The organism is Acuticoccus kandeliae (assembly GCF_003073115.1).
This window is the reverse complement of sequence record NZ_QBBV01000002.1, coordinates 730,426-785,926: the sequence shown is the minus strand read 5'-3', so window position 1 is coordinate 785,926 and position 55,501 is coordinate 730,426. Positions and strand designations below refer to the sequence as shown.

The window sequence follows — 55,501 nt, the reverse complement described above, 5'->3', positions numbered from 1 at the left end:
GCTGACGAACCTCACCCTGATCTCGACCGACACGGGGCCGATCCTCGTCGATGTCGGTCACGCGGTGAACTGGAAGGGCCTCGAGGCGGCGCTTGCCGCGCGGGGCATGACGACGAAGGACGTCACTCGCATCTTCCTGTCCCACCTCCACTGCGACCACGTGTTGAACCTCCACATGTTCCCCGAGACGACGGAGGTCTTCGTCAGCCGCGCCGAGTACGAGTACGCCGCGAACCCGCATCCGCAGGATTGCTTCGTGCCCTTCATGGTGCGCGAGCAGGTCGCCAAGTATCGCACGCACTTCCTGGAGGGGTCGGGCGAGCTCGCGCCCGGCGTGCGTTACCTGCCGGCGCCCGGCCACACGCCCGGCTGCATGGCCCTCGTCCTCGACACGCCGGGCGGCAAGACGGTCGTCGCGCAGGACGCGATCAAGTTCCCGAAGGAGGTGTTCGCGCAGCGCGTGAACGACGCCTTCGACACGCCCGAGCGCGCGACGGAGACGATCCGCCACCTCCTCACCCTCGGCGACACGATCATCCCCGGCCACTTCGTGGAGATGCGCCGGGCGGGCGACTCGTGGACCTGGGACACCGCCGCCGAGGTCAATCTGCGCCTGCGCTGACCGGCCGCCTTTCGGCCGCGACCCGTCCGACCTTCCGCCCGCCGGCCGCGCATGCCGGCGGGTGCCTTTGCCCGCGCCAGCGCCATGTCCTATTTTTGATTGGCCAACGCGCCGGCCGCGCTGCAGGTGGGCGGCCATCGGGCGCGGCGTCGGACAGGGACGGTTCATCTCCTCTCGCGCACGCTCCGATGCTTCGGCGATCCGGCCCGGTGAGGACAGTTTTTTTCGCGCATGCGCTCCGCCACCCCCCCTCTCAGCCTCGCACTCCCCAAGCGGCGCCGCGTCCCGTCGATCTCGATCGCGCAGGCGCGGCTGACGAGCGGGCTGATCCTCTTCGCCTTCTGCCTCACCCATTTCAGCAACCACATCCTCGGCATCTTCCTCGTCGGCACGATGGAGGAGTGGCGGGACGTGCTGATGATGCCCTGGCGGATCATCCCCGGCCAGATCCTCCTCTATGGCGCCTTCCTCACCCATCTCTTCCTGGCGCTGCGCACCCTCTTCAAGCGGCGCACCATGCGGATGCCGGTCGGCCAGTGGGTGCAGGTGGCGGCGGGGCTGTCGATCCCGCTCCTCCTCATCGGCCACGTCACCTCCGTGCGCGTCGCCGGATCGCTGTTCGACGCCGAGATCGGTTACCCCAAGGTTCTCCTCGACCAGTGGGTCAACGATCCGAGCGTCGCCATGCAGATGTCGGCGCTCGTCCTCATCGTGTGGACCCACGCCTGCCTCGGGCTCTATTTCTGGCTGCGCCGCTATGTCTGGTACGGCCGCTTCCGCGTCGCCTTCGTGGCGGCGGCGCTGCTCTTTCCGAGCCTCGTCCTCGCCGGCTATTTCGCGAGCGGCAGCGAGACGGTCAATCGCGTCCACGCGAACCCGAAGCTCGCGGCCGAGATCGTGCGCGAGTCGGGCCTCACACCAGCCGACGTGAAAGAGCTGCGTGACCTGCGCATCGACCTGATCCTCATCTATCTCGGCCTTCTCGGCGCGGCGTTCGGGGCGCGGGCGGCGCGCAACATCATCGCCACCTGGCGCAACCCGCTGATCGTCGAATATGCGAGCGGGCGCACGGTGCGCGCGCTCGCCGGCTCATCGATCCTGGAGGTGAGCCGCGCGAACGGGATCCCGCACGCGGCGATCTGCGGGGGGCAGGGACGGTGCTCGACCTGCCGGATCGCGGTGATCTCGGCCGACCGCCCGCTGCCGAAGCCGGGCTCGCAGGAAGCCTCGACGCTGCGGCGCATCGGGGTCGGGCCGGACGTGCGGCTCGCCTGCCAGTTCCGCCCGCGCGGGAGGATCGGCGTGCAGCGCCTCGTGATCGAGGCGAACGAGGCGCAGGACAGCGCCTTCGCCGCCCCGGTGCGCGGGCGGGAGATGGACCTCACGGTGATGGTGGTGGACCTTCGCCGGTCGAGCCGCCTCGCCCAGGAGAAGCTCCCCTACGACGTCCTCTACATCATCGACCGCTTCCTCAACGCCGTGCGCATAGCGGTGCGCGATTCGGGCGGCTATCTCGTCTGCACGACCGGCGACGGGGCCGTCGCGATCTTCGGGTTCGACGTGAACATGCGCCGGGCCGCGCGCGGGGCGCTGCGGGCGGCGGACGCGATCTGGGCCTCGGTCGACCGCATGAACACGGAGCTGGAGGCGGACCTGCCATGGCCGCTCGGCTTCGGCGTCGGGATCGCGGCGGGGCCGTGCATCGTCGGCCATCGCAGCATCGATATCGGGTCGGCGATCAACTTCGTCGGCGACGCCGGCAATATCGCGGCGCGTCTTGAGGAGGCGAGCAAGCAGATCGGCGCGCCGGTGGTGGTGACCGAGGCGGTTGCGGCGAGCGCCGGGCTCGCGGCGGCGGGCGCCGACCGCCGCACACTGGAGCTGCGCGACCGGCTCGTCCCGGTCGACGTCCAGGTCTTCACCCGCCACGGCGCGCTCAGCGAGGCGGTGGCGCCGCTCGAATGACGGGGCGGGTCAGCCGGCGGCTACGGGTTCTGCAGCGAGAAGGCGAAGTGCCGCCGCCTTCGCCGAAAGGGCCGTCGCCGGGTCGCGGTTGAACTGGGCGACCGCGGTCGCGCCCTCGTGGAGCATCGCGATCTCGGCGGCGATGCGCTTCGCGTCGGTATAGCCGGCCGCGTGGGCGAGTTCCTCGAGATAGGCGAGGGTGAGGCGCTTGTGCATCTGCGCGGCGTGGAAGATCGAATTCTTGATGTCGGTGTGCTCGGCCGCGGCGGCGAGGAAGAGACAGCCGCGAAAGCCGTCATCCGCAAACCATTGTGCGAGCCAGTCGAACGTCGCCGGGATCGCGTCCCCCGGCGACTTCGCGTGTGCCTTCACGAAGGCGCGCATCGAGTCGCGCACCCGCTCGTCCTGGCGCGTGATGGTCGCGACGATCAGCTCTTCCTTGGTCGGGAAGTGACGGTAGAGGGTCGTCTTCGCGACGCCGGATCTGGCGACGATGAGATCGACGCCGGTCGCGGCGAAGCCGTGCTCGTTGAAGAGCGTGAAGGCCGTGTCGAGAATGTGATCCCGGATCTCGCTGCGCCGCATGGCCTCCTCCCAATACACAACTGTAGCGATATCTGGCGTTCTGCGTCCATCCCGGCAAGGAGAGGCGGCCGGTTGGCAGACCGTCCACGCACGAATGGCTCGCGAATTCTAACGCCTTTCTCGCGTTCGATCACGTCCATGTGACGTCACTTGGCGGGTCCGAAACGATACCCATCTGTTTCGAAACGATACAGACCGGTATCGTTTGGCAACGCAAAGGACAGACCCATGCAACGCATTCCCTCGATCGATCACGCCTCCGCCACCGGACGCGCCAAGGAGCTGCTCGACGGCGTGAAGGCCGGGCTCGGCGTCGTGCCGAACCTCTTCCGCCTGACGGCCCAGTCGCCGACGGGGCTGGCGGGCCTGCTCGGCTTCCACGCCGCGCTCGCCGGGGGCGAGGTCGACGGGGCGACGCAGGAGCGGATCGCCCTCGCCGTCGCCAACGTGAACGGCTGTGACTACTGCAACGCCGCCCACACCCTCCTCGCCAAGCGCCAGAAGCTCGACGAGGCGGAGATCGCGGCGAACCGTGAGGGCCACTCGGCCGACGCCAAGGCGGATGCCGCCGTCGCCTTCGCCCGCAAGGTCGCGGTGAGCCGCGCCGCGGTCTCGGAGGCCGATATCGCCGCCGTCCGCCAGGCGGGGTGGAGCGATGGCGCGCTCGTGGAGATCGTCCTCCTCGTCGCCTACAACACGGCGACGAATTACCTGAACGAAGCCTTCCAGACCGAGATCGACTTCCCGCTCCCCGCCGTCCCGGCGGCCCGCGCGGCGTAACGATCCGATCGGCCGGCGACGGCCACGCACCGACCCGCGGAGATCCCGCGGGCCGGTGCGCGGTGCGTTCCGCGTCGGGCAAAGGGGTCGGGCGAGGGGAGGGCCTACAGCCCCGCCCGGATCGCCTCCGCCACATGGTCGACGAACGCGTTGGTGCGGGCGGCGATGAAGCGCCCGGCTGGGAAGACGGCGTTGAGCGGCACCGGCGCGCCCTCATAGTCGGTCAGAAGCGGCACGATGCGGCCCTCGGCGAGCGCGTCGGCGAAGAGGAAATGCGGGTGGTAGGAGACGCCGATCCCGTCGAGCGTCGCCGCGCGCACGATGTCCGTGCCGTCGCAGCGGAGCGTGCCGCCCACCGCGACCGTCTCGGTCCCGTCCGGTCCGGTGAAGGTCCAGCGGGCGGGCTGGCGTCCGGTGCCGAGCACGATGCAGTTGAGATCGGCAAGGTCCGCCGGCCGCGCCGGCGCGCCGAAGCGCGCGACGAAGTCGGGCGCGGCGTAGGCGCGGCGGGGATAGTCGCACACCTTGCGCGCGCGCATCCCCGAGTCCGGCAGCGCGCCGAGGCGGAAGGCGACGTCGATGCCCCCCTCAACGAGATCGACCACGCGGTCCTCTACCCGGAGCTGAAGCGTCACCAGCGGGTGCGCGCGCATGAAGGGGCCGAGGAGCGGGGCGAGCACGAGGCGGGCGAAGGCCGTCGGCGCCGCGACGGTGATCGCGCCGGAAGGCGCGGCCGCGCGCCGGCCGACCCGCGCCTCCGCCTCGTCGAACGCCTCCAGCAGGCCGCGCGCGTCGTTGTAGAACCTCACCCCGTCATCGCTGAGCGCGATCGCGCGCGTCGTGCGCTGGATGAGCTGCGCGCCGAGCCGCGCCTCCAGCGCCTTCACCGAGCGTGTGACGGCCGGCTGCGTCATCCCGAGATCATGCGCGGCGCGCGTGAAGCTGCCGAGCTCGGCCACCCTGACGAACACTTCCAGCGCACGGATGCGGTCATACCCCATGCCTCAGACTCATAAATCATAGGCATTGTGGATCAATTATAATCTCGGCATCGCATCGCGATCTCCCACCCACCGGCGGATCAACCGCCCGGACGAAAGGGAGAGACCGGTATGATGATGACCCCCACCGATCGGATCGCGGTCGGACCCTTGATGCTGCCCTCGCTGAGCCTGCGCACGCTCTGGACGATGATCGTCGCGGGCTCGGTGGCGACCGTCGCGTTCGACTTCTTCGGACAGGCGCTCTCGCCGATGCTGGGGTTCGCGAACCTTGCCCCCGTGCCGCTCGCCACCCAATCCTGGCAGGTTCTCTTCGGCGAGGCCTATGCGCCGGGCGGCCACCTGATGCACTATGTGGCGGGCCTCGTCGCCTATCCGCTCGGCTGGATGCTTCTTGCCCGGCCGATCGCAGAGCGCGTCGCCCCGCAGCTTCACTGGTTCGTCGCGGCAACGGCCTACGGGGTGCTTCTCTGGGTGTTCGCGCTCTATATCATGGCCCATCTTGTGGCCGGAAATCCCGCCTTCCTCGGCTTCACGGGGATCACCTGGGTGGCGCTCGTCGGCCATGTCCTGTTCGCCTGGGTGGCCGCGGCGGTCGACGTCGCCCGGCGCCCGTAGGCGGCGCGAAGGGAAGGGGACGCATGTCCTTCACCGCCGAAGTCCCCGCGATCGGCTCCGGCCGGGGCTTCACCACCGGGCTCGGCCGGGCGCTCGCGGGCAATCCGGCCGCCCGCGAGGCCTACGCGGCCCTCTCGGCCGCCTTCGCGAAGGGGACGCTGACGCCGGTCGAGCGGCACGTCGCCCTTCTCGCCGCCGCGCGGGCGACGGGTTCGCCCTATTGCGTCGCCGTCCACAGCGCCCTCGCGGCGGCCGACGGCGTCGCGCCCGACCTGCTCGACGCCTCGCGCACCGGCGGCCCGCTCGCCGACCCCCGCCTCGAGGCGCTGCGCGCGGCCACCGTCGCGCTCGCCTCCGGCACGCCGGGGGATGCCGTGATCGCCCCGCTCGCCGCGGCGGGGTACGACCGCGAGGTCGCCCTGCAACTCGCCGTCGCGGTCGCGGCGAAAACCTTCTCGGCGCGCGCCGCCGAGATCACCGGAACGCCCCTCGACGACGTCTTCAAGCCCTATTCGTGGCGGCCGACGCGTGGCGGGCGAACGGGCGCCTGACCCAAACCCACCCCGCCGCCCGGCCGCCACATGCGGCCGGCGGCGTTCCTGCCTTCCGTTCCGCGACATTCCCCGCCGACAACCTCACCGTTTCGACGCCCCGCGTATCTGCGATGCCGGATTGTGGCGAGGGGCGGTGTTGAACATCGGTAGGTGGCATAGCATCTATCGTCGAACCTTACGAACCGTCCATGTCCCGGGGAGCCGCGCGCGGCTCGCCCTGCCGGGAGGTTTCTTGTGTCACGACCCCAATTCAGCCTGATCGGACCAGCGGCCATCGTGCTCGCAGCCATCGGCCTCTCCGCCTGCCAGCCGGAGGCGCAGACGGCCGAGGCGCCGCCGCCGCCCGAAGTCACCGTCGCCAAGCCCGTCGCGCGCCAGATCGTCGAGGATGACGAATTTGTCGGCCGCTTCGGCGCGGTGGACGAGGTGGAGGTGCGCTCGCGCGTCGCCGGCTATCTCGCCGAAGTCCATTTCACCGACGGTCAGATGGTCAAGGAGGGCGACCTCCTCTTCACCATCGACCAGCGCCCCTTCACCGCCGAGAAAGACCGGGCCGATGCCGAGGCGCGCGTCACGGCCGCCGCGCTCGACTATGCCAAGCAGCAGTTCGACCGCGGCGCCGATCTCGTCAATCGCGGCACCATCGCCCAATCCCTCTATGATGAGCGCGTGCAGGACCACCTCGCCGCGCAGGCGGGCGCGGAGGCGGCGAAGGCGGCCGTCCGTGTCGCGAGCCTCAACCTCGAATTCACCGAGATCCGCGCCCCGATCGCCGGGCGCATCGACCGCCGCCTCGTCTCGGTCGGCAACCTCATCCGCCCGGACGAGACGCTTCTGACGCGCATCGTCTCGCTCGACCCGATCGACATCTATTTCGACATCGACGAGCGCACCCTCCTCAACTACGCCCGTGACGCGCGCGTGCGCGGCACCGAGCTGCAGGAGGGCGGCGGGCTCGAGGTGAAGGTCCGCCTCGCCGACGAGGAAGACGGCCCGTTCACCGGCACGCTGAACTTCGCGGAGAACCGCGTCGACAACGCGTCCGGCACGATCCGCCTGCGCGCCCGCGTCAAGAACCCCGACTTCATCATGCAGCCGGGCATGTTCGGCCGTGTCAACGTCCCGGCCTCGCTCCCGCATGACGGGATCATGCTGCCGGACGCCGCCGTCGCCTCCGACCAGGACCAGCGCATCGTCTATGTGGTCGCCGAGGACGGCACGGTCTCCACCAAGCCCGTGCGGCCCGGCCCCACCATCGACGGCTACCGCGTCATCCGCTCCGGCCTCGACGGCACCGAGACGGTGGTGATCGACGGGCTGATGCGCGTGCGCCCCGGCGTGAAGGTCACGCCCAATCTGGTCGAGCTGCCGCCGACCAACGAGAAGACGAAGGGCTGAGCCATGTCTCTCTCCCATTTCTTCATCGACCGTCCGATCTTCGCGACGGTCCTCTCCATCGTGCTCGTCATCCTCGGCGGGCTCGCCTATACGCAGCTTCCCGTCGCCCAATATCCGGACATCGCGCCGCCGACGATCGTGGTGCGCGCCTCCTATCCGGGCGCGGACGCCGACACCGTCGCACGCACCGTCGCGACGCCGCTCGAGGAAGAGGTGAACGGCGTCGAGGACATGCTCTACATGTCCTCCTACTCGACGGCCGACGGGTCGATGGCGCTCACCATCACCTTCCGCCTCGGCACCGATCTCGACCAGGCGCAGGTGCTCGTCCAGAACCGCGTCGCAATCGCCGAGCCGCGCCTTCCGGAGGAAGTGCGCCGCCTCGGCATCACGACGCTGAAATCCTCGCCCGACCTGATGATGGTCGTGCACATGATCTCGCCCGACGACACCTACGACCAGCTCTACATCTCGAACTATGCCCGCAGCCGCGTGCGCGACGTGCTCACCCGGCTCGACGGGGTCGGCGACCTCATCATCTTCGGCGAGCGGCGCTACGCGATGCGCATCTGGCTGAACCCCGAGCGTCTCGCCGCCTACGGGATGACGGCGTCCGACGTCGTCGAGGCGCTGCGCCAGCAGAATGTCCAGGTCTCGGGCGGGTCGATCGGCGCGCCGCCGGAGCCGGACAACAACGCCTTCCAGCTCGCCGTCGTCACCCAGGGCCGCTTCGACGAGGCGCGCGACTTCCGCTACGTCATCGTCAAGGCGACCGAGGACGGCCGCCTCATCCAGCTCCAGGACATCGCGCGGATCGAGCTCGGCGCGCAGGACTACGTCACCAACTCCTATCTCGACAATCAGCCGGCCGTGGCGCTCGCCATCTTCCAGCGTCCCGGCACCAACGCGCTCGCCGCCGCCGAGGAGATCCAGGAGCGGATGCACGCGCTCGCGGCCGACTTCCCGCCGGGCCTCGAATACCGGATCGTCTACAACCCGACCGAATATATCGAGGAGTCCGTCACCGAGGTCTACAAGACCATCCTGGAGGCGATGGCGCTCGTCATCCTCGTCGTCATCGTGTTCCTGCAATCCTGGCGCACCGCGATCATCCCGATCATCGCGATCCCGGTCTCGCTCATCGGCACGTTCGCGATCATGCTGGCGTTCGGCTACTCGCTGAACCTCCTGACGCTCTTCGGACTGGTGCTCGCGATCGGCATCGTCGTCGACGACGCGATCGTCGTGGTCGAGAATGTCGAGCGCAATATAGAGGAGGGGCTCGACCCGCTCGCGGCCTCCCACCGCACCATGAACGAGGTCGGCTCGGCCGTCCTCGCGATCACGCTGGTGCTGATCGCGGTCTTCGTGCCGACCGCCTTTATCCCCGGCATCTCCGGCCAGTTCTACCAGCAGTTCGCCGTCACCATCGCGGCGGCGACCGCGATCTCCGGCATCAACTCGCTGACGCTCTCGCCGGCGCTCGCGGCCCTTTTCCTGAAGGCGCGGGGAGAGCATCGCGAGCCGAAGGGGATCGGCCGCGTCGGCGCCGCGCTCGCGGGCGGCTTCAATCGCGGCTTCGACGCGCTCGCGCGGGGCTATGCGGCGGTGGTGCGCTTCCTCGTCTCGCGCACGTTCACGCTCGCGGCGATGGTGCTCGCCTTCGCCGCGCTCCTCGGCGCGACCTACTGGCTGCTCACGACGACGCCGCAAGGCTTCATCCCCGAGCAGGACCAGGGCTACGCGATCGTCGTCCTCAAGCTGCCCGACGGCGCGTCGCTGTCGCGCACCGACGAGGTCACGCGCAAGGCGTCCGAGATCATCATGGCGACGCCGGGGGTGAAGAACGCGGTCGCCTTCGCCGGCTTCTCCGGCGCGACCTTCACCAACCAGTCCGACTCCGCCGCGATCTTCGCCGCCTTCGATCCGTTCGAGGAGCGCCTGAAGGCCGGGCACTCCGTGCCCGAGATCATCGGCGCGCTCTATGGCCGCCTCCAGTCGATCCAGGAGGCGTTCATCATCGCGGTGCCGCCGCCCTCGGTCCGCGGCGTCGGCCAGCAGGGCGGCTTCAAGATCCAGCTCCAGGATCGCGACCGCGCCGATGTCGGCCGCGTCCTCGCCACCGCCTATCAGGCGATGGGCGCGGCCGCGCAGACACCGGGCCTTGCCGGCGTCTTCACGACCTTCTCCGCATCGAGCCCGCAGATCTTCCTCGACATCGAGCGGGACAAGGCGCGGATGCTGAACGTGCCCCTGCCGAACATCTTCGACGCGCTCAGCGCCAATTTCGGCACCGCCTATGTGAACGACTTCAATGCGTTCGGCCGCATCTTCCAGGTGCGCGCCCAGGCGGACGCCGACTTCCGCTCCAGCGTCGACGATCTCCTGCGCCTCAAGGTGCGCTCTGCGACGGGCGCGCTGGTGCCACTCGGGACCGTGATGTCGGTGCGGGAGACGGCGGGGCCGGCCCTCGTCCAGCGCTACAACATGTACGTCTCGGTCCCGCTCCAGGGGAACGCGGCGCCCGGCACCTCCACCGGCGAGGCGCTCGACGCGATGGAGCGCGTGGTGGAACAGGTCGCCCCGCCGGGGGTCGACTATGAGTGGACCGAGCTCGCCTTCCAGGAGCGGGCGGCGGGGAACACGGCGGTCTTCATCTTCGGCCTGTCGGTGCTCTTCGCCTTCCTCGCGATGGCCGCCCTCTATGAGAGCTGGGTGCTCCCGATCGCGATCATCCTGATCGTGCCTCTGTCGATCCTCGCCGCCCTCATCGGGGTGAACATCAGGGGGCTCGACAACAACATCCTGACGCAGGTGGGGCTCGTCGTTCTCGTCGGCCTCGCGGCGAAGAACGCGATCCTGATCGTGGAGTTCGCACGCCAGGGCGAGGAGGAGGGCAAGTCGCTGGTCGAGGCGACGGTCGAGGCCTCGCGCATGCGGCTGCGGCCGATCCTGATGACGGCATTCGCCTTCATCCTCGGCGTCGTGCCGCTGGTGCTGGCGGAGGGGCCGGGGGCGGAAATGCGCATCTCGCTCGGCACCGCCGTGTTCTCCGGGATGCTGGGGGTGACGATCTTCGGCCTCTTCTTCACCCCGGTCTTCTACGTGGGGCTCCGCCGCCTGTCGGGCCGCCGCCGCGCGGCGCCCGCGCCCGAGCCGGTTCCCGCCGAGTTCGGCCCCGCGCAATAGCGGCCCCGCGGCACGCACGAGACGAAGAACCGCCGCGATGATTTCGCGGCGGTTTTTCTTTGCCCACGCCAATATTGGCATCCGTCTTGCTTCAAAATCGGCAGTGCGGCGCGTCTAGGGTTCCGGTTCCTTCGTGGGACGTCTGGTCCGAGAGACGCATTCCTCGGGACGCATCCGAGGGAACACGGCGGGCCAAAATCCCGGGAGAACACCGCACGCCGACCGCGCTTTGGCGGCCGTCTCCCGGTCTTCTTCGCGCGCAATCGGCTTTCTGGGGCGATGCAACGAAGGAGATCGAGATGAGGATCATCACTGCGACTGCCGTGGCACTCCTGGCCTTCGCGGCCACCGTTCCGGCGGCCACCGCACAGGAACGCACAGACTTCAAGGTCTGCTGGTCGATCTATGTCGGCTGGATGCCTTGGGGATACATGCAGGATGCCGGCATCCTCAAGAAGTGGGCGGACAAGTACGGTCTCACCATCGAGGCGGTGCAGATCAACGACTATGTCGAGTCCATCAACCAGTACACCGCGGGCGAGTTCGACGGCTGCTCCATGACCAACATGGACGCGCTCTCCATCCCGGCCGGCGGCGGCGTCGACACGACCGCCCTGATCGTCGGCGACTATTCCAACGGCAATGACGGCATCGTCCTGAAAGAGGGCGCCTCGGTGGAGGACCTCAAGGGCAAGCCCATCAACCTCGTCGAGCTCTCGGTCTCGCACTACCTGCTGGCGCGTGCGCTCGAAGGGGCGGGCCTGTCGGAGCGCGACCTCACCGTCGTCAACACGTCCGACGCCGACATCGTCGCCGCCTTCGCGACGCCCGACGTCGAGGCCGTCGTCACCTGGAACCCGCTCCTGTCCGAAGTCGTCGCGGCCGGCGGCACGCAGATCTTCGATTCCTCCGAGATTCCGGGCGAGATCATCGACCTCATGGTCGTCAACACCGAGACGCTCGCGGCCAATCCCGACTTCGGCAAGGCCCTCGTCGGCGCCTGGTACGAGACGCTCGCCCTCGTGAAGGACGGCAACGAGGAGGCGCTCCAGGCGATGGCCTCGGCCTCCGGCACCGACATCGCCGGCTACAACGCCCAGCTCGAGACGACGGAGATGTTCTACGACCCCGCCACGGCCGTCGAATTCACCAAGTCGGCGGAGCTGCCGAAGACGATGACCTTCGTCGCGAACTTCCTCTTCGACCACGGCATCCTCGGCACCGGCGCGCCGAGCGCCGATTTCGTCGGCGTCGCCTATCCGGACGGCAGCACCACCGGCGATCCGCAGAACGTCAAGTTCCGCTTCGACACCACCACCATGGACATGGCCGCCAACGGCGGACTCTGACGCCCGTGCGGCTCATCAACCGTCGGCCCGGGCGCGTCGCCCGGATCATCCTCGGCGCGCTTCCGTTCGTGGCGGCCCTCGTCGCCTACACGATCGGCAGCGCGATCCGCCGCGCGGACAATCCCGCCGACAAGCTGCTGCCCTCGCTCGACGCGATGGCGGCCGCGATGAGCCGCATGGCCTTCGTCGCCGATCAACGCACCGGCGACTATCTGCTCTGGACCGACACGGCGGCGAGCCTTGAGCGCCTCGTCTACGGCATGGCGATCGCCGCCGCGCTCGCCGTCCTCGTCGGCGCGCTGATCGGCATCCTGCCCTATGCGCGCGCGACGCTCGCCCCGTTCGTCGCGGCGATCTCGCTCGTGCCGCCGATCACGGTCCTGCCGATCCTCTTCATCGTGCTCGGCCTCGGGGAGGCGGCCAAGATCGGCCTCATCGTCATCGGAACGGCGCCGCTCATGATCCGCACGCTCGCCCAGTCCGCGCTCGACATCCCGCGCGAGGAGATCGTGAAGGCCGAGACGCTCGGCGCCTCGTCCTGGCAGATCGCGCTCAGGGTGATCCTGCCGCAGCTCTGGCCGCACGTGATCCGCGCGCTTCGCCTCGGCCTCGTACCGGCCTGGATCTTCCTCGTCTCGGCCGAGGCGATCGCCTCCACCGAGGGGCTCGGCTATCGCATCTTCCTCGTCCGCCGCTATCTCGCGATGGACCTCATCATCCCGTACGTCATCTGGATCACGCTCATCGCCTACGCGATCGACCGGGCGCTCGGCGCACTCTCGCGCGCGCTCTTTCCCTGGGCGCACCTCTCGGGCGACAGCCTGTGAGCTACATCGAGGTCCGCGGCATCGCCATCAAATATGGCGGCAACCCGATCCTGGAGCGGGTGGATCTCGACGTGGCGGAGGGGGCGCTCGTCACGATCGTCGGCGCGTCGGGCTGCGGGAAGTCCACGTTCCTGCGCATCCTCCTCGGCCAGGAGCAGCCGACGCGCGGCACGATCCGCATCGACGGCGCCGTCCCGGCGGCGCAGCCGGACGCCGATCGCGGCGTCGTCTTCCAGCGCTACAGCGTGTTCCCGCATCTGACGGTCGTGCAGAACCTGATGCTGCCCCACGCCTTCGAGGCCGCGCCGCTCACGGCGCGTCTCTTCGGCGCGAAGCGGCGCGCGGCGCGGGCGGCGGCGGGGGCGATGATGGACCGGCTCGGCCTCTCGCACGCCGCCGACCGCTATCCGGCCCAGCTCTCGGGCGGGATGCAGCAGCGCCTCGCGCTCGGCCAGGCGCTTCTGCGGCGGCCCAAGATCCTTCTCCTCGACGAACCCTTCGGGGCCCTCGATCCCGGCATCCGGCGCGACATGCAGAGCCTCCTCGTGGAGCTCTGGCGCGAGACCGGAATGACTGTCTTCATGGTCACGCACGACCTGTCGGAGGCGTTCACGCTCGGAACGCGCATCCTCGTCTTCGACAAGATCCGCCACGACCCGCAGGCGCCCCATGCCTATGGGGCGACCATCACCTACGATATTCCGCTGAAGGGGCCGCCGCCCGCCGATCCCCAGGAGGTCCAGCCATGAGACACCAACCGACCCGCGCCCACCGCCGCGCCGGCACGCGCACCCGTCCGCCCGCCGCCCACCGCCACCACCCCGACTTCAACGCCAAGGAGACGAAGGGGTGGAAGGCGCTCGAGGCGGAGGACGCCCTGCCGGGCGCGGCCTGGGCGAAAGAGCAGCAATGGGCGCTCGAGATGGGCCTGCCCGGCGCCGACTCGCTCACCGACAAGATGATCCCGACCTTCGCGCGGGGCGAGCTCCCGCACTTTGCCGGGATCAACACCTTCCTGAAGGCGCCCTACGTGGAGAACGTGCGCGACGTCGCGAAATATGACGCCGCCGTCCTCGGCATCCCGTTCGATTCCGGCACCACCTACCGGCCCGGCACCCGCTTCGGGCCGCAGGGGATCCGCCGCATCTCCGCCCTCTACACGACCTACAATTACGAGCTCGGGGTGGACCTGCGCGAACAGATGACGCTGTGCGACGCGGGCGACGTCTTCACCATCCCCGGCAATCTGGAGAAGTCGTTCGACCAGATCTCGCGCGGTGTCGCGCACGTCTTCTCCTCCGGCGCGCTGCCGATCATGCTCGGCGGCGATCACTCGATCGGCTTTCCCTGCGTGCGCGGCATCGCCGAATGCACCTCGAAGCGGATCGGCATCATCCACTTCGACCGCCACATCGACATCCAGGAGAAGGATCTCGACGAGAGGATGCACACGACGCCCTGGTATTGGGCGACGAACCTGCCGAACGTGCCGGCGGTGAACCTCGTCCAGCTCGGCATCGGCGGCTGGCAGGTGCCGCGCCCCGGCGCGAAGGAGGCCTTCAAGCGCCAGACCAACGTCCTCACCATCGAAGATATCGAGCATTATGGGCTGGAGAAGACGGCCGAGATCGCGCTGGAACTCGCGTGGAAGGACGCCGACACGGTCTACATCTCGTTCGACGTCGATTCCATCGATTGCGGCTTCGTCCCCGGCACGGGCTGGCCGGAGCCGGGCGGCTTCCTGCCGCGCGAGGCGCTGAAGATCCTCGGCCTGGTGTGCGCGCCGGGCATCTGCGGGCTCGAGGTCGTGGAGGTCTCGCCGCCCTACGACACGTCCGACATCACCGCGCTCTTCGGGGTGCGCGTCGCGGTCGAGGCGCTGGGCTCGATGTGCGCGCATGGCACGCTCGGCAAGCACAAGGCGATCATCGACAAGCCGGTGGCCTACTGATGCACGACGATCATTCCCATCATCACCACCACCATCATGACGGCGGCCATCACCACCATCACCCGCACGCCCACCCCGGCCACAACCGGGGCACGGCCCAGTGGCAGACGCCGCATCTCGGAGAGGGCGAGCACGCGCCGGAAGCGCCGGAGCACGAGGCCGATCTCGACCTCGTGGAGAAGGCGTTCGTCGAGGGCTTCACCAGCGCCAGCGATCCGACGAGCTTCCTGCGCCTCGCCGCGATCCCCTTCATCGCCCGCCTCGGCGACGGGACGGAGCTGAAGCTCTTGCGCGTGACTGTCGACAATGCGGCCGATATCGGCGCGCTGACGCCTCATCTCGGCGGCCAGACCTTCCGCTACGACCCGCTCCCGGCCGCGCTCGCCTCGCGCCGCGCGACGCTGCGCTTCGTCTATTTCGACGGCAACGGCACGCGGTCCCTGCGCTTCGAGGAGGTGAGGGCGCTCTCCGCCTGATCGGGACCCGCGCGCCGGATGGCCGGCGCGCGGGCTCGCCTCAGGCCGCGTCCGAGCGCTTGTCGCGCACGGGCAGCGTCCAGTTCGGACGGATGAAGTGGCACGTGTAGCCGTGCGGGTAGCGCTCCAGATAGTCCTGGTGCTCGGGCTCGGCCTGCCAGAACGGGCCGGCGGGGGCGATCTCGGTCACCACCTTGCCCGGCCACAGGCCCGACGCGTCGACATCGGCGATGGTGTCCTCGGCGACGGCCTTCTGCTCGGGGCTCGTATAGTAGATCGCCGAGCGGTAGCTGAGGCCGACATCGTTGCCCTGCCGGTTCTTCGTCGTCGGATCGTGGATCTGGAAGAAGAACTCCAGCATCCGGCGATAGCTCGTCTTCTCCGGGTCGAAGATGATCTCGATCGCCTCGGCGTGGGTGCCGTGATTGCGATAGGTGGCGTTCGGCACGTCGCCGCCAGTGTAGCCGACGCGCGTCGCGATGACGCCCGGTTGGCGCCGGATCAGATCCTGCATGCCCCAGAAGCAGCCGCCGGCGAGAATCGCGGTCTCTCTCGTCATCTCACATCCTCCACCTGGTCCAGATAGTCGCCATAGCCTTCCGCCTCCATCGCCTCGCGCGGGACGAAGCGGAGCGCGGCCGAGTTGATGCAGTAGCGAAGGCCCCCGCGATCGCGCGGTCCGTCCTCGAACACGTGGCCGAGATGGCTGTCGCCGTGCTTTGAGCGGACCTCGGTGCGGATCATCCCGTAAGTGGTGTCGGTCAGCTCCGCCACGTTGGCCTTTTCGATCGGCTTCGTGAAGCTCGGCCAGCCGCAACCCGACTCGTACTTGTCGGCGGAGGCGAAGAGCGGTTCGCCCGAGACGATGTCCACATAGATGCCCGGCGCCTTGTTGCCGAGAAGCGCACCGGTGCCGGGCCGCTCGGTGCCGCTCTCCTGCGTCACGCGATACTGTTCGGGCGTGAGGGCGGCGACGGCTTCGGGTGTCTTGCGATATGGCCTCATGTCGGTCCTCTCGATGCTTGGCTTGGCACCAATATAGGTATCCGGCAACGCGATCGCCCGTCACGTCGGCGTTTGGTGGGCGTGAGGGAACGCGCTGGACGGCGGAGCGATGCGGCCGCACGCGATTGCCGCAAAGCTACCTTGACAGGCATTGGCGTCGCCCACAGAGTTGAAAAAAGATCAGTCATTCATTGCGTTTGGATCAAGCCATCATCCGGGGTATTGCGCATGAATCGCGGTTTGGACCGATGCCCCTATTTCCATCGAACCTCCGTGATCATGGCCGATGGCGAGGTGGTGACCTGCGCGAATTTCTACGCTGAGAACGCGGGCCACCTGCAAGACGCCCCCTTGTCCAGTATTTGGAACGGCAAGCGCCTCAGGCACCTGCGCGCCGACTTCGGCACCGAGCGCGAGTGGACGCAGTGCCGGACCTGCTGGTTCCGCGAGATCGGCTATCACCAGCAGCGCCAGGAATGGCACGCCCGCCAGGATCCGAACGTCGACACCCCCGCCGGCTACACGGACGAAGCGTGGAGCTTCACCCGCTTTCTCGACGAGCCAGAGCGCGGCTGATGGACGGGTTCGCCGTGGACGGGTTCGACGGGCGCGACCTCCCGCTCGGCCGCCTGAGGGTCGCGCCCAATGTCGGCTTCGTCGACATCAACGTGACGATCGATCCGACCGAGCCCGGCTACGACTACAGCAAGCTCTACTTCACCACGTCCCCGGACGAGCCGTTCGACGAAGCGCGCGTCATCTGCTTCCGCGTCGTCCATACGGGCCGGAAGGAGCGCCATCGGCTCGTCCTGCCGGAGGCGGCCCGCGCGTCGGGCTTCATCCGCCTCCGCCTCGACGGCTTGCCCTACACGCGCGGTCGCGCGCGGGGCCGGTTCGTCGGGTTCGTGTCGGAGGAGGACGGCTCGGAGGCGAGCCTTCGCGCGCGGCGTCTCGACCTCAAGCAGCGCACGCGCGCGGCGGTGGAGGAGAGCGAGAATTCGCGCCGCTCGGACCTGCCGCATATGCCGGAATCGATCAGCCTGGAGCTGACGGCGGGCTGCAACCTCACCTGCGCCCACTGCAGCAGCCACGGTACGCCCGAGGCGCACGGCATGAACAATCGCCGCAGCGCCTTCTCGGCCGAGATGCTCGATGGGCTCGCGGCGGACGCCTTCGCGCCGCTCAGCCTCGTCAATCTCGTCGGCCGGGGGGAGCCGATGATGGTGGCGCTCCCGCTCTGGCAGAAGCTGATCGGGCACCTTCAGGCGAACGACGTGCTTCTCACCTGCGTCACCAACGGGACGTTCCTGAAGAAGCGGATCGAGCCGGAGATGCTGCCGATCATCGACACGCTGACCTGCTCGATCGACGGCACGACGCCCGAAATCTTCGCCGAGAACAGGGGCGGGGCCTCGCTGGCGCTCTGGCTCGAGAACATCGCCTATTTCAACGCGCTGCGCCGGGCGGCGAACCTTGCCCGGCCGCCCCGTCTCGGCCTCTCCTGGACGCTGAAGAAGAACAACATCCACCAGTTCCCCGACTTCATCCGCCTCGCGATCGAGCTTGAGGCGAACCTCCTCTATATCCGCCACCTCTTCGTCTTCCACGAGAAGGACCGGGCGCAGTCCCTGGTGAACGAGCCGGTGCTCACCAACCAATATCTGCGCGAGGGGTACGCCCTCCTCAAAGGCCACGCGATCAAGCTCGACGCCGTGCCCCTGTCCGACGAGGCCCCGGCGCGGCAGGCCGCGTCGTGAGGGGGCCGATCGTCTTCCTCCACATCCCGAAGACGGCGGGGCAGACCGTCTTTCACCAGCTCGCCTCACGGGTCGGGATCGAGAACACCTCGCCCATTCGCGACATCGTCCAGGCGGGGCAGGGCGAGACGCACCTGCCGCAGGGCTATCGCTTCTATGGCGGCCACATCGACTGGACCGACATCGACACCCTCGCCGACCCATTCGTCTTCACCATCCTGCGCGATCCGCGCGAGCGCATCGGCTCGCTCTACGCCTATCTCCTGCGCGAGGCGCGGAGCCGGACGCCGGAGGAGATCGTCCTGCCGCGCTATACCGGCCAGCGCGTCATGCTGGAGCGCACGGTCGACGACTATTTCTTCGGCGGCGACCGGCGCTGGCAGCGCTTCATTCAGAACAATTACGACAACTACGCCTGCAACTATCTGGCGACGCGCAAGGTGCGCGGGTTCGCCGAGATGGCGGGCCTCGCAACGCCCGCGCGCGTGGAGGCCGCGATGCGCAACGCTGCGCGCCTCTCCGCCATTTACGATGTCGGCGATCTCGGCCCGCTCGAAGCCGACATGGCGGCGCGGCTCGGCGCGCCGGTGCGCCTCGTCGGCAACCACAACAATGTCGGCGAAAAGGCGGTGAACGGCTCGCGCTGGGATGCGCTCATCGCCCGGTTCGAGAGTGATGGGGCCGCGCGGCGCCTCGAAGCCTTTGTCGAGGCGGACCTCGCGCTGCGCGCCCGGCTTGGCATGCGCGACACCGTGCCGGAGCCTGGCCCGGCGCTTCAGCCGCCGAGATAGACGAGCCACCCGACCGCCAGCGCCATGCTGAGGAGGGAGGCCGGCACGCCCGCCTTCGCGAACTCGGAGAAGCCGATCGTGATGCCGTGGGCGCGCGCCTGCTCCACGACGATGATCCCGGCGAGGCTGCCGAAGATCACCGCGTTGGAGGAGAAGCCCGTGCCGAGCGCGATCGCGGCGCCGAGCGCCTCCGGCTCGCCCGCCCCGCCGATGAAGGGGGCGACCAGCATGACCGCCGGGTTGTTGCCGACGACATTGCTGAGGACGGCCATCACCAGGAGCATCGAGAACGGGTCGTGGAGGTCGAGCCCGATGCCGCGCAGACCCGAGAGGATGTCCTGCGGGATCCCCGTCGCGGCGAGCGCGGCGTTCACGATGAAGAGGCCCATCAGGAGGAGGAGCAGGTTGCCGTCGACGTGGCGCAGCATGTCGTTGGAGGCGACGCGGCGGTTGACGAGGAGAAGGCTCGCCCCGCCGAGGGCGACGAGCATGTGCGGCCAGTCCGTCAGCACGAAGGCGCCGATGACGGCGACCGTGACGATCGTCGCCTTCAGCGTCCCGAAGCGGTTGAAGGGGATCGGCGCGGGCACGGCGGCGGCCGCCTCGCCGGGCGCGGGCGGCTGCGGCGGTCTCCCGATCTCCCACCGACCGCGATAGGTGGCGGCGATCACGAGCCATACGATCGGCAGGCCGAGAAGGGCCGGAATCGCCGCGACCTGCATGAAGCCCGCGAAGGAGAGGTGGAGCGTCTCGGCCGCGATCATGTTCTGCGGGCTGCCGATGAGCGTCGCGGCCGAGCCGACATTCGCGGCGAAGCAGAAGCCGAGGAGGAAGGGCACGGGGTTGAGGCGGCGTGCCAGCGTGATCGAGGCGAGGATCGGCGTCATCGCCACCACCACCACGTCGTTGGTGAGGACGGCCGAGAGCGCCCCGCCGACGGCGACGAGGATCGCGAGGAGGGCGAGCGGGCCGACCTTCAGCCCGCCGACCTTGCGGGCGGTCCAGTCGTAGAAGCCCGACACCACGAACGCGGACGAGACGACCATGAGACCGAAGAGGAGGCCGATCGTGCCGTAGTCGATCGAGGACCAGGCGGCGGCCGGGCTGATCTCGCCGGCCGCGATCAGGACCATCGCACCGACCACCGCCGCGCCCGTCCGGTCGACGCCGAAGCCCGGCAGGTGGCCGACGCCCATCGCGATGTAGACGAGGACGAAGAGGGCGATCGTGAGGTCCATCGTTGTCTCGGTTGGATAGATCCGGAAACGATGGGCGCTACAGCAAAGCCGCGCGCACCGCCATCGGCGAAACGCGCGGCCGATGCGGTTCTAGGCTTGCAGGATCTCGGCGAGGACCGTTCCGGCGGTGGCGCATTCCTCCGCCGACACGTCGAGGTGGGTCGTGAGACGCACCGTCTTGGCGCCGAACGCCATGATGAGGATCCCCCGCTCGCGCGCCTTCGCGACGATGTCGGCCGCCATCGCCCCGCCCGTCAGGTGGAAGATCACGATGTTGGTGTCGACCGGGGCGAGGCGGATGCCTTGGATGTTGCCGATGCGGGCGGCGATCGCCTTGGCGTTCGCATGGTCGTCCGCGATGCGGTCCATGTTGTGCTCGAGCGCATAGGTGCCGGCGGCGGCGAGGATACCCACCTGGCGCATCGCTCCGCCGAAGCGGCGGCGCACGCGGCGGGCCTTCTCCATCAGCGCCGCGCTGCCCGCGAGCACGCTGCCAGACGGGCAGCCGAGCCCCTTGGAGAGCGCGACGCTCACGATGTCGAACCCGGCCGCGAGGCGGTCGAGCGGGAGGCCCGTCGCCGCCGCGACGTTGAAGAGGCGCGCGCCGTCGAGAAAGGTCGCAAGGTCCAGTTCGGCCGCCGCCGCGAGGATGCCGTCGACCGTCTCCTGCGGCACGACGATGCCGCCCGCCCGGTTGTGCGTGTTCTCCACGACCACCAGCGTCGTCGGCGGGAAGACGAGGTGGCCGCGCGGATGGACCGCGGCGCGCACCGCATCGCCGTCGAAGATCCCGCCATCGCCGATGGTGCGGAACTGGACGCCGGAATTCGCCGCCGCCGCGCCCGTCTCGTGCCAGACGATGTGGGCCTCGTCGGCGAGGAGGACGTCGTCGCCGGGGCGGGCGAGGACGTTCAGCGCGACCTGGTTGCCCATCGTCCCGCTCGCGACGAAGAGCGCCGCTTCCTTGCCGAGGAGGGCGGCGATGCGCGCCTCGAGCGCGTTGACGCTCGGGTCCTCGCCGAACTGGTCGTCCCCGACGGGGGCCTCGGCCATGGCGGCGCGCATCGCGGCGCTCGGGCGGGTGACGGTATCGGACCTCAGATCGATCACGCGAAGAACTCCAGGGCTGTGCGTGGCAGGCGCCCTCTCTTGAGCCGAGTCGCGAGGGGCGCGCGAAGCGAATGACACTGACGCCGCGACCGCAAGAGCGCGGCGGGCAGAGGCGAGGCGCAAGGCTGCGTCATTTCGACGGCGCGCGCCAGCAACCTGCGCGGGGCCAATTGCTCAGATCCAATTCGTGATGACCGCACCGGCCGCGCCGATTTCGCGTGTCCGACGCCGCCGTGCGCGGTCTCCGTGCCTCTTTCCCATCGGCCCGAAACCGCCCGCATCGCGCGGCCAACGCGAAAACTCCGTGCGGGAAAGCAGAAGGCGCTTGATGCGCGTGCGCGCAAATGTGTACAAACGTATGCAAAGGAGCACTGATACGAGCTCAGTGCTCGAATAATGGTGATGGGGAGGTCCATGCGGATCATCACGCAACTGCCGAACGGCGATCTTCGGAAAGCGCAGGAGATGGGTAAGCTCGCCGAGCGGTGCGGCTTCGACAGCGGCGTGTGCCTGGAGAACGCCCACAACCCGTACATCCCGCTCGCCGCCACCGCGCTCGAGACGAGCGAGATCCAGCTCGGGACCGCCGTCGCGATGGCCTTCCCCCGCGCGCCGACGATCACCGCCCACGCCGCGTGGGACGTGCACGCCGCCTCGGGCGGGCGCTTCTATCTGGGCCTCGGTGCGCAGGTGAAGTCGCACAATGTGCGCCGCTACGGTCTCGAATGGACCCCGCCCGCGCCGCGCATCCGCGACTATGTGGGCGCGCTGCGCGCGATCTGGACGTGCTGGGAGAAGGGTGTCCCGCTCGACTATCAGAGCGAGACCTACACGCTGAACCTCATGACGCCGAACTTCTCGCCGGAGCCGAACGGGCTGCCGCCGATTCCGATCTCGCTCGCGACGGTCGGCCCGGCGATGCTCGGCGTCGCCGGCGAGTGCTGCGACGGGGTGCGGCTCCATCCGTTCTCGACGCGCAAATATCTCCAGAACGTGTCGATCAAGAACATCGAGAAGGGGCTGGAGCGGGGCGGGCGCGATCGCAAGCATCTGGAGGTCGTCGCCGGCGGCTTCATCGCGACGGGCCGCAACGAGGAAGCGGTCGCGAAGATGAAGGAATATGTGCGCTTCCGCATCGCCTTCTACTGCTCCACCAAGGCCTATTGGGACGTCCTGCGCGAGCACGATCTTCTGGAGCTCGGCGAGAAGCTGAACCCGTTCCCGCGCGAGAATCGCTGGGACGAGATGGCCGCACAGATCCCCGAAGACCTCATCGACCTCTTCGCCGTCGTCGCCGATTACAACGAGCTGCCGGCCAAGCTCGAGGAGCGCTATGGCGGCCTCGCCGACACGGTGTCCTTCCAGTTCGCCGACGACGACGATCCGGACGAGTTGAAGGATCTGACGGACCGCATCCACGCGATCCCGTGCCAGTTCGAGAGCTACGCGCCGACTTGGAACTGAACCGATGGCTGGATTGAGCGATCGAGGCGAGGCGCTCGCCGGGCTGCGGGTGCTGGAGATCGGGAACGTGCCGGCCGCGGGCTATTGCGGCCGCGTCTTCGCCGATTTCGGCGCCGATGTCCTGCGCGCCGAGCCGCCGGGTGGCAGTGGGCTGCGCGCCCGCGCGCCACGCATCGATGTCGGCGGGGGCGAGGAGGGCGCCTGGTCGCTCGTCCTCAATGCGAACAAGCGCGCCGTGACGGTGGAGGCAGGCGACACGGACACCCTCGTGCGCCTCGCCGCCGAGGCGGACATCGCGATCGTCGGCCACACCGACACGGGAACGTCCCCGTCCGGCCTCATCGACGCGCTGCGCGAAACGAACCCGGACCTCATCGTCCTCGTCCTCACATGGTTCGGCGAGGACGGGCCCTATGCGGGCTACAAGGCGACCGAGATCACCTGCCGCGCGCTTGCGGGGATGGTCTATCTCGTCGGCCCGGCCGAGGGGCCGCCGACCCCGATCCCGGACTATCAGTCGGACGTGGTCGCCGGCCTCAACGCCTTCGCCGTCGGCGCGGCGGCCCTGCACGCGCGCCGCGATCTTGGCGGACGGCGGATCTCGCTCGCCGTCCTCGACTGCGCGATCAGCCTTGCCGAGTACAATGTCGCGCTCGACTGGTCGGCCGGACGGCGCGACCACCGCTGGGGCAAGAACCGCTTCTGGCCGAACTACCCGCTCGGCATCTACCGCTGCAAGGAAGGGTGGATCGGCGTCACCGTCGTCACCTTCATGCAGTGGGTGACCTTCTGCGAACTGACCGGGATGGACGATCTCGCCCACCACCCGGACTACGCGATCAACCGCCAGCGCATCGCCCGCTCGGACGAACTGGAGGCCCGCTTCGCCCCGGTCTTCCTGACGAAGACGGCGCAGGAATGGTTCGAGATCGGCCTCGAAGCGCGGATGCCCATCGTGGTCGTTCCCGACATGGAAGAACTTCTGAAAACGGAGGAATTCCGCCGCCGGGGCGCCTTCCGCACGACGGCGCGGGGCGACGCGCGTTTCGCGCTCCCCGTCACCCTTCTCGGCCTCGAAGACTGCCCGCCGCGCGTGGAAAACCATGTCGAGGCGCCGGGTTGTTCGCCGCCGCAATGGCCGCATCCGCGCGGGGCGGACGATCTCAGCACACCGGCCGCCGGCCGAACATCCTCCCTCGACGGTCTCCTCGTCGTCGACCTCTCGATGGGATGGGCGGGGCCGCACGCCTCGCGCCTTCTCGGCGATCTCGGGGCCGACATCGTCAAGGTGGAGGCGTGCGGCTATCCGGACTGGTGGCGCGGCGTCGACAACAGGCCGATCGTCATGGAGCAGCGCCTTTACGAGAAGAGCGGCTATTTCAACGTGATGAACCGCAACAAGCGGGGCATCACGCTGGACCTCACGACGGCTGAGGGCGTCGCGCTCACGAAGGCGCTGGTCGCGAAGGCGGACATCGTCATCGAGAATTATTCGGCCTCGGTCCTGCCGAAGCTCGGCCTCGACTATGCCGCCCTCACCAAGGTGCGGCCGGACCTCATCATGGTCTCGATGCCGGCCTTCCCGGCGGACGGGCCGTGGCGGGAGGTGCGCGCCTACGGCTCCACGCTGGAGCAGGCGGCGGGGCTCCCGCGCGTCGCGGGCGCGGACGGCGCGCCGCCGCAGGGGAGCCATATCGCCTATGGCGACCCGATCGGCGGGATCACGGCCGCCGCGGCGCTGATGCTCGCGCTTCTTCATCGCAACCGGACGGGGCGGGGCCAGAAGATCGACCTCAGCCAGGTGGAATGCTCGCTCGCGATGGTCGCGCCGTGGATCGCGGAGCAGTCCGCGACCGGCCGCACCACGCCGAGGATGGGCAAGGGCCATCCGGCCTTCGTGCCCTATGGCAGCTTTCCCTGCCGGGGAGAGGATGCCTGGGTCACCCTCGCCGTCGAGACCGAGGCCGAATGGAAAGGCCTCTGCACGACGATCGGCGCGGCGGACCTTGGCGCGGACGCCAGCCTCACGACGCTTTCGGGACGCCGCCCGCGCGAGGTGGAGATCGACGCGGCCATCGCCGCATGGACCGCGGGCCGCACGCCCGAGGAGGCGATGGCGGGGCTCCAGGCCGTCGGCGTCCCGGCCGGCATCGCGCACCGACCCGTCGATCTCCTCAAGGATCCGCATCTTTGCGCGCGCGGCTTCTGGCAGGAGATGGCGCGCGAGTGGAGCGGGCCACAGCCCTACCCCTCGCCGACCTTCCGCGAGGGGAGCGGCCCGCTCCCGATCCGCCGCGCCGCGCCGACGCTCGGCCAGCACAACGAGGAGGTCCTGGAAGGGATCCTCGGCCTCTCCGCCGCCGAGCTCGCCGCGCTCGAGGACGCCGGCATCATCGGCAAGGAGGCGGTGCCGCCGCATCTGCGCAAGTCTCGGGCGGCGGGGAGCGGGGTCGCGCCCCGTCCGAAGGAAGAAGCGGCCGCAAGGAGGCGCGCATGAGCAACCCGCCCACCGTCGCGATCCTCGGCGGCACCGGAAGCCTCGGCGGCGGGCTCGCCGCGCGCTTCTCGGCCGCCGGATGCCCGCTCATCGTCGGCTCGCGCGAGGCCGGGAAGGCCCGCCTCGCCATCGAGGAGGCGGGCTGGAATGCCGAGCCCGCCACCAACGAGGAGGCCGCCGCGCGGGGCGATGTCGTGATCCTCACCGTGCCGTTCGCCCAGCAGGCCGACCTCTTGCGCGCGATCGCGCCGCGCCTCGGCGACAAGCTCGTCATCGACACGTCCGTCCCGCTGGTGCCGCCCAAGGTGGCGGTGGTGCAGCTTCCACCGGCGGGCTCCGCCGCGCTGACGGCGCGCGAGGCGCTCGGCGGGGCCGGTCGTCTCGTCACCGCCTTCCACAACGTCTCCGCCGCCAAGCTGCGCAACGGCCAGCCGATCGGCGCGGACGTGCTCGTCTTCGGCGCGGTCGATGACCGGGAGGAGGCGGTCGCGCTCATCGACAGGATCGGCGTGCGCGCCGTCCATGGTGGGCCGCTGGAGAACGCCGTCGCGGCGGAGGCGATGACCTCCGTGCTGATCGCGATCAACCGGCGCTACAAGGTCGCCGACGGCGCGGGCGTCAGGGTCACGGGCCTTGCCGACGGCGAGGGCGGGTGAGGCGATGGCCGGCGGCTTTTCGGTCCATGTGCTGCGCGACATCCCGCTCGTCGCGACGGGCGACGATCTCGCCGCCATCGCCATGGCGGCGATGGAAGCGACGGGCCTTTCCTTCGAGGACGGGGACATCCTCGTCCTTTGCCACAAGATCGTCTCGAAGGCCGAGGGGCGGGGGCGGCGGCTCGCGTCCGTCCGCCCCGGCGAGGTGGCGCAAGACCTCGCGCGCGTGACGGGGAAGGACCCGGCGCTCTGCGAGCTCGTCCTCTCCGAGAGCCGGTCGGTGCTGCGCCAGCGGCCGGGCGTCGTCATTGCGCGCAACCGGCTCGGCCATGTCGTCGCGAACGCGGCGGTCGACCAGTCGAACACAGGCGAGGACGGGCTCGTCCTCCTCCTCCCCGAAGACCCCGACGCCTCGGCCATGAGGCTGCGCGCCAAGCTGGAGGCCGCCACGGGGCGCCGTCTCGGCATCCTCGTCACCGACAGTTTCGGCCGCGCCTGGCGGATCGGCACCCTCGGCACCGCGATCGGCCAGTCGGGCCCGCCCGCCTTCCTCGACCAGCGCGGCGGGGTCGACCTTTGCGGCCGCACGATGCAGTCGACGATGCCCGCGATCGCCGACGCGCTGGCCGCCGCCGCCGTGCTCGCGCTGGGCGAGGCGGACGAGGGGACGCCGATGGCCCTCATCCGCGGCTTCGCGTGGCGGCCGTCGCCGCAACGCGCGGCCGACGCGATCCGCCCAGAGGCCGAGGACATGTTCCTGTGAGCGGGGGACGCGTCATCGTCCTGTGCGGCGGCGTCGGCGGGGCGCGGATGGCCGGCGGGCTCGCCGCCGCGCTCGGCCCCGGCCGGCTGACCGCGATCGTCAATGTCGGCGACGACTTCACCCATGTCGGCCTCAGGATCTCGCCGGATCTCGACACCGTCCTCTACACGCTCTCGAACCTCGAGGATCCCGCGAAGGGGTGGGGGCGGCGGGACGAGACGTGGTCGTTCATGGCGGCGCTCGCCGCGGCGGGCGGCCCGGCCTGGTTCCAGCTCGGCGACAAGGATCTCGCGACCCACGTCCTGCGCACCGAGGCGCTGGCGCGGGGGGAGCGTCTCACCGCCATCACCGCCCGCCTCGCCGAGGCGCTCGGCGCGGGCGCGCGGCTCCTCCCCGCGACCGACGATCCCCTCGCGACGCTCTGCGAGACCGACGAGGGGCCGATGCCCTTCCAGGATTATTTCGTCCGCCGCCGGTGCGAGCCCGCGCTCCGGGCCCTGTCCTTCGCCGGCGCGGACGCGGCGCGGCTGAGCCCGGAGGTGGAGGCCGCGCTCGCGGACCCGGACCTTGCGGCGCTCGTGATCGCCCCGTCGAACCCGTACCTCTCGCTCGACCCGATCCTCGCTATTCCCGGCATGCGCGCGGCGATCGAGGGGCTGAAATGCCCCCGGATCGCGGTCTCCCCGATCATCGGCAACAAGGCGGTGAAGGGGCCGCTCGCGAAGATCATGGCCGAGCGCGGGCTTGGCGTGACGGCCGAGACCGTCGCGCGCCACTATGAGGGCCTCGTCGATGTCTTCCTCGCCGATCCGGCCGATGCGGGGTTCAGCGTGCCGGGGATCGCCGTCCATGCCTGCGACGTGATGATGGCCGACCGCGCCGGCCGCGCCCGCCTCGCGCGGGAGGCGCTGGCGGCGGTGATGGTGGCGTCATGAGATATGCCGCGCTCGTCCCGGTGAAGTCGCTCGACCGGTGCAAGTCGCGCCTCTCGCCGACCCTCACCCCCGCCCAGCGCGCGGACCTGCAGCTCGCGATGCTGCGGAGCGTGCTCGCCGCCCTCGCCGGAGCGGAGCGTGTCGCGGCCATCGCGATCATCACGCGCGACCGGCGGGTCGACGCGCTCGCCCGCGAATGCGGCGCGATGGTTCTCGCGGAGCCCGAGCGGGGTGGGCTCAACGCCGCCGTCCGCGCCGGGTGCCGCCAGCTCGCGGCGGCCGGGCACGAGGCGCTCTTCGTGCTCCCGGCGGACCTGCCTTTCCTCGACGCCGCGGTGTGCGAGGCCTTCCTCGCCGCCGCCGATGCCGCCGGTGGCGCCGCGATCGCGCCCGACATCCACGGCACCGGCACCAACGCCATGGCCTTCCCGGCGCGGGCGATCCCCCGCTTCTGCTACGGGCCGGGGAGCTATCTCCTCCACCGCGTCGGCCTTCCGGGCGCGGCGTGCGTGGAGCGGATCGAGCTGTCCCTCGACGTCGACACGCCCGACGACCTCACGCGCGCCGCCCTGACCCCGCCGCGCCCCGCAACCGAGCCCGCATTGCCATGACAGACTGGACCCGCCCGTCGGACGCCGAAGCGCTCGCGCTCGCCGCGCGCACCGACACCGCAGCGCTCTGCGATGAGGCCGCGCGGCTGCGCGATGCCGGCTTCGGCAACATCGTCACCGTCTCGCGCAAGGTGTTCATCCCGCTCACCATGCTGTGCCGGGACGTGTGCCACTACTGCACCTTCGCGAAGGCCCCGAAGGCGCTCGCATCGCCCTACCTCTCGGAAGAGGCGGTGATGGAGATCGCCCGCGCCGGGGCCGCCGCCGGGTGCGACGAGGCCCTCTTCACCCTCGGCGACAAGCCGGAGCTGCGCTACCGCGCCGCCCGTGACGCGCTCGCCGCGATGGGGCACGCGACGACCGCCCACTATCTCACCCGCGTCGCGCGGCGCGTGATGGAGGAGACCGGCCTTCTGCCGCACATCAATGCGGGCGTGATGGAGGAGGCCGAGATCCGCGCGCTTCGCGAGGTGTCGGCCTCGCAGGGGATCATGCTGGAAAGCGCGTCCGACCGCCTCTGCGCCCCCGGTGCCGCCCACCACGGCTCGCCAGACAAGGTGCCGGCCGCGCGGCTCGCCGCAATCGAGGCGGCGGGGCGGGCGAGGGTGCCCTTCACCTCCGGCATCCTCATCGGCATCGGCGAGACGCGGCGCGAGCGCGTGGAGGCGCTCCTCGCGCTGCGCGATCTTCACGACCGGCACGGCCACATCCAGGAGCTGATCGTCCAGAATTTCCGCGCCAAGCCCGGCACGCGGATGGCGCATCATCCCGAGCCCGACCTCGACGACCACCGCTGGACCATCGCGGTGGCGCGGCTGATCTTCGGCCCCGCGATGTCGATCCAGGCCCCGCCGAACCTCCGGCCGGAGGCCATCGACGCGCTCATCGGCGCGGGGCTCAACGACTGGGGCGGGGTCTCGCCCGTCACTGTCGACCACGTGAACCCCGAGGCGCCCTGGCCCGCCCTCAAGGCGCTGTCGGACGAGACGGCGGCGGCCGGCAAGGCACTCGCCCCCCGCCTCGCGGTCTATCCCGGCCACGCGACGGCCGAGTGGCTGGCGCCGGCCGTGCGCGCGGCCGTGCTGCGGCGGGCGGACGGGGCGGGCTTGGCGCATGAAGGGCCGTGGCGGGTCGGCGAGACGCGCGACATGAGCGGCTTTCCAGCGCCCGCGATCGGGGCCTCCGGCGCGCTCGTCCGCGCGATCGATGCGGGCGTCCGGGGACGGGGGATCGATGCGGACGGCCTCGTCGCCCTCTTCGAGGCGCGGGGCGGGGCAGCGGACGATGTGTGCCGCGCCGCCGATGCGCTGCGCCGCGAGGTCGCCGGCGACACGGTCACCTATGTCGTCACGCGCAACATCAACTACACCAACGTCTGCTCCTATTCGTGCCGCTTCTGCGCCTTCTCGAAGGGGAGCCGGGACCGGGACCTGCGCGGCGCGCCATACGATCTCACGATGGGCGAGATCATCCGCCGGGCCGAGGAAGCCGCGGCGCGCGGGGCGACCGAGGTCTGCATGCAGGGCGGCATCCACCCGGACTATTCGGGCAAGACCTATCTCTCCATCTGCCGCGCGGTGAAGCAGGCGGTCCCCGGCCTCCACATCCACGCCTTCTCGCCGCTGGAGGTCGCGCAAGGGGCGGCGAGCCTCGACATGCCCGTCGCCGCCTTCCTTGCGGCGCTGAAGGAGGCGGGGCTCGGCACGCTCCCCGGCACGGCGGCGGAGATCCTGGAGGACCGCGTGCGCGAGACGCTCTGTCCCGGAAAGCTCGGCACCGACGGGTGGCTCGACGTGATCCGGACCGCGCACCGCACCGGGCTCTCCACGACCGCGACGATCATGTTCGGCCACATCGAGACCTATGCGGACTGGGCGGCCCACCTCAACCGCATCCGCGCGCTGCAGGAGGAGACGGGCGGCTTCACCGAGTTCGTCCCCCTCCCGTTCGTGCACATGGAGGCGCCGCTCTACCGGCGCGGCCAGGCGCGGCAGGGGCCGAGCCTGCGCGAGGCGGTGCTGATGCACGCCGTCGCGCGCCTCGCCCTTCACGGCGCGATCGGCAACATCCAGACGTCCTGGGTGAAGATGGGGCCGGACGGGGTGCAGCGGGCGCTCGCGGCGGGCGTCAACGATCTCGGCGGCACCTTGATGAACGAGTCGATCAGCCGCGCCGCCGGCACCGCGCACGGCCAGGAGTACCCGCCGGAGCGGATGGAGGCGATGATCCGCGCCGCCGGCCGCACCCCGCGCCAGCGCACGACCACCTACGGCACGCCGCCCTCCGCGCAGGTCGCCCGCTCCTTCGGCGCGCCCCCGCTCGGCGCGACCGTCAGCGATCCGGCGATGAAGACGGCGCGGATCGGGAGCCGCCGCGCGATGGCGCGGATCCTCGTCCCCGGCGAATGAAGTCAGCGGGGTCCGTGGCGGCTGCGCGCCGCCACGGGGCGCGTGATCAGCGGCAGACCAGCACCTGACGCACGCTCTCGCCGTCGGCGAGGGCGTCGAAGGCGGCGTTGATGCCGTCGAATGTCACGTCGTGCGAGCGCAGGCGCGCGGCGGGGAGGGAGCCGTCGCGGTACATCTCCACGATCTTCGGAATGTCCCGCTCCGGCACCGCCGAGCCCATGTAGCTCCCTTTGATTGTGCGCTCGTCGCCCACCATCGCCGCCGCGTCGATCGCGAACACCTTGCCGGACGGGGCGAGGCCGACGCACACGAGCGTGCTGCCGCGCCGGCCGAGCGCGTAGGCGGTCTCCATCGCCCGGATCGAGCCGGCCATCTCGAAGACGGTGTCGACCCCGCCGCCGGTGAGGTCCTTCACCTTGGCGAGGATGTCCGGATCGTCGGCGCGGAAGGCGTGCGTCGCGCCGAACTCCTTCGCAAGGTCGAGCTTGGCGGGGTTGAGGTCGACGGCGATCAGCACGTCCGGCGCTTCGCGCACGGCGCCGAGGAGGCCCGCGAGCCCGACGCCCCCGAGCCCCACCACCGCGACAGACGTGCCCGCGAGACGTGGCACGGTGTTGAGCACCGCGCCGACCCCGGTGATGACGGCGCACCCGAAGATAGCCGCGTCCTGCAACGGCACGTCCTTCGGGATCGCGATGATGGAGGTCTCGGCCACCACCGCATATTCGGCGAAGGCGGAGATGCCGGAATAATGGTTGATCGGCTTGCCGTTCAGCGAGATGCGCCGCGCGCCGGAGGTGAGCGTTCCCTCCGCGCGGCTCTTCCAGGAGGAGGTGCACAGGTTCGGCCGGCCCGAGCGGCACTCCCGGCACGTCCCGCAGCTCGACACGAACAGCATCACGACGTGGTCGCCGACGGAAAAGCGCGTGACGCCGGGGCCGGTCTCGCGCACCACCCCGGCGGCCTCGTGGCCGACGACGGCCGGCATCGCGCGCGGCCGGTTGCCGGCGATGGCGGAGAGGTCGGAGTGGCACAGGCCCGCCCCCGCGATCTCGACGAGGACTTCGCCGGGGCCGGGGCCTTCGAGGTCGACCCGCTCGATCTTGAGCGGTTGGCTCTGCGCGAACGGGCGCGGCAGGCCCTGCTCGTACATGATGGCGGCGGTCATCTTCATCGCGTGCGCTCCGTCAGGGATTGAGGGTGATGAGCCGCTCTTCGCTCATCTCGGCCATGGCGTAGGCCGGGCCTTCGCGCCCGAACCCGCTGTCCTTGACGCCGCCGAAGGGCATCCCGTCCGACCGGGCGGACGAAGCCTCGCCGATATGCACCCCGCCGAAGCGCATCTTGCGCGCGGCCGAGAGGGCGCGGGAGAGATCGCCGCAGAAGAGACCGGCGGCGAGGCCGTAGGGGGTCGCGTTGGCGCGCGCGACGGCGGTGTCGAGCGTGTCGAAGGGGACGAGGCTGATCACCGGGCCGAAGACCTCCTCGGTGAGGACGCGCGCCGACGAGTCGACATCGTGGAGGAGGGACGGGGCGAGGAGCGCGCCATCGCGCGCGCCGTTGCGCACCGCCTTCGCCCCGCCATTCACCGCCTCGCCGATCCAGTTCTCCACCCGCTCCGCATCCGTGAGGCTGATGAGGGGGCCCATCGTGGTTGCGGCCTCGCGCGGGTCGCCGGGGACGATCGCGTCGATCCTGGCGAGGATGCGGTCCGTCATCTCGTCCATGATGGCGCGCTCGATGTGCATCACCTGGACGGAGGTGCAGACCTGGCCGGCCTTGCGGAAGCCGGCGGCGACGGATTTCGCGGCCGCCTTGTCGAGGTCGGCGTCGGCCGCGACGATCACCGAGGCGATCGAGCCGAGCTCCATCTGCGTGCGCCTGAGACCGGCATTCGCCTGGATGTGCCGGCCGACCGCCGTGCTGCCGGTGAAGGCGAAATAGTCGATCCCCGGCTGGGCGAGGAGCGCGTTGCCGACGACCGATCCCGGCCCCTGGACGAGCGCGAGGAGGCGCGGCGGCCATCCGGCCTCGAGGAGGAGGTCGACGAGGAGGGAGGCCGTGAGGGGCGTCGCGATCGCCGGCTTCAGCACCACCGCGTTTCCCGCACCGAAGGCCGGGGCGACCTTGTGGAGGACGGTGTTCAGCGGCGAATTGAAGGGGGTGATCGCGCACACGACACCGAGAGGGGCGCGCACGGTGAAGCCGATCCGGTTCTCCTGGCCGCGCACGGCCCCGAAGGGGATCAGCTCGCCATTGATGCGCCGCGTCTCCTCGGCCGAGAGGCGCAGCGTCGCGACCGCGCGTGTGACCTCGGCCGCGGCCTCGGCCTGGGAGAAGCCCGCCTCGGCGAGGAGGAGGGGGACGAAGCGGGGCCGCGCCGCCTCCACGAGGTCGGCCGCGCGCGCCAGGATGTCGGCGCGGTCGGCGGCGTCCGGCTCGCCTTCGGCGATGGCGTCGGCAAGCGAGGCGACGATCGCCGCGATCTCGTCCGACGAGGTCTCGACGATCTCGCCGATCGGCTGGCGCGTGAACTTGTCGAGCACTTCATGGCGCCGCCCCTCCGTGAGGCGGCGTCCGTCCCAGAGGGCGCCGGGGGCGATGGTGTCGGTGAGGGTGCTCATGTCAGCGCCCCGTCCAGACGGGGGCGCGCTTCTCGGCGAAGGCGCGCGGGCCCTCCAGCCGGTCGGCGCTGTCATAAAGGGCGCGCACGGCGGGCAGGTTCTTCTGGCCGGCATAGAGTGTCTCGAAATCGGTGCCCTCGACCGAGCGGCGCAGGAGATCCTTCGCGGCGCGCAGGGCGAGGGGGGAGCCCTTCAGGATCTCGTGCGCGAGATCCGTCGCGGCCTTCAAGAGTTCGTCGCGCGGCACGATCCGGGAGACGAGCCCGTGGCGGAGCGCCTCCTCCGCGCCCATGCGGCGTGCGGTCAGCGCCATCTCGTTCGCGACATTGCGCGGGAGGACGTGCGGAAGGCGGATGAGGCCGCCGGCCGCGGCGGCGAGCCCGACGCGCGGCTCGGGGAGGCCGAAGGCGGCCGTCTCGCTCGCGAGGATGATGTCGCAGGCGAGCGCGATCTCGAACCCGCCGCCGAGCGCGAGGCCGTTGACCGCCGCGATCACCGGCTTCGTCATCCGCCGCGCGGTGATGCCGCCGAAGCCGGAGACGGGGATCGTCGTGTCGTTCCCCTCGGCCTGATATTTGAGGTCGTTCCCCGCACAGAAGGCGCGTTCGCCCGCGCCCGTCAGGATCGCGATCCACAGATCGTCGTCCGCCTCGAACGCGTCCCAGACGGCTTCCAGCTCGAGATTGGCCGGCCGGTGCAGCGCGTTCATCACGGCCGGCCGGTCGATCGTGACGACGAGGATGTGCCCCACCGTCTCTGTCTGGTGAAAATCGCCCATGCGGATCCTCGGCTTCATTGTTGTGTATTGTTGTATATGGATGTATCCAAACTAGCACAATAACGAAAGAGGGGAGGGCGCGCGTGAGGCACGCCGCGACCATCGCAGGGATTTTCGAGCACGAGACGCGGCTCGCACCGGACAAATCGATCGCCCAGCTCCACGCCGAAGCGGCGCGCGGCGCGCTCGCCGATGCGGGCCTCTCGAAGGGGGATGTGGACGCCTATTTCTGCGCGGGCGACGCGCCCGGCATGGGGCCGTTGTCGCTGATCGACTATATGGGCCTCGACGTGCGCCACATGGATGCGACGGAGGTCGGCGGCTCCTCCTACCTCCTCCATGTCGCGAAGGCCGACCAGGCGATCCGGGCCGAGCGCTGCCGCGTCGCGCTCATCACGCTCGGCGGCAAGCCGCGCTCGTCCGGGATGGCGACGGGCACCGCGCCGCGCACCTACAGCGACGACGCGCCGGACGTCCCGTTCGAGTTCCCCTTCGGCCCGACCACGGTGAACCTCTACGCGATGGTCGCCGCCCGCCACATGCACGAATTCGGCACGACGTCCGAACAGCTCGCCTGGATCAAGGTGGCGGCCTCGCACCACGCCCAGCACAACCCGCACGCCATGCTGAAGAAGGTCGTGAGCGTGGAGGACGTGGTGAACTCGCCGATGATCGCGAGCCCGCTCCACCGCAACGATTGCTGCGTGATCTCGGACGGGGCGGCGGCGATCGTCGTCGTCTCGCCGGAGGTCGCGCGCGATCTCGGCGTCCCGCGCGTCAGCCTCAAGGGCTACGGGATGGCGACGAAGGACCCGGCCGGCGGCAAGGTGGACCTCACCTATTCGGCCGTCGCGAAGGCGGGGCCGCAGGCGTTCGAGATGGCGGGCGTGACCCCGGCCGACATCCGCTACGCCTCGATCTATGACAGCTTCACGATCACCGTCCTCATGCAGCTCGAGGATCTCGGCTTTTGCGCCAAGGGCGAGGGCGGGCGCTTCGTGGCGGACGGCGGGCTGATCTCCGGCCAGGGCCGCCTCGTCTTCAACACCGACGGCGGCGGGCTGTGCAACAACCACCCCGGCAATCGCGGCGGCATCACCAAGGTGATCGAGGCGGTGCGCCAACTCCGCGGCACCGCGCACCCGGCCGTCCAGGTGCCGGATCTCGCGCTCGCGGCCGTCTCCGGCATCGGCGGGCAGCTCGGCAGCCGCCATGCCGGCGGCGCCCTCATTCTGGAGCGGGAAGGCTGACCATGATCATCGCGACACGCACCGGCCCGGCCCCCGCGATCACGCCGGAGACGGAGCCCTATTGGGAGGCCGCGCGCGAGGGGCGCCTGCTCGTGCGCCGCTGCACGTCCTGCGGCGAGGCGCACCACTATCCGCGCAGCCTCTGCCCCTTCTGCTTCGGCGATACAGTTTGGGAGACGTCGGCCGGGACGGGGGAGATTTATTCGTACTCGTATATGGCCAAAGCTGAACAACCATATGTGATTGCGTACGTTCGGCTTGACGATGGCCCGATCCTGATGACAAACATCGTCGATACGGCGGAGGAGGATCTTGCCATCGGCGCAAGAGTGTCGCTGGTGTTCCGCGCGTCACAGGACGGGGTTACGCCGTTGCCGATGTTCAAGGTCTCACCTTAGATCCTGCGGCGCGGCTCATCAGGAGACGAGCGATTCCGCGCGCAAAATCCACCAAGAGCGGCTCCGGCACGAACTCGAGTTCGCTCAGCCTCGCCGCCTACGAGCTGATCCGCGCCCAGATCCAGGACGGCCGCGTCGGCCCCGGGGACCGGGTGATGGAGGACGAGATCGCCCGGCAGCTGAACGCCAGCCGGACGCCGGTGCGCGACGCCATGCGCCGCCTCGAGGCCGAGGGCTTCCTCGTCCACGAGTCGCACCGGGGCATGGTCATCCCGCGTCTCGACCATCAGATGATCATGGAACTCTACGAGATGTGGATCGTCCTCGAGGCGGAGGCGGCACGGCTCGTCGCCCGTCACGCCTCGGACGCGGAGGTCGAGATGCTCGACGAGCTCGTCAAGGCGAGCCGGGTCGAGGTGAAGACCTCCGAGGACATGGCGAACCACAACCGGCGCTTCCACAAGGCGCTCTACAACGCCACGCACAACCGGTACCTCCTGAAGTCGGTCGGGGTGCTGATGGATTCCCTCAACATCCTCAGCCACACCACCTTCACGATCGACGACCGTCTCACCCGCGCGCAGGACGAGCATCAGGCGATCGTGGACGCGATCCGCACCCGCGATGTCGATGCCGCGGCGGCCGCGAGCCGGGCGCACACCGAGGCCTCCTTCCGCGCGCGGCTGAAGCTCCTCGCGCGGATGGAGAGCTGAGCTTCTACTCCGCCACCTCCGCCTGGCCGACCGGCGGTCGTCCGCGCCCGCGCGCGACGATCGCGCCGCGGAAGGCGAGGATGAGGAGGAGCGCGGTGATCGCGAGGAGGGTCGCACTGATCGGGCGGGTGAAGAACTGCATCGGGTCGCCGCGCGCGACCAGCATCGCGCGCCGGAAATTCTCCTCCACCAGCGGGCCGAGAATGTAGCCGAGGAGCACCGGGGCAGCCGGGTAGCCGTAGCGCGTGAGCCCGACCCCGACGATGCCGAAGAAGAGCATCACCCAGACATCGAAGATGTTGGAGTTCACGGCGTAGGCGCCGAGGCACATCAGGATGAGGACGGAGGGCGTCAGCACGCCCATCGGGATGCGCGTCACCCGCACCCAGAGCCCGATGACGGGGATGTTCAGCACCAGGAGCAGAAGGTTGCCGATCCAGAAGGAGGCGATGAGGCCCCAGAAGAGGTCGGGCTGGTTCGCGATGAAGGTCGGCCCCGGCACGATGCCGTGGACGATCATCGCGCCGAGGAGGACCGCCATGACGCTGTCGCCCGGCACGCCGATGCACAGCGTCGGGATGAAGGCGGTCTGCACGGCCGCGTTGTTGGAGGCCTCGGGTGCGGCGATCCCCTCGACCGCGCCGCGGCCGAATTTCTCCGGATGGCGCGAGACGCGCTTCTCCACCGCGTAGGACATGAAGGAGGCGATCGTGCCGCCCGAGCCCGGCATCGCGCCGATCGCGGCGCCGAGGGCGGAGCCGCGCAGGGTCGGCCAGGTGCTGTCGCGGACCTGCTGGCGCGTCGGTATCATCTGGCGCAGACCGATCTTCTCGTTGGTGCCGATCGACTTGCGGCCGAGATTGGACAGGAGCTCGGCGACGCCGAAGAGGCCCATCGACAGGGGAACGAGGCCGATCCCGTCCATCAGGTTGGTGCTGCCGAAGGTGAAGCGCAGCGCGCCGGTGTTCACGTCGGTGCCGATGGAGCCGAGCAGCAGCCCGAACGCCACCATCGCGAGCCCCTTCATGGGCGACCCGATGCTGAGCGTGGACGCGGCGACGAGGCCGAGGAGCATCAGCGCGAAATAGTCGGGCGCGCGGAAGGAGAGGGCGAAATCGGAGAGGGCCGGCGAGATGAGGATCATCAGCACGATGCCGATGCTGCCGCCGACGAAGGACGTGATCGTCGTGATGAAGAGCGCCTGTCCGGCCTTGCCCTGCTGCGCCATCGGGTAGCCGTCGAGGCAGGTGACGACCGAGGCCGGGGATCCGGGAATGTTGAGGAGGATCGAGGCCGTCGAGGAGCCGTATTGCGCCCCGTAGAACACGCCCGCGAGCACGATGAGGCCGATCAGCGGGTCCATGTAGAAGGTCAGCGGCAGGCACATCGAGATCGCGGCGAGGGAGCCGATGCCGGGGAGCACGCCGACGAGGGTGCCGAGCGTCACGCCGATGAAGCAGAAGAGCAGGGCTTCCGGTTGCAGCGCGACGGAGAAGCCGTGGGCGAGGTTGGAAAGGGTGTCCATGGATCAGTACGGGCCGATCAGCGCGATGGGGGTGGACAGGAGGCTCACGAAGAGGAGGTAGCCCGCGAGCGATATGACGGCGAAGGTCGCCGCCGCGCGCACCGGCCGGAAGGGCCGCTCGCCGAGGCCGACGAGGAGCACCGTCGCGAAGGTCGCGGGGAGGAGGCCGAGCGGGCGGGCGAGCGTCGCCCAGGCCGCGATGCCGGCGATCGCGAGGAGGATCGCCCGCAGATCCGGCGCGTCCTCGCGCTTGGGCGCCCACATTGTGGTGACGAGGATCGCTGCGGAGAGGACGCCGAGGAGCGTCGCCGAGGCGAGCGGGGCGGCACCCGGTCCGGGCTTGCGCACGGTCCCCATGTCGTAGTCGAAGGCGTGCCAGCCGAAATAGAGAGCGATCAACAAAAGGCCGCCCGCGATTGCGGCTTCCGCGATATTGACGCGGCGTTCCATGGCGGATCTCCCGGTTGCGGCCCCTGTCACGCGGAGCGGCCCGAGCCGGGATCGCCGGGTCGGGCCGATGTCACGTCGCCTGCCGTCTATTGGGTCGGGATCTTCGCCTCGGTGATCACCTTTTTCCAGACGCCGATCTCCTCTTCGATCTCCTTGCGGAAATCGCTCGGGCTGTCGGCGATGATGAAGAGGCCGGACTTGCCGAGCTGCTCCTTGATCCGCGGATCGCCCATCGCGGCGACGAGCTCGGTGTTCAGGAAGGAGATGATGTCGTCGGGCGTGCCGGCGGGGGCGAAGAAGCCGCCCCAGTGGCCGACCGCGACGTCCTCGAGGCCGGTCTCGATGACGGTCGGCGTCTCGGGCATCAGCGGGGAGCGTTCCTTCGCCGTGACCGCGAGCGCGACGACCTTGTTGTCGGCCAGCAGCTCGGTCGAGGTGAAGGGCGGCTTCAGGAGCACGTCGATCTCGCCGGAGAGGAGGGCGGCGGTCGCCGGGCCCTCTCCGCGATAGGGGACGTGGGTGACCTGGATCCCGCTCTCGGCCCAGAGATATTCGCTCGCGAGGTGGATCATCGTCCCCGTCCCGCCGGAGCCGAAATTCAACTCACCGGGGTGGGCGTCGGTATAGTCCTTCAGCTCGGCGAGCGTCGTGATCTCGAGGTCGGGGCGCACGAGGACGGCGAACGGGCCCCAGGCGGCCTTGGTGATCGGGACGAGATCCTCACGCACATCGTAGCCGTTGTTCGGCTTGTAGGTGATGTCGATCGCGAGGGTGCCGGAATGGAAGAGGAGCGTGTAGCCGTCGGGCGCCGCGTTGATGACCTCCTGCGTTCCGATGACGGTGCCGCCGCCGGTGACGTTGTCGATCGTGACGGGCTGGTTGATGCGCTCGGACAGGACCTGCGATACCGAGCGGGCAATGGAATCCGTCGCGCCGCCGGCCGAGAAGGGCACCACGACGCGGATCGGTTTTTCCGGATAGTCCGCATGCGCCGCCAGAGTGCCGCACATGAGGGCGGCGGCGGCGAGCGATATTTTGCAGGCGTCTCGACGGTTCATGAGTTCCTCCCGGTGTTCGAGGACCGTTCGTCCTTCTCCCGCCATGCCTGGCGGATTCGCCGCTTATTCGCGGATTGCGTATCAACGTATACAACGAGGTACATCGCAATCAAACCCTTTTTCAGGGTACATCCCGTGACCCACCTCAGCGGAAGGGGAACCGCGGAGCAACATTGTTCCGACGCTTGTGCACGCGCGTGAAACGGACAAACGGGTTCGAAGCGCCGCGGGTTGCGCGCTCCGAGCCTCAGCGGAAGGAGGCGGCGCGTCAGGCGAAGACGGGGTTGCGCAGGTAACGCAGGCCCGAATCGACGATCACACTCACCACGGCGTGCCCGGGGCCGAGCGCACGCGCGCGGCGGAGCGCGGCGAAGACGTTCGCGCCGGAGGTGATGCCGCCGAAGATGCCTTCCTCGCGGGCGAGGCGGCGCGTCATGTCGATCGCCTCCTCGTCCCGGACCGCGATCACCTCGTCGATGAGGTCGCGGCGCAGGATCGAGGGGACGAAGGAGAGGCCGATCCCCTCCAGCACATGGCGTCCGCTCGTGTCGCCGCCGGAGATGTTGCGCACGTGGAAGGGCTCCACGGCGACGATGCGGGTCGAAGGATCGCGATCCTTCAGCACCTCCGCGTTGCCGGAGAGGCAGCCGCCCCCGCCGACGGCCGAGACGAATTCATCGATCCGCCCGCATTGGGCGAGGATCTCCTCGCCCATCGTGTGGTAGCCGCGCTTGTTGTCGAGGTTGTTGACCTGGTCGGGCCAGAAGGTGTCCGGCTCGCTGGCGAGGGCCTTCGCGCGCGCGATCATCGCGTCGATCACGGCGGCGGTCAGCGCGCGGTTCGGCGCGGGGACGATCTCCACCGTCGCGCCGAAGGCCCGCATCGTCTGGAGCTTCTCCTCGGCGAACCCGTCGGAGGAGACGAAATGGGCCTTGTAGCCGCGCATCGCGCACACCATCGCGAGCGAGGCTCCGGTGCTGCCGCCCGTATATTCCACGAGGCGGCGGCCAAGGCCGAGCTCGCCGCGCGCCTCTGCGCCCTCCACCATCGCGAGCGCCATCCGGTCCTTCATGCTGCCGGTCGGGTTGGCGCCTTCCCACTTCACGTAGATGTCGGCGCAGGTGGCGTCCGGGATCCGCGCGAGCTTGATCAGCGGGGTGTTGCCGATGGCGGCCATGGGCTTGCATCCCATTCACTTTTAAAGTGCAAGTGACTCACTAGATGAGTAACTTGCGTTTTGCAAGCAAGTGCGGGGCGGCCTCGCGGGAGGGCATTCGATGACGGCCGAGACGACACCGCAGAAGGGTTTCCGCTCGCGCTGCTCGATCGCGCGCACGCTCGACATTCTCGGCGACCGCTGGACGCTGCTGATCGTGCGGGACCTGATGTGGCACGGCAAGCATACGTTCGGCGCGCTCCAGGATAGCGAAGAGCGCGTGCCGACCAACATCCTCGCGAACCGGCTGAAGCTCCTTGAGGCGCACGGCCTCCTCGCCCGCATCCCGTACCAGTCGCGGCCCGTCCGCCATCGATACGAGCTGACCGAGTTCGGCCGATCGCTGGAGCCGGTCCTCTTGAAACTGATGGAATGGGGCCACGAAAGGCTCGGCGGCGGCGCGTTCGACCCCGTCACCCGGACGAGCTGGAACGCGGACGCGGACGCGACCGGCTGAGGCGGACCCGGCCGGGGAACCTCAGCGGAACTGCAACTCTTCCAGGATGATCCGCTGGTGGGGGACGCCGAGCCGGTGGAACTGGGCGGCCATGTCGTCGACGAAGGCGGAGCTGCCGCACAGCATCACCGCATAGTCGTCGAGGCCGATATCCTCGGCGATCCTCGCGGCGGAGAGCCGGCCCCGGTCCGCCGTCGTCCACTGGGTGTAGTCGATGAGGGAATCGGCCTTCAGGAAGCGCGCGCGGATCTCCTCGTCATAGACCGCGTCCTCAGGCGTGCGGGTGATGTAGTAGAACCAGATCCGGCGGAAATCGCGGTTGGACACCTCGAAATTCAGCATCCCCAGGAAGGGCGTGATCCCGATCCCGGCGCCGATCCACACCATGCGCCGGTAGGGCGCGAAGCGGAGCGGGGTGAAGCCGCCGAAGGGGCCGAAAATCTCCACCTCGTCGCCCTTGGCGAGCGAGGGAAGGGCGCGGGTGAAGTCGCCCACCTGGCGCACCGAGAAGCGCAGGTCCCGCTCCACCGGCGAACTCGAGATCGAGAAGGGGTGGAGCTCGCGCCTGTGCGCCGAAAGGGTCGGCGTCCGCACGAAGGCGAAGGTGCCCGGCTGGTACATCATCCGCCGGTCGATCGGGCGCAGCACGAGATCCACGACGTCCGAGCCGCGCGTCGTCGCGTGCTCGACGCCGTAGCGGTAGCGCGGACCGAACGTGTTGAAGAGGAAGACCCGGTAGAACCAGGACGCCGCCCCCGCGAGGAGGAGGATGATGATCCAGATCCGCAGCGGCTCGTAGGAGCGGATCGTGCTCTGCTCCATCGCCGCGTGCGCGGTGCCGATGAGGAAGAGGAGCCCGATCAGCCGGTGGAGGGCGAGCCAGCGCTCGTGCCGCATCCGCCGCTCATAGGCGAAGAGGCCGAGCCCGATGAGGATGTAGAAGGCGAGGATGTCGATCGTGCGCGCCTCGTCCGACCAGAAGGGGACGAGGATCACCCCGGCCGAGATGCCCTTCGAGAGGGCGTCGAGGAGCAGCAGCACGACGTGCGCGATCATGAGGAGGAAGGCCCAGAGCCCGAGCCGCCGGTGGATCCGGATGCCCTGGTCGAGCCCGCCGAAGAGCGGCTCCAGCGCCTGCGCCCGCACGACGGCGAGGAGCGCGAGCGCGGCGCAGGTGAAGGAGAGCAGCATCGCGATCTGCGAGGGGGCGAGCCAGGGCCACAATTCAGGGCCGAAGCCGACCTCGATGCGCCCGGCGATCCAGAGGATCGTGGTGAGGATCAGCGCGCCGGAGATCAGATACGCGGCTCTCGAAAAGTGTCTCAAGTCGCCAAGCATCCGCGTCCACGTCGATCAACGCCGACCAGTTTGGGACGGGCCAGCCGATTCAATCAAGCCTGAAGCGCCGCGAACGGCCGCCTGCGCCGGCTGGTCGCAGGGGGCGCGATCGGGAAGGGGGCGCCGGTGTCCTGGTTGATCCGGCCCCCCGGCGCGCTAGCTCCAGCGCATGATCATGCCCGCCGAGACGCCAGAGCCGCCCGCACGAACCCATTGCGCGGGCGCGCGCGGGTGAGCGCGCCGCGCCTCATCCTCGTTCTCGGCGACCAGCTGACGCCGGATCTTTCGGCGCTGCGGGCGGGGGACCGCGCGCGCGACATCGTGGTGATGGCAGAGGTGCGCGACGAGGCGACCTATGTGCGCCACCACAAGAAGAAGATCGCCTTCATCTTCGCCTCGATGCGCAAGTTCGCCGCCGCGCTGGAGGCGGACGGATGGCGTGTCGCCTACGGGCGCTATGACGATGAGGCGACCGCGCGCTCCATCTGCGGCGAGCTGATGCGGCGCCACCAGGCGTTCGACGCCGACGGGGTGATCGCGACCGAATGCGGGGAGTGGCGCCTGCGCGCGGCGCTGGAGGCCTGCCCGCTCACGATCGAGACGAAGCCCGACGACCGCTTCATCACCCCGCCCGGCTTCTTTCGGCAGTGGGCGGAGGGGAGGAAGGCGCTGCGCATGGAATATTTCTATCGCGAGATGCGCAAGGCGACCGGCCTCCTGATGGACGGGGACGAGCCCGCCGGCAAGCGCTGGAACTATGACAGCGAGAACCGCAAGGCGGCCGAGCGCGACCTCCTGATGCCCGCCCCGATGCGCCACGCCCCCGACGCGGTGACCGAGGAGGTGCTCGACCTCGTTGAGCGCGCCTTCGCCGACCATCCGGGCGCACTCCGCCCGTTCTGGTTCGCGACCGACGCGCGCGGCGCGAAGCGGGCGGCCGCGAAATTCATGCGCGAGGCGCTGCCCCGGTTCGGCGACTACCAGGACGCGATGCTGACCGACGACCGCTTCCTCTATCACTCGGTCCTGTCGCTCTACATCAATGTCGGCTTTCTCGACCCGCTCGACCTCTGCCGCCAGGCCGAGGCCGAGTATCGCGAGGGGCGCGCGCCCCTCAACGCCGTCGAGGGCTATGTGCGCCAGATCCTCGGCTGGCGCGAGTTCGTGCGCGGGATCTACGACCGGGAGGGGCCGGACTACACCGCGCGCAACCACCTGAAGGCGAAGCGCCCTCTGCCGGACTTCTACTGGACGGCCGAGACAGACATGGCCTGCATGAAGGCCGCGATCGGCGAGACGCTGGAGGAGGCCTACGCCCACCACATCCAGCGCCTGATGGTGACCGGCACCTTCGCGCTCCTCGCCGGGATCGACCCGCACGCCGTCCACGAATGGTATCTGGAGATCTACGCCGACGCCTATGAGTGGGTGGAGGCGCCGAACGTGATCGGCATGAGCCAGTTCGCCGATGGCGGCGTTGTCGGCTCCAAGCCCTATGCCGCCTCGGGCGCCTATATCGACCGCATGTCCGACTATTGCGGCCACTGCGCCTACGACGTGAAGCGGCGCCACGGGGAGGGGGCCTGCCCATTCAATCCGCTCTACTGGGATTTCCTCGATCGCAACCGCAAGCGCCTCGGCGACAACCCGCGCCTCGCGCAGATCTATCGCAACTGGGACCGGATGGACGCGGACCGGCGCGGCGAGGTGCTCGCCTCGGCGAAGGATGTCCTGAAGGCCATCGACGCGAAGGCGCGGATCTGAGCGGCGCTCACGCCGCGTCCGCGCGCGGTTCGGGCTTCACATGGGCGAGGAGGCTGACGCCCAGCCAGGCGGGGAGCGCCCGGATCGCGTCGCGGCCTCCATGGGCGCGGAGCCGCCCCTCGGCCCGCGCGGAGTGCAGCGTGAGGTCGCCGCGCCAGATGTAGATGAGGGTCGGCAGGTCCGCCGCGATATAGAGCGCGACCTCGAAGCCCGGATCCTTCACGCAGAGCTCGCACCGCCCGGCCTCGTTGAGGAACCACCAGCGGCGCTTGTGGGGCGGCTGGTCGGTCACGTCGACCTCGACGAGGGCGCGCGCGCCGCCGAACGCGTTCGGGTCGACGGCGTTCTCCATCGCCCAGAGAAGGAGGTCGAGGTCGATCTCATGTTCCTCGAGGGGGCGGCGCGACCAGCGCTGGCCCCAGGTCCCGAGCGCGAGCACGAGGGGGACGAACTCTTCGCCGGCCGGGGTGAGGTGGTAGGTCCAGCTGCTGCCCGCCTCGGAGCGGCGGCGCTCGATGATGCCCTCCGCCTCCAGCGCCTTGAGGCGGGACGAGAGGAGGGAGGGCGAGGCGAGCGGAATGCCGCGCTTCAGCTGCGAGAAGCGGCACGCGCCGCCCGCCATGTCGCGCAGGATCAGCGGTGTCCAGCGCTCGCAGAACACTTCGGCGGCCTTCGCGACGGGGCAGAATTGTCCGTAGCTCTTCATGGCTCACCTCCCGCCAGCAAGGGTGCGGCGAAGACGGGCGGCGCGGATAGTACAGATTTCGAACTGTCGCGCGCCGGACGGGGCGTGGTTCCCTCCCGCAAGACGCAACGCGACAGGAGAACCGACATGATGCTCGCACGCCTGATCCGCCCGATGGCGCTCGCCGCGTCCCTCGCGGCCAGCGCCGCCGCGTTCGCCGATGAGCGCCCGGCCCCGGCCGACGCCGTCCTCGACCGCCACCTCGCGGCCTTCGCCGACCGCGATCTCGACGCCATCATGGCCGACTATAGCGAAGACTCGGTGTTCATCACACCCGAGGGGATCCTGCGCGGGCCGGACGAGATCCGGCCGCTTTTCCGCATGATCCTCGACGAGTTCGCCGCCCCCGAGGCGCGCCTCACGATCCACGCGCGCCACGTCGACGGCGCGCTCGCCTACACGCTCTGGTCCGCCGAGACGCCGGCGCACGTCTACCGCATCGCGACCGACACGCTGGTGATCCGGGACGACCGCATCCTCTACCAGACCTTCGCCGCCGAAATGGAGGCGAAGGACTGAGCCTAGGCCGCGAAGGCGGCGATGCGCTCGATCACCCAGAAGGCCGCGACGCTGCCGATCGCGTAGGCCGGGATCTTGCGCAGGACGAGCGGCCAGTCCCGCTTCGCGCGGAAGAGCTGGATGATGAGGAGGGTCGCCGCGACGAAGGCGAGCTGGCCGAGTTCCACGCCGATATTGAAGGAGGCGAGCGCCAGCGGGATGTCCCCTTGTGGCAGGCCGATCTCCGAGAGGGCGCCCGCGAAGCCGAGCCCGTGGAGGAGGCCGAAGGTGAAGGCGACGAGCCAGGGCTTGCGCGCCGTCAGCGTGTCCTCTCCCTCGATCTTCCGCACGACCTCCACGGCGAGGAACATGATGCTGAGCGCGATCGCCGCCTCGACCGGCGGGCCCGGCACATTCACATAGCCGAGCGCGGCGAGGCTGAGGGTGATGGTGTGGGCGAGGGTGAAGCCGGTGATCGTCTTCACGAGCCGCCACACCCCGCTCGTCAGCAGGATCAGCGCGAGCACGAAGAGGAGATGGTCGATCCCCATCAGGATGTGCTCGATGCCGAGCTGCACATAGGTCGTCACCACGCCCCAGCCGGACGGGGAGAGCGGCACGCGCACGCTCGGCGATTTCGGCTGGAGGAGGAAGGCGTGGCGGGTCCCGTCGAGGAGATTGAGGGCCGCGAGCGCGTCGACGCTGGTGCGCGCAAGGTCCGGGATCGCGATCTCGGTGCCCGCGAGGCCGCCCGCCCCGGCGAGGCGGTAGCGCTGGACGAAGAAGCCGTCGCGCTCGGCGCCGGGACCGGCCAGAGTGAGGGCGAGGCCGGGGTCGAAGACCGGCACGATGTCGGCGACGGCCCCGTTGCGGATCGGCACCTTCCACAGGATTTCGTAGGTGTCCGGCCCAGTCTCGTCGATCTGGAGATAGGCGGGGCGCACCTCGTGGGCGGCGGCGCCCGTCGCCGCGAGGAGCCAGGCAAGCGCGATCGCGGCGAGGAGACGGCCGGCCGCCGCGCGACAGCCGACCGCCGGTGCGGGGAGACGCGGGGGACGGGCCATGTCGCCGTTGCTCCTCTACGTGGGTCCACGCGAGCCGCGCGGGAGGCACGCCCCATCCTGATCGCTTTTGCCGGACGCGCCAATGGCCCCGGATCAGCCCGCCACCGGATCGCCGGGACCGGTCAGCGGGGGAAGACGCGCCCGTCCATCAGCTTGCGGGCCGTGCGCAGGAGGCCCGCGCCGGTGACGGTGCCGTCGGCCGCCTGCGCGACGAGGACTTCGAGTGCCCCGGTCGGATGCTCGATGAGGAAGCGCCCGTCCGCCGGAAGGGTCGCGAGTTCTGCGGCCGGGGAGCCGGGGAGGGTGCAGGCGGTGGCGACGCTCACCCCGGCGAAGACGCCGATCGTCGCGTGGCAGCGGTGCGGGATGAAGCTGCGCGTGCCGATCGCCCCGCCCGCCGACGGCGCGGAGACGAGGGTCATCTTCGGCACAGACTTTTCCGCGACATCCCCGAGATTCATCATCGGCCCCGCCTTGATGCGGATCGCCTCGATGCGCGCCTTCAACGCCGCGTCGGCGTCGAGCGCCTCCCGCGTCTCGCTCCCGGTGAGGCCGAAATCGGACGCCCGCATCACCACGATGGGCATCCCGTTGTCGATCAGCGTCGCCGCGACGCCATCGATCGTGTCGACGACATTCCCCGTCGGCAGGAGCGCGCCCGTCATCGAGCCGGCGATGCCCGCGAACATCAACGGCACCGCCGCGTGGCTGCCGGGGACGCCGTCGATGCGCGCGGCGCCCTCATAGTCGACGCGGCCGCCGGGGGTCGCGATGGTCGCGACCGCAACCTCGCCGGTGTTGACCATGTGGATGCGCACCGGCGTCGTCTCGCCCGCGGCCGGCACGAGGCCGCGCTCGATCGCGGCGGGGCCGACACCGGCGAGGATGTTGCCGCACCCCTGCGCGTCCGACACCAGCGGCTGGTCCACGAAGACCTGGAGGAAGAGATAGTCGACGTCCGCGTCCGGCCGAGATGCGGGGGAGAGGATCGCGACCTTCGAGGTGAGCGGGTCCGCCCCGCCGATCCCGTCGATCTGCCGGGGGTCGGGGCTCCCCATGATGCCGAGGAGCAGCGCGTCACGCGCCGCGGGGTCGGCGGGGAGGTCGGCGGCGAGGAAGTAGGCCCCCTTCGAGGTGCCGCCCCGCATCCAGAGGCACGGGATCCCGTCCCGGCGCGGGTCAGACATATTTGAGGCCCTTCTCGGCGAGGCGGGGGCGCATGTCGTAGATGTCGAGCCCCAGTTCGCCCGCGGCGAGGCGGCGCCGCTTCGCCTCCTCCCCGGCAAGGCGCGCCTCTGCCTTCGCGCGCACGGCCTCGGCGTCGGCGCGCCGCACGACGCACACCCCGTCATCGTCGGCGACGATCACGTCGCCCGCCTCGACAAGCTGGCCCGCGCACACGATCGGCACGTTGACCGAGCCGAGCGTCTCCTTGACGGTCCCCTGCGCCGAGATCGCCTTCGACCAGACCGGAAAGCCCATCGCGGTGAGGTCCCGCACGTCCCTGACGCCCGCCTCGATCACGAGGCCGCGGCAGCCGCGCGCCATCGCCGAGGTCGCGAGGAGGTCGCCGAAATAGCCGTTGTCACACGGCGAGGTCGGGGCGAGGACGAGGATATCGCCAGCCTGAAGCTGCTCGATCGCGACGTGGACCATCCAATTGTCGCCGGGCGGGGCGGAGATCGTGACGGCCGAGCCCGCGATCTGCGCGCCGGCATAGATCGGCCGCATGTGGGAGGCGAGGCAGCCGATGCGGCCCTGCGCCTCGTGGACGGTCGCGACGCCCGCCGCGCCGAGGGCGGCGATCACGGCGGGATCGGCGCGCACGATATCCTGGACGACGACCGCCATCTCAGGCCCCGGCCTTCTGCGCCGCGGGAGCGGGCGGGGTGCCGTGGGTGTGGAAGGTCTCGATCGTCTTGAGGCCCCAGGCCTGACCCTTCTTGCGGTCGGCCTCGGTCCACACGACCGGCTTCCAGTCCGGCGCGAGGAGGAGGCGCGCGCCCGCGTTCGCGAGCTCCACGCGGTTGCCGGCCGGCTCCCAGACATAGAGGAAGAAGGTGCCCTGGATCGCGTGCTTGTGCGGCCCGGTCTCGATGTGGACGCCGTTCTGCAGGAAGATGTCGGCCGCGCGCAGGATGTCCTCGCGCTGGTCCGTCGCATAGGTGACGTGGTGGAGCCGCCCCTCGCCCTTGCCGTGCTCCTCGGTGCAGGCGAGGTCGTAGGTCTTGTTGTTGATGGTGAACCAGCACCCGCCGATCCGCCCATTGTCGAGCTGGATATATTCGGTGACGCGACTGCCGAGGCAGGTCTCCATGAAGCGGCGGAATTCGGCGACGTCCGCCGCGAGTAGGTTGATGTGGTCGAGCCGGCGGGGGGCCGCGCCGCGAAAGGCGCTCGCCGTGTTCTTCAGCGCCGCGCGCTCGGCGGCCTCCTGCGCCTCGTACCAGCGCGTGTCGTAGTAGATCTCGAAGACGTGGCCGAACGGGTCCTCGAACCGGAAGGCGCGGCCGTGCGAGAGATCCCCCTCGGTCCATCCGTGGACGGTGAAGCCCGAGGCCTCGATCGCCGCGACGCGCCGTTCGAGCGCGGCCGGGGAGGCGGCGCGGTAGGCGACATGGCCGATCCCCGTCGTCGTGTGGCGCGTCAGCTTCAGCGTCGCGAACTCGTAGTCGTCCCACGCCCGCAGGTAGGCCGAATTCGCGTCCTCGCCCGAGAGCGTCAGGCCGTAAATGTCGGTGAAGAAGGCGAGGCTTTCGTCATAGCGGTCGGTCAGCATTTCGACATGGCCGAGATGGGCGATGTCGTGCGCGTGTTCGGTCATTCTTTCCTCCCGTTATTTCCGGCGGGCTTTGCGCGCGGCCCTCAGAGTTCGTCGACGGTGCGCGGGTAGATCGCCTGGAAGCCCTCGGCATATTTCGCCGCCCGCCCGCCCGACTGGCCGCCCGAGTTGCGCATGAAGTGGTTCGCGCGGTTCTGGGCGACGCGGGTGTAATAGTCCCAGAGGTGCTCCTGGCCCTCCATGCACTCGATCGCGGCGCGCTTCTTGTCCCAGACCGGGGTGATGTCGAGGAAGACGTCGGGCTTCCATCCCATCTGCTCGGTCTGGTGCGGCTCGAAGAGGTAGACCTGCGGCGCGCCGAGCACCTTCTGGCCGGGATTGTGACCCCAGGCCTGGGCGACCATGCGGCATTCGAGGACCACTTCGGTCGTGTACATGTGGTCGGTGTTGTACGGATCGTACTGCGAATGGGAGAGGATGAAGGACGGCTGCACGTCGCGGATCACGTCGACGAGGCGGGTCTTGTCGCCGTCGGTGAGGCGGAGCGGGTAGTCGCCGAGATCGAAGCAGACGAGGTCGTGGACGTCGAGCGCGCGGGCGGCCTTCTCGGCCTCGGCGCGGCGCACGTCCTTCACTGTCTGGAGCGTCATGCCGGGCCGCTTCCAGAGCTTGGCCGACTCGCCGCGCTCGCCGAAGGAGAGGCAGACGACCGTCACCCGGTAGCCCATGCTCGCATGGAGCGCGATCGCCCCGCCGCAGCGCCAGACGAAGTCCGCCGCATGGGCGCTCACGACGAGGGCGGTCTTCGGCGTTGCATCGGGCATGGGATCCTCCGTGTTCTTCGTTGCCGGCCCCAGATGCCTCCCCACGCCGCGCGAGCCAATTCAGAATGACGACAGTCGCCATAAGATCTTGCTATTGTGGGTGCCTCTCGTGACGCCGGTCCGCTCGGGCCGGGATTGAGGGAGGGCGACGCTCATGATCTCGCGCAACCTGCGGCACCTGCGGGCCTTTCTCGCGGTCGCGGACCTCAACTCCGTCACCCGCGCCTCGGAGGCGTGCCACGTCTCGCAGCCGGCGGTCACGCAGGCGATCGGCAAGCTGGAGCGCGAGGCGGGGGGCGCGCTCTTCCGCCGCCAGCCTGCCGGCCTCTATCCGACGGACCTCGGCGCGACGCTCGTGAAGCGCGTGCGGCGCGCGTTCGATATCCTGGACCCCGCGCTCGTGGAGCTCTCGCCGCGCCTGAAGCTCACCGTCAGCGCCGCGCAGCTCGAGGCGCTGATCGCGGTGCGCGAGGCGGAGAATTTCACCCTCGCCGCGCGCCGCCTCGGCATCGCGCAGCCGACCGTCCATCGCGCCGTGACGCAGATCGAGCGCGAGGCCGCCCGCGCCCTCTTCGAGCGCACCTCCTACGGCATCGTCGCCACCCGCGCGACGCGGGCGCTCGCCGATGCCGCTCTCCTCGCCTTCGCCGAACTCGCCCAGGCCGATTCCGACCTTGCCGAGGCGACCGGGCGCGAGGTCGGCCGCATTGCCATCGGGGCGATGCCGCTGGCGCGCTCCTCGATCCTGCCGCAGGCGCTCGCGCGCTTCCGCGCGCGGCGGCCGACGCTGCCCGTCCTCGTCATCGACGGGGTCTACAACGAGCTTCTGGCCAACCTGAGGCGCGGCGAGATCGACATCCTCATCGGCGCGCTGCGCAACCCACCGCCGATCGACGATGTCGTCGAGGTGCCGCTCTTCATGGACCGCCTCGCCATCATCGCCCGGCGCGACCATCCCGCCGCGAACGGCCCGCTGACGCCGGAGGCGCTGTCGAAATGGCCCTGGGTCGTGCCCCGCCTCGGGACGCCGACGCGCACCCATTTCGACGCGCTCTTCGCCAAGGCGCGGCCGCCGAGCATCCTGGAATCGGGCTCGATCATCCTGATGCGCGAGCTACTGGCGCGCAGCGACCATCTCGGCTGCATCTCGCGACTTCAGGCTGAGGCGGAGATCGAGAAGGGTCTCGTCGTCTCGCTGCCGGTGGAGATCAGCGGCGAGCGGCCGATCGGCCTCACGCTGCGGCGCGACTGGGAGCCGACGCGCGCGCAGTCCGATCTCCTCGCCGAGATCCGCGCCGCGCGCAGTGTCGAGGGGGGTGTATAGCCCATTCTTATGCCTGGGCGACCAGTTCTAATTGTTTGGACGGAACACGATCCGCGATGACATCCCGACCCGCGGCACCCCGACATCGCCCGCGGGAGATCAATCGGGAGGACCATCATGTTCCGCACATCCAGCGCCGCGCTCGCCGGCGCCGCACTCCTCGCCTCGCTCGCGAGCGCCGCCATGGCGCAGGAGAAGTTCGCCAACTTCATGCCGCCGACCCACCCCTATGTGGCGGGCGCCTTCCAGCCCTTCGCCGACAAGGTGAAGGAATATTCGAACGGCGAGGTGAGCGTTCAGCTCTACAATGGCGGCGAGCTCGGCCCCGGCCCGGTGGAGCAATATTCGCGCGTCGTCGACGGCGTCGCCGAGTTCGCGGTGAGCCTGCCCGGCTACACCGCCTCGAACTTCCCGATGACCCTCGTCGCCGAGCTTCCGGGCGTCCTCGACCCCGCGACCGGAACCGACACGATCTGGGAGAATATCGATTTCATCAAAGGCGAGTACCGCCGCGCGCCGCTCGTCGCGCTCTGGTCGTCCGCGCCGAACCTTCTCTACATGCGCGACAAGCCGGTCCATTCGCCGGATGATCTGAAGGGCCTCAAGATCCGCGTGCCTTCGCGCAATTCCGGCCTCCTCATCGAGGCATGGGGCGCGACGCCGGTCTCGATGCCGGTCAGCGAGATCTACAACGCGATGCAGACCGGCGTGATCGACGGCGCCTTCATCGACGGCACCGCGACGCGCGCCTTCCGCCTCGGCGAGGTCGCGAACCATCTGACGGTCGGCATGGACGCCACCAACTCGCCCTTCTTCATCCTGATGAACCGCGACACCTTCAACGCGCTCTCCGAGGCGAACCAGGCGGCGGTGCTGAAGGCCGGGCGCGAGGCCTCCAATCTCGGCCAGGCGGTGCAGCTGACGGTCGCCGAAGCCGGGATCAAGGCGTTCGGCGAGATGGACGGCAAGGAGGTGATCCACCTCACCGCCGAGGAGGCCGCGCCCTTCAACGCGGCGGCCGCGAAGGTGGTGGAACAGGTCGTCGAGGAGACGGGCGGCGACGCGCGCGCCTTCGTCGAAGCCCTCCAGGGCAGCTGAGGCGGGCATGACCGGCGACACCCCGCGCGCCCACGCGAACGCGCTCTCGCGCGCGTTCGACCGGGCCACGCTCATCCTCGCCTGGATCGCGGGGTTGAGCCTCCTCTTCATGCTCGTCACGATCGCGGGCAGCGTCGTCCTGCGCTACGTCTTTGCGACGCCGCTCCTCGGCGTGAACGAGATCGTCCAGCTCACCTCCGTCGCGCTCGTCATGCTGGCGCTGCCTTATTGCACGGCGCGCGACGGCCACGTCCGGGTCGACGTGCTCGACCAGGCGATCGGCCCCTGGGGCCGGCTCGCGGGTGACGTGCTCTCGCGCCTCCTCTCCGGCTTCGTCCTCGCCTGGCTCGCCTATCGCGCCTACTGGAAGGCGCTCGACGCGTGGGAGTTCGGCGACGCGACGAACATGCTCGCGCTGCCGATCTGGCCCTTCTACGCCATGCTCTCGGCCGGAACGGCGCTCTGCGTCCTCGTCTTTGCCGAGCAGCTCGTCCTCATCCTCCTCGGGAAGCGGTCATGAGCCCCGTCACGGTCGGCCTCCTTGGCATCGCCGCGCTCTTCGCGCTCCTGATCCTCAGGACCCCCGTCGCGTTCGCGATGCTGTGCGTCGGCTTCTTCGGCACGTGGGTGCTGTCGGGCCTGCGCTCGGCGGGCGGGGTGGTGCTGACGGAGAGCTATTCCTCGGTCTCGAACTATTCGCTGATCGTGGTGCCGATGTTCGTCCTCCTCGGCAATGTCGCCTCGGCGGCCGGCTTCAGCAACGGCCTCTACGACGCCGCGAACGCGTGGGTCGGGCGGATGCGCGGCGGGCTCGCCTCGGCCTCGGTGATCGGGTGCGCGGCCTTCTCCGCCGTCTCCGGCTCCTCGGTCGCGACGGCGGTCACCATCGGCAAGGTGGCGCTGCCGCAGATGAAGCGCCTCGGCTATGGCGATGCGCTGGCGACCGGGTCGGTCGCGGCGGGCGGCACGCTCGGCTTCCTCATCCCGCCCTCGACCGGGTTCGTGATCTACGCGATCCTCACCGAGGAATCGATCGGCCGCCTCTTCATGGCCGGCATCCTGCCGGGGATCCTGCTCGCGGCCCTCTTCATGGCGACGGTCTGGATCATCGCGACGCTGGACCCCGCGGCGGGGCCGCGCGGGGCGCGGGTGGCACTCGCCGAGCGCGTCCGCCTCCTCGCCAGGGCGATGCCGCTCATCGGGGTGATCATCCTGTCGATCGGCGGCATCTATGCGGGGGTCTTCACACCGGTGGAGGCGGCCGGCATCGGCGCCGCGCTCGTGATCCTCTTCGCCCTGATCGGCCGCGCGCTGACCTTCGCGACATTCCGCGAGGCCGTGCTCGAAACCGTGCGCACGACCGCGATGCTCTACGCCATCGTGATCGGAGCGAACGTTCTGAACCCCTTTTTCGCGGTGACGCAGATCCCCGCGACGCTCGGTGAGGGGCTCGCCGCGCTCGGGCTCGGGGCCTATGGCACGCTCGCGATGATCATCCTCGCCTACGTGGTGCTCGGCATGTTCCTCGACGGGCTGTCGATGCTGGTCGTCACGATCCCGATCGTCTTCCCCGTCGTCACCGGGCTCGGCTTCGATCCGGTCTGGTTCGGCGTCGTCGCCGTCATCGTGATCGAGATGGGGATGATCACGCCGCCCGTGGGGCTCAACGTCTTCGTGGTGAAGGGCGTCGCGGCGGACGTGCCGCTCACCACCGTCTTTCGCGGCGTGATGCCCTTCCTCCTCGCGATGATCGTCTGCCTGATCCTGATCATCGTCTTCCCGCAGATCGCGCTCTTCATCCCGAACTCGATGTTTGGCTGAGCCCGGCTCAGCGCGCCTCGAAGGCGGAGGCGCGGCCGGCGCTGGTGAGGCGGCCGGCGAACCAGAGGAGAGCGGCGAGCAAGGCCGGGACGAAGACGCCAAGGGCGAGCGCCCGCACCGGCGTGTCGATCGCGGCCCCGACGAGGGTGCTGCACAGGAAGGCGAGGCTGAACTGGACGGCGCCGAGGACGGCCGATCCCGTGCCCGCCGCGCCCCGCGTCGTCGCCATCGCAAGCGACATCGCGTTCGCCGAGAGCGCGCCGACGCAGGCGACCGCGAGCCAAACCGGGACGATGAGCACCGCGAGGTGCGACGTGCCGGAGACCGCGAGGAGGAGCGCGCCCGCGAGGACGAAGAGCGGGAGGCCGCGGTCGAGGAGGTGATGGATTGCGGTGTGGCGCAGGAGCCGGTGATTGATCTGCCCGCCGACGACCAGCGCCAGCGCGACGATCCCGAACGCGACGCCGAATGCGATCCGCGAGAGGCCGAAGACCCCCATCAGCACCGACGAGGAGGCGGTGATGAAGGCGAACATCGCCGCCTGGATGAGCGAGGCGACCGTTAGCGGCAGGATGAACTCGAATCGCGCGAGGAGCCCCGCATAGCGCCGCGCGAGGCCGATCGGAGAGATCGTCACGCGGCGCGACGGCGGCAACGTCTCCGGCACGATCGCGAGGGTGAGGGCGAGGGCGGCGAGCCCCACCGCGAACATCGCGAGGAAGACCGACTGCCAGGGGAGGACACTCGTGAGGAGGCTGCCTGCGAGCGGGGAGACGATGGGGCCGAGCGTCATCGTCATCACGAGGACGGTCATCGCCCGCGCCGCCTCCCGGCCCGAATAAAGGTCCGACAGCACGGCGCGCCCCACCACCATGCCGGCCGAGGCGCCGATCGCCTGGACGAAGCGCAGCGCGGTGAAGGCGGCGACATCGTCGACCGTCGGGATCAAGATCGAGGCCGCGCAATAGATCACGACGCCCGCGATCAGCGGGCCGCGCCGCCCGAGCCGGTCGATCGACGGGCCGATGATCAGCTGGCCGATTCCGAGCCCCAGGAAGAACACCGCGAGCGAGAATTCGAGGTCGCCCGGCGCGGCGCCGAGATGGGCCTCGATTCCGCTGAAGGCGGGGAGGTACATGTCGGTCGCGAGCGGCGGGAAGGCCGCGAGGAGGGCGAGGACCAGGATGAGGGCGCGGGCGCGCACGGGCGGGGTGTTCGTCACGA

The 55,501-nt window shown here is 69.7% G+C and carries 53 protein-coding genes and 1 riboswitch (1 of these 54 cut by a window edge); of the genes, 32 read left to right on the top strand and 21 right to left on the bottom strand.

Annotation, left to right across the window (positions count from 1 at the left end; translation table 11 throughout):
* Positions 1-622, top strand: the 3' portion of a protein-coding gene (locus DBV35_RS16290; RefSeq protein ID WP_108661362.1) for an MBL fold metallo-hydrolase. The gene continues 65 nt to the left of window position 1, outside the view; 622 of the gene's 687 nt are visible here — the last part of the coding sequence; its start codon lies off the left edge, out of view; the stop codon is at positions 620-622.
* A gap of 231 nt (positions 623-853) precedes the next feature.
* A complete protein-coding gene (locus DBV35_RS16285; RefSeq protein ID WP_108661361.1) occupies positions 854-2,587 on the top strand; it encodes an adenylate/guanylate cyclase domain-containing protein in 1,734 nt (577 codons plus the stop codon).
* 9 nt (positions 2,588-2,596) lie between these two features.
* Here the strand turns inward: DBV35_RS16285 and DBV35_RS16280 are convergent, their stop codons facing one another.
* Entirely contained in the window at positions 2,597-3,172 is a 576-nt protein-coding gene (locus tag DBV35_RS16280; RefSeq protein ID WP_108661360.1) for a TetR/AcrR family transcriptional regulator, read from the bottom strand.
* 228 nt (positions 3,173-3,400) lie between these two features.
* Between DBV35_RS16280 and DBV35_RS16275 the strand changes: the two genes are divergently transcribed.
* Positions 3,401-3,952, top strand: coding sequence for a carboxymuconolactone decarboxylase family protein (locus DBV35_RS16275; RefSeq protein ID WP_108661359.1), 552 nt, complete (start codon positions 3,401-3,403; stop codon positions 3,950-3,952).
* 104 nt (positions 3,953-4,056) lie between these two features.
* Here DBV35_RS16275 and DBV35_RS16270 read toward each other — a convergent pair whose 3' ends face one another.
* Positions 4,057-4,953 (bottom strand): LysR family transcriptional regulator, encoded by an 897-nt coding sequence (locus DBV35_RS16270; protein WP_108661358.1) that lies wholly within the window; start codon positions 4,951-4,953, stop codon positions 4,057-4,059.
* A 111-nt stretch (positions 4,954-5,064) separates the two neighbouring features.
* Here DBV35_RS16270 and DBV35_RS16265 point away from each other — a divergent pair, with 111 nt between their 5' ends.
* The 9 genes from DBV35_RS16265 to DBV35_RS16225 all read left to right on the top strand — a co-directional run bounded on the left by DBV35_RS16265 (position 5,065) and on the right by DBV35_RS16225 (position 15,315).
* The gene (locus tag DBV35_RS16265) at positions 5,065-5,571 is read left to right on the top strand and encodes a hypothetical protein (RefSeq protein ID WP_211099991.1); all 507 of its coding nucleotides are present in this window, start codon (positions 5,065-5,067) and stop codon (positions 5,569-5,571) included.
* Between the two features lie 23 nt (positions 5,572-5,594).
* Positions 5,595-6,122, top strand: a complete 528-nt coding sequence (locus tag DBV35_RS16260; protein WP_108661357.1) for a carboxymuconolactone decarboxylase family protein — start codon at positions 5,595-5,597, stop codon at positions 6,120-6,122.
* Between the two features lie 237 nt (positions 6,123-6,359).
* Positions 6,360-7,523 (top strand): efflux RND transporter periplasmic adaptor subunit, encoded by a 1,164-nt coding sequence (locus DBV35_RS16255; protein WP_245943967.1) that lies wholly within the window; start codon positions 6,360-6,362, stop codon positions 7,521-7,523.
* 3 nt (positions 7,524-7,526) lie between these two features.
* On the top strand, positions 7,527-10,712 hold the full coding sequence (locus tag DBV35_RS16250) for an efflux RND transporter permease subunit (RefSeq protein WP_108661355.1): 3,186 nt from the start codon (positions 7,527-7,529) through the stop codon (positions 10,710-10,712).
* A gap of 103 nt (positions 10,713-10,815) precedes the next feature.
* A riboswitch (guanidine-I (ykkC/yxkD leader) is annotated at positions 10,816-10,921 on the top strand.
* 90 nt (positions 10,922-11,011) lie between these two features.
* Positions 11,012-12,061, top strand: a complete 1,050-nt coding sequence (locus tag DBV35_RS16245) for a putative urea ABC transporter substrate-binding protein (protein ID WP_108661354.1) — start codon at positions 11,012-11,014, stop codon at positions 12,059-12,061.
* 5 nt (positions 12,062-12,066) lie between these two features.
* Positions 12,067-12,888: an ABC transporter permease gene (locus DBV35_RS16240; RefSeq protein WP_108661353.1), complete on the top strand. Its 822-nt coding sequence runs from the start codon at positions 12,067-12,069 to the stop codon at positions 12,886-12,888.
* Positions 12,885-13,637, top strand: a complete 753-nt coding sequence (locus DBV35_RS16235) for an ATP-binding cassette domain-containing protein (protein WP_108661352.1) — start codon at positions 12,885-12,887, stop codon at positions 13,635-13,637. Before DBV35_RS16240 ends, DBV35_RS16235 begins: the two co-directional genes overlap by 4 nt.
* Positions 13,634-14,839, top strand: coding sequence for an agmatinase family protein (locus tag DBV35_RS16230; protein ID WP_108661351.1), 1,206 nt, complete (start codon positions 13,634-13,636; stop codon positions 14,837-14,839). Before DBV35_RS16235 ends, DBV35_RS16230 begins: the two co-directional genes overlap by 4 nt.
* The gene (locus tag DBV35_RS16225; protein WP_108661350.1) at positions 14,839-15,315 is read left to right on the top strand and encodes a hypothetical protein; all 477 of its coding nucleotides are present in this window, start codon (positions 14,839-14,841) and stop codon (positions 15,313-15,315) included. The genes DBV35_RS16230 and DBV35_RS16225 overlap by 1 nt, the downstream gene beginning before the upstream one ends.
* A gap of 40 nt (positions 15,316-15,355) precedes the next feature.
* On the opposite strand, the gene msrA is transcribed toward DBV35_RS16225, so the two are convergent.
* The gene (gene msrA, locus DBV35_RS16220; RefSeq protein ID WP_108661349.1) at positions 15,356-15,874 is read right to left on the bottom strand and encodes a peptide-methionine (S)-S-oxide reductase MsrA; all 519 of its coding nucleotides are present in this window, start codon (positions 15,872-15,874) and stop codon (positions 15,356-15,358) included.
* Entirely contained in the window at positions 15,871-16,320 is a 450-nt protein-coding gene (gene msrB / locus DBV35_RS16215) for a peptide-methionine (R)-S-oxide reductase MsrB (RefSeq protein ID WP_108661348.1), read from the bottom strand. The genes msrA and msrB overlap by 4 nt, the downstream gene beginning before the upstream one ends.
* Positions 16,321-16,548: 228 nt before the next feature.
* On the opposite strand from msrB, the gene DBV35_RS16210 reads away from it, so the two are divergent.
* From DBV35_RS16210 to DBV35_RS16200, 3 genes are read left to right on the top strand one after another with little or no spacing between them, the layout of a single operon-like run.
* Entirely contained in the window at positions 16,549-16,896 is a 348-nt protein-coding gene (locus tag DBV35_RS16210; protein WP_108661347.1) for an SPASM domain-containing protein, read from the top strand.
* The gene (locus DBV35_RS16205) at positions 16,896-18,077 is read left to right on the top strand and encodes a radical SAM protein (RefSeq protein WP_157961794.1); all 1,182 of its coding nucleotides are present in this window, start codon (positions 16,896-16,898) and stop codon (positions 18,075-18,077) included. Before DBV35_RS16210 ends, DBV35_RS16205 begins: the two co-directional genes overlap by 1 nt.
* Positions 18,074-18,868, top strand: coding sequence for a sulfotransferase family 2 domain-containing protein (locus tag DBV35_RS16200; RefSeq protein ID WP_157961793.1), 795 nt, complete (start codon positions 18,074-18,076; stop codon positions 18,866-18,868). Before DBV35_RS16205 ends, DBV35_RS16200 begins: the two co-directional genes overlap by 4 nt.
* Here DBV35_RS16200 and DBV35_RS16195 read toward each other — a convergent pair.
* Together DBV35_RS16195 and DBV35_RS16190 are read right to left on the bottom strand one after the other, a co-directional pair.
* A complete protein-coding gene (locus tag DBV35_RS16195) occupies positions 18,853-20,106 on the bottom strand; it encodes an ArsB/NhaD family transporter (protein ID WP_108661344.1) in 1,254 nt (417 codons plus the stop codon). The genes DBV35_RS16200 and DBV35_RS16195 overlap by 16 nt on opposite strands.
* Positions 20,107-20,196: 90 nt before the next feature.
* Positions 20,197-21,216: a threonine aldolase family protein gene (locus DBV35_RS16190; protein WP_205648707.1), complete on the bottom strand. Its 1,020-nt coding sequence runs from the start codon at positions 21,214-21,216 to the stop codon at positions 20,197-20,199.
* Positions 21,217-21,612: 396 nt separating this feature from the next.
* On the opposite strand from DBV35_RS16190, the gene DBV35_RS16185 reads away from it, so the two are divergent.
* Genes DBV35_RS16185 through cofH form a run of 7 tightly spaced genes read left to right on the top strand, consistent with a single transcriptional unit; the run spans position 21,613 to position 30,550 of the window.
* Complete coding sequence (locus DBV35_RS16185) at positions 21,613-22,680, top strand: TIGR03617 family F420-dependent LLM class oxidoreductase (RefSeq protein WP_108661343.1); 1,068 nt, start codon at positions 21,613-21,615, stop codon at positions 22,678-22,680.
* Between the two features lie 4 nt (positions 22,681-22,684).
* The gene (locus DBV35_RS16180) at positions 22,685-25,177 is read left to right on the top strand and encodes a CaiB/BaiF CoA transferase family protein (RefSeq protein WP_108661342.1); all 2,493 of its coding nucleotides are present in this window, start codon (positions 22,685-22,687) and stop codon (positions 25,175-25,177) included.
* Complete coding sequence (gene npdG / locus DBV35_RS16175; protein WP_108661341.1) at positions 25,174-25,833, top strand: NADPH-dependent F420 reductase; 660 nt, start codon at positions 25,174-25,176, stop codon at positions 25,831-25,833. The genes DBV35_RS16180 and npdG overlap by 4 nt, the downstream gene beginning before the upstream one ends.
* A gap of 4 nt (positions 25,834-25,837) precedes the next feature.
* Complete coding sequence (gene cofE, locus DBV35_RS16170) at positions 25,838-26,596, top strand: coenzyme F420-0:L-glutamate ligase (protein ID WP_108661340.1); 759 nt, start codon at positions 25,838-25,840, stop codon at positions 26,594-26,596.
* Positions 26,593-27,531: a 2-phospho-L-lactate transferase gene (gene cofD / locus DBV35_RS16165; protein ID WP_205648705.1), complete on the top strand. Its 939-nt coding sequence runs from the start codon at positions 26,593-26,595 to the stop codon at positions 27,529-27,531. Before cofE ends, cofD begins: the two co-directional genes overlap by 4 nt.
* Positions 27,528-28,142, top strand: coding sequence for a 2-phospho-L-lactate guanylyltransferase (gene cofC, locus DBV35_RS16160; protein WP_108661339.1), 615 nt, complete (start codon positions 27,528-27,530; stop codon positions 28,140-28,142). Before cofD ends, cofC begins: the two co-directional genes overlap by 4 nt.
* The gene (cofH, locus tag DBV35_RS16155) at positions 28,139-30,550 is read left to right on the top strand and encodes a 5-amino-6-(D-ribitylamino)uracil--L-tyrosine 4-hydroxyphenyl transferase CofH (RefSeq protein WP_108661338.1); all 2,412 of its coding nucleotides are present in this window, start codon (positions 28,139-28,141) and stop codon (positions 30,548-30,550) included. The genes cofC and cofH overlap by 4 nt, the downstream gene beginning before the upstream one ends.
* 46 nt (positions 30,551-30,596) lie before the next feature.
* On the opposite strand, the gene DBV35_RS16150 is transcribed toward cofH, so the two are convergent.
* Genes DBV35_RS16150 through DBV35_RS16140 form a run of 3 tightly spaced genes read right to left on the bottom strand, consistent with a single transcriptional unit; the run spans position 30,597 to position 33,952 of the window.
* On the bottom strand, positions 30,597-31,724 hold the full coding sequence (locus tag DBV35_RS16150) for an alcohol dehydrogenase catalytic domain-containing protein (protein ID WP_108661337.1): 1,128 nt from the start codon (positions 31,722-31,724) through the stop codon (positions 30,597-30,599).
* 13 nt (positions 31,725-31,737) lie between these two features.
* On the bottom strand, positions 31,738-33,174 hold the full coding sequence (locus DBV35_RS16145) for an aldehyde dehydrogenase family protein (RefSeq protein WP_108661336.1): 1,437 nt from the start codon (positions 33,172-33,174) through the stop codon (positions 31,738-31,740).
* Between the two features lies 1 nt (position 33,175).
* Positions 33,176-33,952 carry an enoyl-CoA hydratase-related protein gene (locus DBV35_RS16140; protein ID WP_108661335.1) on the bottom strand — a complete coding sequence of 259 codons (777 nt, stop codon included), beginning with the start codon at positions 33,950-33,952 and terminating at the stop codon, positions 33,176-33,178.
* 83 nt (positions 33,953-34,035) lie between these two features.
* On the opposite strand from DBV35_RS16140, the gene DBV35_RS16135 reads away from it, so the two are divergent.
* The 3 genes from DBV35_RS16135 to DBV35_RS16125 are packed head-to-tail and all read left to right on the top strand — an operon-like array spanning position 34,036 to position 36,313.
* Positions 34,036-35,202: a thiolase domain-containing protein gene (locus DBV35_RS16135; protein WP_108661334.1), complete on the top strand. Its 1,167-nt coding sequence runs from the start codon at positions 34,036-34,038 to the stop codon at positions 35,200-35,202.
* A 2-nt stretch (positions 35,203-35,204) separates the two neighbouring features.
* On the top strand, positions 35,205-35,600 hold the full coding sequence (locus DBV35_RS16130) for a Zn-ribbon domain-containing OB-fold protein (protein ID WP_108661333.1): 396 nt from the start codon (positions 35,205-35,207) through the stop codon (positions 35,598-35,600).
* 17 nt (positions 35,601-35,617) lie between these two features.
* Positions 35,618-36,313 (top strand): GntR family transcriptional regulator, encoded by a 696-nt coding sequence (locus tag DBV35_RS16125; RefSeq protein ID WP_342752386.1) that lies wholly within the window; start codon positions 35,618-35,620, stop codon positions 36,311-36,313.
* Between the two features lie 4 nt (positions 36,314-36,317).
* On the opposite strand, the gene DBV35_RS16120 is transcribed toward DBV35_RS16125, so the two are convergent.
* The 4 genes from DBV35_RS16120 to DBV35_RS16105 all read right to left on the bottom strand — a co-directional run bounded on the left by DBV35_RS16120 (position 36,318) and on the right by DBV35_RS16105 (position 40,523).
* Complete coding sequence (locus tag DBV35_RS16120) at positions 36,318-37,838, bottom strand: tripartite tricarboxylate transporter permease (RefSeq protein ID WP_108661331.1); 1,521 nt, start codon at positions 37,836-37,838, stop codon at positions 36,318-36,320.
* Positions 37,839-37,841: 3 nt separating this feature from the next.
* Complete coding sequence (locus tag DBV35_RS16115) at positions 37,842-38,288, bottom strand: tripartite tricarboxylate transporter TctB family protein (protein ID WP_108661330.1); 447 nt, start codon at positions 38,286-38,288, stop codon at positions 37,842-37,844.
* Positions 38,289-38,374: 86 nt separating this feature from the next.
* Positions 38,375-39,346: a Bug family tripartite tricarboxylate transporter substrate binding protein gene (locus DBV35_RS16110; protein ID WP_157961790.1), complete on the bottom strand. Its 972-nt coding sequence runs from the start codon at positions 39,344-39,346 to the stop codon at positions 38,375-38,377.
* Positions 39,347-39,614: 268 nt separating this feature from the next.
* Complete coding sequence (locus tag DBV35_RS16105; RefSeq protein WP_108661328.1) at positions 39,615-40,523, bottom strand: PLP-dependent cysteine synthase family protein; 909 nt, start codon at positions 40,521-40,523, stop codon at positions 39,615-39,617.
* Positions 40,524-40,623: 100 nt separating this feature from the next.
* Between DBV35_RS16105 and DBV35_RS16100 the strand changes: the two genes are divergently transcribed.
* Positions 40,624-41,019, top strand: a complete 396-nt coding sequence (locus DBV35_RS16100) for a winged helix-turn-helix transcriptional regulator (protein ID WP_108661975.1) — start codon at positions 40,624-40,626, stop codon at positions 41,017-41,019.
* Positions 41,020-41,040: 21 nt separating this feature from the next.
* On the opposite strand, the gene DBV35_RS16095 is transcribed toward DBV35_RS16100, so the two are convergent.
* A complete protein-coding gene (locus tag DBV35_RS16095) occupies positions 41,041-42,345 on the bottom strand; it encodes a ferredoxin reductase family protein (protein ID WP_170134960.1) in 1,305 nt (434 codons plus the stop codon).
* 243 nt (positions 42,346-42,588) lie between these two features.
* Here DBV35_RS16095 and DBV35_RS16090 point away from each other — a divergent pair, with 243 nt between their 5' ends.
* Positions 42,589-44,121: a cryptochrome/photolyase family protein gene (locus tag DBV35_RS16090; protein WP_108661974.1), complete on the top strand. Its 1,533-nt coding sequence runs from the start codon at positions 42,589-42,591 to the stop codon at positions 44,119-44,121.
* Positions 44,122-44,128: 7 nt separating this feature from the next.
* Here DBV35_RS16090 and DBV35_RS16085 read toward each other — a convergent pair whose 3' ends face one another.
* Positions 44,129-44,827, bottom strand: a complete 699-nt coding sequence (locus DBV35_RS16085) for a winged helix-turn-helix transcriptional regulator (RefSeq protein WP_108661326.1) — start codon at positions 44,825-44,827, stop codon at positions 44,129-44,131.
* 126 nt (positions 44,828-44,953) lie between these two features.
* Between DBV35_RS16085 and DBV35_RS16080 the strand changes: the two genes are divergently transcribed.
* Positions 44,954-45,385 carry a nuclear transport factor 2 family protein gene (locus tag DBV35_RS16080; protein WP_205648704.1) on the top strand — a complete coding sequence of 144 codons (432 nt, stop codon included), beginning with the start codon at positions 44,954-44,956 and terminating at the stop codon, positions 45,383-45,385.
* Between the two features lie 2 nt (positions 45,386-45,387).
* Here DBV35_RS16080 and DBV35_RS16075 read toward each other — a convergent pair whose 3' ends face one another.
* The 5 genes from DBV35_RS16075 to DBV35_RS16055 form a co-directional block, all read right to left on the bottom strand.
* Positions 45,388-46,428, bottom strand: coding sequence for a HupE/UreJ family protein (locus tag DBV35_RS16075; RefSeq protein ID WP_108661325.1), 1,041 nt, complete (start codon positions 46,426-46,428; stop codon positions 45,388-45,390).
* Between the two features lie 122 nt (positions 46,429-46,550).
* Positions 46,551-47,615, bottom strand: a complete 1,065-nt coding sequence (locus tag DBV35_RS16070) for a 4-oxalomesaconate tautomerase (RefSeq protein WP_108661324.1) — start codon at positions 47,613-47,615, stop codon at positions 46,551-46,553.
* Positions 47,608-48,279: a 4-carboxy-4-hydroxy-2-oxoadipate aldolase/oxaloacetate decarboxylase gene (locus DBV35_RS16065; RefSeq protein WP_108661323.1), complete on the bottom strand. Its 672-nt coding sequence runs from the start codon at positions 48,277-48,279 to the stop codon at positions 47,608-47,610. The genes DBV35_RS16070 and DBV35_RS16065 overlap by 8 nt, the downstream gene beginning before the upstream one ends.
* A 1-nt stretch (position 48,280) precedes the next feature.
* Positions 48,281-49,252 (bottom strand): VOC family protein, encoded by a 972-nt coding sequence (locus DBV35_RS16060; protein WP_108661322.1) that lies wholly within the window; start codon positions 49,250-49,252, stop codon positions 48,281-48,283.
* Between the two features lie 41 nt (positions 49,253-49,293).
* A complete protein-coding gene (locus DBV35_RS16055; RefSeq protein ID WP_108661321.1) occupies positions 49,294-50,034 on the bottom strand; it encodes a PIG-L deacetylase family protein in 741 nt (246 codons plus the stop codon).
* Positions 50,035-50,188: 154 nt separating this feature from the next.
* Here DBV35_RS16055 and DBV35_RS16050 point away from each other — a divergent pair, with 154 nt between their 5' ends.
* The 4 genes from DBV35_RS16050 to DBV35_RS16035 all read left to right on the top strand — a co-directional run bounded on the left by DBV35_RS16050 (position 50,189) and on the right by DBV35_RS16035 (position 54,277).
* Entirely contained in the window at positions 50,189-51,358 is a 1,170-nt protein-coding gene (locus DBV35_RS16050) for a LysR family transcriptional regulator (RefSeq protein WP_108661320.1), read from the top strand.
* A gap of 117 nt (positions 51,359-51,475) precedes the next feature.
* Entirely contained in the window at positions 51,476-52,456 is a 981-nt protein-coding gene (locus DBV35_RS16045; RefSeq protein WP_108661319.1) for a TRAP transporter substrate-binding protein, read from the top strand.
* Positions 52,457-52,463: 7 nt separating this feature from the next.
* Positions 52,464-52,976, top strand: a complete 513-nt coding sequence (locus DBV35_RS16040) for a TRAP transporter small permease (protein ID WP_108661318.1) — start codon at positions 52,464-52,466, stop codon at positions 52,974-52,976.
* Complete coding sequence (locus tag DBV35_RS16035) at positions 52,973-54,277, top strand: TRAP transporter large permease (protein WP_108661317.1); 1,305 nt, start codon at positions 52,973-52,975, stop codon at positions 54,275-54,277. The genes DBV35_RS16040 and DBV35_RS16035 overlap by 4 nt, the downstream gene beginning before the upstream one ends.
* A gap of 7 nt (positions 54,278-54,284) precedes the next feature.
* Here the strand turns inward: DBV35_RS16035 and DBV35_RS16030 are convergent, their stop codons facing one another.
* Positions 54,285-55,499: a multidrug effflux MFS transporter gene (locus DBV35_RS16030; protein WP_157961789.1), complete on the bottom strand. Its 1,215-nt coding sequence runs from the start codon at positions 55,497-55,499 to the stop codon at positions 54,285-54,287.
* Positions 55,500-55,501: the final 2 nt, after the last annotated feature.

Excerpts from the sequence above, each read along its gene's own strand:
- DBV35_RS16285 (WP_108661361.1), top strand. The coding sequence starts at position 854 with ATGCGCTCCGCCACCCCCCCTCTCAGCCTCGCACTCCCCAAGCGGCGC.
- DBV35_RS16280 (WP_108661360.1), bottom strand. The coding sequence starts at position 3,172 with ATGCGGCGCAGCGAGATCCGGGATCACATTCTCGACACGGCCTTCACG.
- DBV35_RS16275 (WP_108661359.1), top strand. The coding sequence starts at position 3,401 with ATGCAACGCATTCCCTCGATCGATCACGCCTCCGCCACCGGACGCGCC.
- DBV35_RS16270 (WP_108661358.1), bottom strand. The coding sequence starts at position 4,953 with ATGGGGTATGACCGCATCCGTGCGCTGGAAGTGTTCGTCAGGGTGGCC.
- DBV35_RS16265 (WP_211099991.1), top strand. The coding sequence starts at position 5,065 with ATGATGATGACCCCCACCGATCGGATCGCGGTCGGACCCTTGATGCTG.
- DBV35_RS16260 (WP_108661357.1), top strand. The coding sequence starts at position 5,595 with ATGTCCTTCACCGCCGAAGTCCCCGCGATCGGCTCCGGCCGGGGCTTC.
- DBV35_RS16250 (WP_108661355.1), top strand. The coding sequence starts at position 7,527 with ATGTCTCTCTCCCATTTCTTCATCGACCGTCCGATCTTCGCGACGGTC.
- DBV35_RS16245 (WP_108661354.1), top strand. The coding sequence starts at position 11,012 with ATGAGGATCATCACTGCGACTGCCGTGGCACTCCTGGCCTTCGCGGCC.
- DBV35_RS16230 (WP_108661351.1), top strand. The coding sequence starts at position 13,634 with ATGAGACACCAACCGACCCGCGCCCACCGCCGCGCCGGCACGCGCACC.
- DBV35_RS16225 (WP_108661350.1), top strand. The coding sequence starts at position 14,839 with ATGCACGACGATCATTCCCATCATCACCACCACCATCATGACGGCGGC.
- msrA (WP_108661349.1), bottom strand. The coding sequence starts at position 15,874 with ATGACGAGAGAGACCGCGATTCTCGCCGGCGGCTGCTTCTGGGGCATG.
- msrB (WP_108661348.1), bottom strand. The coding sequence starts at position 16,320 with ATGAGGCCATATCGCAAGACACCCGAAGCCGTCGCCGCCCTCACGCCC.
- DBV35_RS16210 (WP_108661347.1), top strand. The coding sequence starts at position 16,549 with ATGAATCGCGGTTTGGACCGATGCCCCTATTTCCATCGAACCTCCGTG.
- DBV35_RS16205 (WP_157961794.1), top strand. The coding sequence starts at position 16,896 with ATGGACGGGTTCGCCGTGGACGGGTTCGACGGGCGCGACCTCCCGCTC.
- DBV35_RS16195 (WP_108661344.1), bottom strand. The coding sequence starts at position 20,106 with ATGGACCTCACGATCGCCCTCTTCGTCCTCGTCTACATCGCGATGGGC.
- DBV35_RS16185 (WP_108661343.1), top strand. The coding sequence starts at position 21,613 with ATGGTGATGGGGAGGTCCATGCGGATCATCACGCAACTGCCGAACGGC.
- DBV35_RS16180 (WP_108661342.1), top strand. The coding sequence starts at position 22,685 with ATGGCTGGATTGAGCGATCGAGGCGAGGCGCTCGCCGGGCTGCGGGTG.
- npdG (WP_108661341.1), top strand. The coding sequence starts at position 25,174 with ATGAGCAACCCGCCCACCGTCGCGATCCTCGGCGGCACCGGAAGCCTC.
- cofE (WP_108661340.1), top strand. The coding sequence starts at position 25,838 with ATGGCCGGCGGCTTTTCGGTCCATGTGCTGCGCGACATCCCGCTCGTC.
- cofC (WP_108661339.1), top strand. The coding sequence starts at position 27,528 with ATGAGATATGCCGCGCTCGTCCCGGTGAAGTCGCTCGACCGGTGCAAG.
- cofH (WP_108661338.1), top strand. The coding sequence starts at position 28,139 with ATGACAGACTGGACCCGCCCGTCGGACGCCGAAGCGCTCGCGCTCGCC.
- DBV35_RS16150 (WP_108661337.1), bottom strand. The coding sequence starts at position 31,724 with ATGAAGATGACCGCCGCCATCATGTACGAGCAGGGCCTGCCGCGCCCG.
- DBV35_RS16145 (WP_108661336.1), bottom strand. The coding sequence starts at position 33,174 with ATGAGCACCCTCACCGACACCATCGCCCCCGGCGCCCTCTGGGACGGA.
- DBV35_RS16140 (WP_108661335.1), bottom strand. The coding sequence starts at position 33,952 with ATGGGCGATTTTCACCAGACAGAGACGGTGGGGCACATCCTCGTCGTC.
- DBV35_RS16130 (WP_108661333.1), top strand. The coding sequence starts at position 35,205 with ATGATCATCGCGACACGCACCGGCCCGGCCCCCGCGATCACGCCGGAG.
- DBV35_RS16120 (WP_108661331.1), bottom strand. The coding sequence starts at position 37,838 with ATGGACACCCTTTCCAACCTCGCCCACGGCTTCTCCGTCGCGCTGCAA.
- DBV35_RS16115 (WP_108661330.1), bottom strand. The coding sequence starts at position 38,288 with ATGGAACGCCGCGTCAATATCGCGGAAGCCGCAATCGCGGGCGGCCTT.
- DBV35_RS16110 (WP_157961790.1), bottom strand. The coding sequence starts at position 39,346 with ATGAACCGTCGAGACGCCTGCAAAATATCGCTCGCCGCCGCCGCCCTC.
- DBV35_RS16105 (WP_108661328.1), bottom strand. The coding sequence starts at position 40,523 with ATGGCCGCCATCGGCAACACCCCGCTGATCAAGCTCGCGCGGATCCCG.
- DBV35_RS16100 (WP_108661975.1), top strand. The coding sequence starts at position 40,624 with ATGACGGCCGAGACGACACCGCAGAAGGGTTTCCGCTCGCGCTGCTCG.
- DBV35_RS16085 (WP_108661326.1), bottom strand. The coding sequence starts at position 44,827 with ATGAAGAGCTACGGACAATTCTGCCCCGTCGCGAAGGCCGCCGAAGTG.
- DBV35_RS16080 (WP_205648704.1), top strand. The coding sequence starts at position 44,954 with ATGATGCTCGCACGCCTGATCCGCCCGATGGCGCTCGCCGCGTCCCTC.
- DBV35_RS16075 (WP_108661325.1), bottom strand. The coding sequence starts at position 46,428 with ATGGCCCGTCCCCCGCGTCTCCCCGCACCGGCGGTCGGCTGTCGCGCG.
- DBV35_RS16070 (WP_108661324.1), bottom strand. The coding sequence starts at position 47,615 with ATGTCTGACCCGCGCCGGGACGGGATCCCGTGCCTCTGGATGCGGGGC.
- DBV35_RS16065 (WP_108661323.1), bottom strand. The coding sequence starts at position 48,279 with ATGGCGGTCGTCGTCCAGGATATCGTGCGCGCCGATCCCGCCGTGATC.
- DBV35_RS16060 (WP_108661322.1), bottom strand. The coding sequence starts at position 49,252 with ATGACCGAACACGCGCACGACATCGCCCATCTCGGCCATGTCGAAATG.
- DBV35_RS16055 (WP_108661321.1), bottom strand. The coding sequence starts at position 50,034 with ATGCCCGATGCAACGCCGAAGACCGCCCTCGTCGTGAGCGCCCATGCG.
- DBV35_RS16050 (WP_108661320.1), top strand. The coding sequence starts at position 50,189 with ATGATCTCGCGCAACCTGCGGCACCTGCGGGCCTTTCTCGCGGTCGCG.
- DBV35_RS16045 (WP_108661319.1), top strand. The coding sequence starts at position 51,476 with ATGTTCCGCACATCCAGCGCCGCGCTCGCCGGCGCCGCACTCCTCGCC.
- DBV35_RS16040 (WP_108661318.1), top strand. The coding sequence starts at position 52,464 with ATGACCGGCGACACCCCGCGCGCCCACGCGAACGCGCTCTCGCGCGCG.
- DBV35_RS16035 (WP_108661317.1), top strand. The coding sequence starts at position 52,973 with ATGAGCCCCGTCACGGTCGGCCTCCTTGGCATCGCCGCGCTCTTCGCG.